This is a genomic window from Amycolatopsis sp. NPDC003676 (genome assembly GCF_053587275.1).
Map to the genome: position 1 here is coordinate 1 of NZ_JBSFNS010000025.1, position 56,300 is coordinate 56,300.

The window sequence follows — 56,300 nt, forward strand, 5'->3', positions numbered from 1 at the left end:
GCGACTCCGCGCCAGATCTGGAAAATGCTGGCCGCGGAAGCCTTCGTGCTGTCCAGATTCCCTCAGGGTTCCCCTCACGTACCTATGCGGGAGTCGTGCTAGGCGGGTCAGTCGGTGAGAGTGTCCGTCGGCAACAACGCCCGCAGCCGCCGAGTCGTCGCCTCGTATTCGACGTAAGCGCGCGAGTTATCCGGGCCACCAGCGGCCATCAGCTCGTCGTGCGCGATCGCCTGCTCCGCGATCACCGACGCGAGCAGCACCAGAAACCGGGCCGAACGCTCAGAGCGAACCGCCATCTCGGCGGAGCCAGGCAGACCCCGCTCGGCGAACCCCTCGAACACGGCGGTGTTCTCCCGTTGCTTCTCCGCCAGCAACCGGCAGGTCGCCGATTGCTGGCGGAGTTGGTCGGCATAAGCCACCTGCGGCGAAGCGGCATCCCCGGGCTGGCTCACGCCCGACATGATGCCCGTTCTCCGCCGCGGGCAGCCACCGGCTTAGAACACCACCACCGTGAACACGGCGGAGACGGCGGTGGCGAACAGGGTGGTTTCGGGGTGGTAGACCCGCAGCGTCAGCGTCGCGGAGACGTTCAGCCGGACGCCGAGGTCGAAGTCGTTGTCCGGTGCGCACGAGGCGGAGGCGAGGTTCACCCAGGCCCCGGCCTGAGTTTGCTCCTGCAGGTACAGGAGTCCGCCGTCGTCGGCGCGACCTGCCGGGCCAGTCGCGAAGTGCCCGTGGATCCGGAGCTCCTCGCCCTTGCGCACCTTGGCCTTGACCGGTCCGGCCTTGATGTGGACGGGCGTCTTCTTCCCCGCCTGGTGCGCGGCCGGAGCACTGGCCCGCGGGACGGCCGCCGCGGCAGGTGCGGTCAGGCAGAGGCCGCCGAGAGCGAGGGACAAGGCGAGACCGGCCCATCGGGCGGGTCGCCGCATCGAGGTAGTCATGCGCCTCACCGCAGTCCACTGCCACTCGCGCCGCTGCTCGATTCCCTCGACGGTCGGGGGACAGCCACCGGCAAGGGGGACAGCGTGACCGTCGGCAGAAGTTTCGTGACAGTGTTTTAAAACGGTGTTATGGTCGCTTTCGCACCCCAAGGAGGCGACCATGCACGGCCCTGCCCAGTTGTTCACCGTCATCGCGCTCGTATCGCTGCCGACCGTCATGTACGGCGGCTACGCGCTCAGCGGCGTCTTGCGCCGCGGCGACCTCACCGAGAAACAGCGCGGGTTCTTCCGCGCCGGACACGCCCACGCCGGCGTGCTGCTCGTCCTCACGCTCGCCGCGTTGCAGCTGGTCGAGCACGGCGGGCTCGGCGACACCGCGCGCTGGATCGTCTGCTTCCTGCTGCTGTTCGGCGTGCTCGCGCAGTCCGGCGGGTTCTTCCTCGCGATGCTGCGCACCCGCGTCGGCATGAGCGTCACCACCGGCGGCGCGGTGCTGCTCGGCGCGGCCATGCTGCTCACCGCCTACGGCGTCGCGTTCCCCTGACGAAATCGCTGGCGCCGGGTCGTTAAGCTTGATGACGTGCCTGAATACCTGTCAACTGCGCCTGTCAAGGGGACCCGAGACTTCCTCCCCGCCGAAATGTCCGTCCGCACGCAGGTGTTCGGCCATCTCTACGACGTGCTGGAGCGCTACGGCTACCTCCGCTACGACGGCCCGATCCTGGAACAGGCGGAGGTCTACGAGCGGAAGTCCGGCCAGGAGATCGCCGACCAGCAGCTGTACACGCTCACCACGCGCGGCGGCGAGCGGCTCGCGCTGCGCCCGGAGATGACGCCCTCGGTGGCCCGGATGATCGCCGGCCACGCGAAATCGCTGTCGTTCCCGGTGCGCTGGTACAGCCACCCGAACTGCCACCGCTACGAGCGCCCGCAGCGCGGCCGCGTCCGCGAGCACTGGCAGATCAACGCCGACATCTTCGGTTCGGAAAGCGCGAACTGCGAGATCGAGATGTTCGAGCTGATCCACGACCTGATGGGCGCGGTCGGCGCGACCCCGGACATGTTCGCGGTGCGCGTCAACGACCGGAACCTGCTGTCGTCGGCGCTGACCGACGTCGTCGGCATCTCGCCGGACCACCTGCCGCAGGTGTTCGCGCTCGTCGACCGGTGGGAGAAGACCTCGGCCGAGGAGCACGCGGCCAGCGCGGCCGAGATCGGGTTGTCGGACAAGCAGTACGAGAAGCTCGCCGAGACGCTCAGTGCCGGCCCGGCGCTGCTCGACGAACTGCCCGCGGAGGTCAAGGCCGAATCGAACCTGGTCAAGGTGCTCTCCAGCAGCGCGGCGAGCCTGGTCCGGTACGAGCCGCTGATCGTGCGCGGGCTGGCGTACTACACGTCGACCGTGTTCGAGGTCTTCGACACCTCGCCGCAGAACCGCCGCGCGCTGTTCGGCGGCGGCCGGTACAGCAACCTCGCCTCGATGTTCACGAAGGAGCAAATCTCCGGCATCGGGTTCGGCATGGGCGACGTGACGCTGATGGACTTCCTCGACACGCACGGCCTCACGCCGCAGCCGCGCAGCGAGGTCGACGTCACCGTCATCCCGGTCACCGAGGAGCTGGCGGACCCGGCCCGCGACGTCGCGACGACGCTGCGGAAGGCGGGCCTGCGCACCTCGACCCCGCTGGAACTGCGCAAACTGGGCAAGGAGCTCACGCGCGCGGACAAGGCGGGCGCGATCGCGGTCGTGATCGTGGGCGAGGAGGACTGGGCGGCGGGCCGGGTGACGGTCCGGAGCCTGGCCACCCGCGAGCAGCAGCAGGTCGCGCTGGCGGATGTGCCGGCGGCGGTGCGGGCGATGGTCTCGCCTGCCTGATTTTCGCCAAGACGGGCGTCGGTCTCCGGACCGGCGCCCGTCTTGTTTGTCCGTCGAGTCGCGGATCCGGTGCGGTTTCGTCACTCACGGCAGCCGGCCGCCGCCGAATCGGCCACTCGACTGGACGCTCCACAATGGACAGTCAAGATCGCCGCGTTCGTGCCGCCCGTGCGGGCCGATGGTCCACTGACTGGGACGACGGACGGGTCAGATCCAGGTTTCTCCGGCTTCTCGGGCCTGGTCGGCGCCCTCGGAGTTGATTCGAGCACGCTTGGTTGTCATTGCAGGGTCGTCATGATCGGTTCTTTGTAGTACCCTTGCGTAGTCGAGGTTGATCGCCTTCGTTGCGAACCCTTGACTTGGCCTGTTGCCGGAGGTCGACCCCCAGGGCTTCCGGTGACAGGCCTCTTTACTTTCCCCGCACCGGCTTTCGGCCCGCTCAGCGGAGCGAGTGCTGCTCACATGAGCGTCGCGGCAAGGGTTCCGCCGAGTTCGGTCACCGCTTCCAGCGCGGCTTTGCCCGGTTCGCCCGTCACGAGCACCGGCTCGGCCACCCGGGTCCAGCCGAGCCCGGTCGTGATCGCGTCGAGTTGCCGTACGGTCCCGGACGTGTCGTTGTTGCCGTGCACGTACGCCCCGAACGGGCGGCCTTTCGTCGAGTCCAGGCACGGGTAGTACACGGTGTCGAAGAAATGTTTCAACGCGCCGCTCATGCTGCCGAGGTTCGCCGGCGTACCGAGGAGGTAGCCGTCCGCGGCCAGCACGTCGGCCACCGTCGCGCCGAGCGCGGGACGGCGGACCACGTCGACGCCTTCGATGTCCGGGTGGTTCGCGCCGGCTAGCGCGGCCTCGAACATCGCCTGCATCGACGGCGACGGCGTGTGGTGCACGATCAGCAACGTGGGCATGGTTCTCCCGTCAGCGCAGCAGTGCGGTGATCTCCTCGCGGACCGCGTCGAGCACTTCCGTCGCACTGCGCCGCGCGTCGGCGAGCTCGCCGGTCACCGGAGTCACCACTTGCAGATACGCCTTCAGTTTCGGTTCCGTGCCGGACGGCCGCACTACGACACGCACGCCGTCGCCGCTCAGCCGGAGCACGTCGGCGTCCGGCAGGAGGTCTTCGAGCGCCACCGGCACCCCGCCGAGCGTGGCGGGCGGGTTCGCGCGCAGCTCGGCCATGAGGCGGCCGCGCACGGAAAGATCGGTGACCCGCAACGAGACTTGATCGGTGAGGTGCACGCCGTGCCGGGTCGCGATGTCGTCGAGGACGTCGAGCAGGGTGCGGCCGTCAGCCTTGAGCGTGGCGGCAAGGTCCGCGCCCGCGACCGCGGCGGAGATGCCGTCCTTGTCGCGAACGAAACTCGGGTTCACGCATAGTCCGAGGGCTTCCTCGTATGCGAACACCAAACCCTCGCCGGCTCGGACCAGCCATTTGAACCCGGTGAGCGTCTCCGCGTAGCGCGCGCCCTTTTCCTTCGCCACTTCGCCGAGCAGCGACGAGGACACGATCGTGGTGGCCACCAACGGATCTGGATTGTCCGTTGTGGACAGAACGTGCGCCCCGAGCAGGATGCCGGTCTCGTCGCCGCGCAGCATCCGCCAGCCGTCGGGGCCGCGAACGCCGAGTGCGCACCGGTCGGCGTCCGGGTCGAGCGCCACCGCGAGATCGGCGTCCACTTCGGACGCCAGTGCCAGCAGGAGGTCGGTCGCGCCGGGTTCCTCGGGGTTGGGGAATGAGACGGTGGGGAAGTCGGCGTCCGGTTCGGACTGCGCGGAAACCAAGTGCACGTCAGTGAATCCGGCCCGCGACAGCGCGGCCCGCAGGGTCTCCGCACCGACGCCGTGCAGTGCCGTCGCGGCGATCCGCAGCTCGCGCGTCGTGCCGCGCGGCAGCGCCCCGACCGCGGAAAGGTATGCCTCTCGCGGGTCGACGACCTCGGCACCGGGCTTGCGCGGAATGCTCCGGGTCGCCGGGGCCGACTGGATCGCGCGCTCGATTTCGCCGTCGGACGGCGGCACGATCTGCCCGCCGGTGGCGTCGTAAAGCTTGTACCCGTTGTCCGCGGGCGGGTTGTGCGATGCGGTGATCTGGATTCCGGCGACCGCGCCGTAGTGCAGCACCGAGAACGCCAGCACCGGCGTCGGCAACGGCTGCGGCAGCACCTTCACCGCGAATCCGGCTGCAGTCAGCACTTCGGCCGCCGCGGCGGCGAACGCCTCCGAACCGTGCCGCGCGTCCCGGCCGACCACGACCACGCCGCCCGCGTGCCCCTGCGCGGCGAGCCACGCGGCGACCCCCGCGGTGGTCCGCGTGACGACCGCGACGTTCATCCCGTTCGGACCCGCGCGCACCGGCCCGCGCAGACCCGCGGTGCCGAACTCCAGCGGCCCGGCCATCCGGTCGGCGATCTCCTCGGCCGCGCCGGGCTCCTTGCCCATCGCGCGGGCGAGGACGGCGGTCAGCTCCTCGCGCGACGCCGGATCCGGGTCGTCGGTGATCCAGCGGTAGACGGAATCGCGGAGGCGGGAATCGAGGCTGTCGGACACCCGGGCCAGCTTACGCGGATCCGGAAACCGGGTGGTGGCTGGCGATACGCTCGCGTGGTGCGCATTCTTTTCACTTCCCTCGCGTCTTACGGCCACCTCTATCCGTTGCTGCCGCTAGCCGTCGCCGCGCGCGACGCGGGCCACGACGTGGTTTATGCGACCGCCCCCGCCTTCCATCCGACGCTCGAAAAGGCAGGCCTCGAAACCGCCGCCGCCGGGCTGACCCTGCAGGAGGCGTTCGGCCGCCTGTTCTCCGGAGACACCCGCAGCCGCCACGAGGTCCCGGAAGCCGAGCTGAACGAGGCGATCGGCAAGGGGTTCGGCCGGCTGCTGCCCACCGAGTTCATGACCGACCTCGCCCCCGTGCTCGCCGAGCGGAAACCGGACCTGGTCGTGTACGAAATGGGCAATCCGGGCGGCGCGTTCGCCGCGCACCGGGCCGGGATTCCCGCGATCGCACACGGATTCGGCCGGGTTTCGCCCGGCGGTCTGGTGGAGCACATCGCCAAGCGGATCGGCGAGCTGGCTGCCGAACTCGGCCTCACCGGGGACAGCAGGCTGTTCTGGGGCCATCCGTTCGTGGACATCTGCCCGCCGTCGGTGCAGGTGCCGGAGTTCGTCGCCGGGGCCCGGCGCGTGCCGCTGCGCCCGGTCGGCTGGAGCGAACCGGGAGAGCTGCCGTCCGGCATCGAAGGCCGCGATCGCAGCCGTCCGCTGGTGTACCTGACGCTCGGCACCACCGGAGCGAGCCAGGCGCATCTGCTGACGTCGGCGCTGCAGGGCCTGGCCTCGCTCGACGTAGACGTGCTGGTGGCGACCGGTCCGTCCGTCGACGTCGAGGCGCTCGGCGAGGTGCCGTCGAATGTGCGGCTGGAGGCGTGGGTTCCGCAGTCGGAACTGCTGCCGCACGTCGATCTGGTGGCGCATCACGGCGGAAGCGGGACCACGCTGGGCGCGTTCGCCGCCGGGGTGCCGCAGCTGGTGTTGCCGCAGGGCGCGGATCAGTTCACCAACGCCGCCGCGGTGGTCGAGGCCGGTGCGGGCGCGAAGCTCCTCGGCGACGAACTGACGGCGGACGCGGTTCGGGAGGCGGCCGGCCGGTTGCTGGCGGACAGCACGGTGGCGGACGTCGTGCGCGGGCTGGCGGCGGAGGTCGCTGGGATGCCTTCGCCGGAAGAAGTGGTCGCGCAGCTGCCGCAGTACGTCTGAGCTGCTTGCGCCCCAATGTGGCATTGGGTGCGTGGGATGCACCGAACGCCACATTGGGTGCGTAGGACGCATCCAATGCCACATTCGGGCGCTCGCCGGAACTCACGCGCGGGCGACGAGTTCCTTCAGCAGCGAGCCCATCCGCGTCGCCGACTGCCGCCCGGCCTCGAGGACTTCCTCGTGGTTGAGCGGCTCGCCGGTCATGCCCGCGGCCAGGTTCGTGACCAGCGACAGCCCGAACACCTCGAGCCCGGCCGCGCGGGCGGCGATCGCCTCCAGCACGGTCGACATGCCGACCAGGTCCGCGCCCATGGTGCGCAGCATCCGGATCTCGGCGGGCGTCTCGAAGTGCGGCCCGGGCAGGCCCGCGTACACGCCCTCCTCCAGCGAATCGTCGATCTCCCGCGCCAGGTCGCGCAGCCGCTTGGCATAGAGATCGGTGAGGTCGACGAAGTTCGCGCCGACGATCGGGGAGCGCGCGGTCAGGTTGAGGTGGTCGGAGATCAGCACCGGCTGCCCGACGCTCATGCCCGCGCGCAGCCCGCCGGCCGCGTTGGTGAGCAGCACCGTCTTCGCGCCCGCAGCCGCGGCCGTGCGTACGTTCTGCACGACCGGCTCGATGCCCTTGCCCTCGTAGAAATGCGTACGGCCGAGCAGGACCAGCGCGCGCTTGTCGCCGACCCGCAATGACCGCACCGTGCCGCCGTGGCCGACGGCTCCGGGCGGGGTGAAGCCCGGCAGTTCGCCGAACGGGATCTCCGCGTCGGCGGTTCCGATCACGTCCGCGGCCGGACGCCAGCCCGAACCCAGCACCACGGCGATGTCGTGCTTCTCGACGCCGGCGCGCTCGGCGATGACGGCCGCGGCCGCCTCCTCCAGGTTGCTCATGCCGCCGAGCGTATCCGGGCGCTGCGCACGGCGAGGAACGCGACCAGGCCGAACGGTGACAGGAAGATCGTCAGCAGGAGCAGCGGGCTGAGCACCCACCACGGGACCCGGTGCGTGCGCGCCTCGAAAAACATCCAGCGCGCGATGAACAGGTCGAACGCGATGAGGTGCGCCCAGACCAGCGCGGCCCCGTACGACGTGCTCAGGAACCCTTGCAGGACACCGAGATCCGGCCGTTGCATGGCGTGCCACAGCTCCCCGAGGTGCGGGATGGCCAGCACGAAGTACCAGACCAGCGGCAGCAGCGGCACCCACGGCGAGGCCAGGATCCGGCGGGTGCCGCGCCAGCCGGGCAGGAAAATCATCAACGCCCAGAACGGCACCGCGACCGGGAACGTCCAGGCGAAGACGGTCAGGTCGCTCACCGGACCGCCTTGCGGACCGGCACCAGCACCGACGCCGCGACAGCCGCCGCGATGACGCCGACCAGCAGGCCGGCCGCGGCCAGCGTCGTGCCGCTCGGGTAGATGAGCGGCTCGCCGCGTTCGGCCTGCCACAGGATCAGTCCGACGAGACCCGCGTAGCCGACCGAACCCGTCCACACCAGCCGCACGCGCACCGCGCTCTCGCGCAGCCGGGGCAGTCGCGTCGCGAGCACCGCGAGGCCGAAAGCCAAGAGCGGCAACGCTTGCAGGCCGTGCAGACCGATGAAGTGCGCGATGCGCAGGTCGCCGCCGGTGGTGCTCCAGCCGAGCAGCGGAAGACCGGGGCCGCCGTCCGCGACGCCGACGCTGTGCGCGCCGATGAGGTCGGAATGGCCGGTGGCCTTGATCGCGGCCCGCTCGATCGGAGTCGGCTGGGTCATGGTCGCGCCGAGGCCGGCGCCGATCAGCGCGACGACCGCGCCGGTGCGCACCGCCCAGTACACCGCGCGATCCTCGATCTTGGTGAACATGAGCGCGACGGTGCCCACGAGCGTGGCCAGCCAGAGCCCCGCCACCATCACGCCCATCGCCTGGAACAGCGCGGCGTCGAACGGGGATGTGTTCGCGAAGTGGCTCGGCCGGGCGCGGGCCGCCTGGAACGCCATCGCCACGTACTCGGCGGCGAACAGCACGACAGCGACGGTCGTGGCGACGCTCGCGACCTTGTGCAACTTGCCGCGCAGCAGCGAAACGAGCCAGCTCCAGGTGAAGAAGTAGAGCCCGCCGGACACGGCGAACTTGAACGGCTTCGCCCAGACCGGCGCGCCGAGCAGGGTCCGGTGGTCGATCAGCATCGCCGCGATGGACAGCACGGTCGCGACGGCCATCGCCCCGGCGAACCACAGCGAGGGCCGGTGCCAGGTGCGCATCCGTGCGGTGTTCAGCGTCGCGGGCGGGTCGACAGTGGTGGTCATGAGGCTCCTCCCAGAATGGATAGTGCTGCTCTCCACTATGGGAAGTTAAACTATCCATCCTGAGATGTCCTCAGGGTTTTTCCCGGAAGTCCGGAAGTAGGGTCGAGCGGGTGCGGATGGCAGAGCTGAGCGCCGAGTCCGGGATCCCGGTGGCGACGATCAAGTACTACCTGCGGGAGGGGCTGCTCCCGGCCGGCGAGCGGACCAGCCCGAACCAGGCACGCTACGGCGAGGAGCACGTGCGGCGGCTGAAGCTGATCCGGGCGCTGGTCGAGGTCGGCGGGTTGTCGGTGGCGACCGTGCGGGAGGTTGTCGCGGCGGTTGATTCAGATCGGGCCGCGTACAACGTGCTGGGGGTGGCGCAGCGGGCGTTGACCGGGTTCAAGGCTGAAGTGCCCACTGATGATCGGGAGTGGGCGATGGGGTTGCTTACCTCGCTGGCCAAGGAGCACGGGTGGAAGTTCGGGCCGGACAATCCGGTGGCGGATCTGCTGGTGGGGACGCTGTGCACGATTCGTTCGCTGGGGCATCAGGCGTTGCTTGATCAGATCGGGCGGTATGCGGAGCTCGCTGATCGGATTGCTGAGGCTGATTTGGACACGCTGGAGGCTGGGGTGTCTATGGATCGGATTGTTGAGGCTGCGGTGGTGGGGACTGTGTTGGGGGATCGGTTGTTTGAGGGGTTGCGGAGGTTGGCTCAGGCTGCTGAGACTGCGCGGCGGTATACGGAGGGGTGAGTTGATTTGATTTGAGGGTGCAGCGGTGGCGGTTATGAAGTTGCTGGGAAAGACAGGGTCGGTGCGATTTGGTTAAAGGTGGCGGAGCCGGTGTCTTCCTGTTCTGCTGGAACGGTCAGCGATAGCAGCCACAGGGTGTTGTCGGCTTGTTTGATCAGGGCGTAGGTCGCGCGGGTGATCACGGCGTCCGGGTTGGCGGAGCGGCTTTGTGCTCGTTCTACTGCGCGGAACATGACTTCTACGCCGTTGTTTGTTTGCACTGGTTCTCGGGTGAAGTTGAATGAATCCTGCGAACCTGAAGAGCGCAGCGCCGCCATCGCGTCGTTGAGCGAGTACTTCTCGTAGAAGTTCGGGATTCGTTCCAGGCGCAGGGATTGGCGGCCGTCCGGGGAAAGGTATTGGACGACTGTCGAGGCGCCGTAGGCGGATTTTCGCGAGGCGATGAAGCGTTTCCATCCTTCGGGCACAGAGACGGTGTATTCGCTGTCGCGCGAGACGTTCGCGGTTGCGCTGGCGTTGCCGTGTTGGGGGACCAGTTTCAGCGGCTCCGAGGAGCCCGCGACGGTGCCCAGGGTGGCCAGCACTCCGGTTTCCGGGCTTTGTGGGGGCAGCAGGTTTTGGCCGCTCACCACGCGAGCCAGTGCGAAACCGCCGCCGCAGGCCAGGGCGAACAGGACCATTGAAGCGACTGCCAGCATCGCCGTTGCTTTGCCGCTGCGGCGTGGGGGCGGGGGCGGCAGCGGGGCGGGCAGCGGAGGTGCGGCTGGTAGCGCGGGAGCGGGGGTGAAGGCGGGGGCGGAACCGGTGTTTCCCGAGCGCATGAAGGGCAGCGGGCCTGGGTCCGCGGCCAGTGCGGCGGGCTGATCGGGAGTGTCGGGTTTCGGGGCGACCGTTTTGATGACCTGGGTGTCGGTCGCGTCCAGGTGGGCGGCCGTCTTTTTGCCGTCTGGGGTGCGGAACAGTTCTGGGCCGAAGAGGTCCAGGGCGGCCTTGTTCTGCATGGGGTAGAGACGGTGGCGCACCTCGCGCAGCGAGATTCGCTTTTCCGGCTCCTTTTTCATCAACGCCGCGATGACGTCGGCCAGCGGGCCTGGCTTCGGGCGCGGGACTTTGCCGTTGACGACCTTGCCGACGGTTTCCAAAGGGTCGCCGTCCGCGTCGTATGGGGGTGCGCCTTCGACGGCGGCGAAAAGCGTCGCGCCAAGGCCCCACAGGTCGGCGTTGGGGGTGACCGCGCCGCCGGAAGCGACTTCCGGCGAGATGTAGGCGGGCGAACCCAGCATGATTCCGGTTCGGGTCATGGTGGCTTCGGAGACGTTGCGGGCGATGCCGAAGTCGGTGAGCTTGATTCGGCCGTCGCTGGCGACCAGGACGTTGCCCGGCTTCACGTCACGGTGCGTGATGCCTGCGTCGTGGGCGGCTTCGAGGGCCGCCGCGACCGCGATGCCGACGGCAGCGGCCTGCTCCACCGTCAGGGGGCCGTGGTCGCGCAGCAGGTGGGCGAGGCTGCGCGACGGCAGCAGCTCCATCACGACGAACGGGGCGTCGTTCTCGCGCGCGACGTCGTGCAGCGTGATGACGTTCGGATGCGACAGCACCGCGATCGCACGGGCCTCGCGCAGCGTGCGCTCGCGGAGTTCGTCCGCCTGTTCGGCGGGGATGCCCGGCGGCACCTTCATCTCCTTGACCGCGACCGGGCGGTGCAGGAACTCGTCGTACGCCGACCAGACCGTGCCCATCGACCCTGACCCCAGAACCGACCGCAGCCGGTAGCGCCCGGCTACTACCCGCGGCTGGTCGCCGCCGGTCGACGGCTCGGCGTTCGCGGAGCCGGTGCTGTCGGTGTTGCCGGGCTGGTCCAGGTCGCTGTTCTCCGAGGGCACCCCATGATTGTGGCCCAAGCCGCCGACACTCTTCGACTCAGCACCGCTACCCCTGAGTTCACCCGTACGGGGGGCGAGCAGAGTCACAGGTGCGGGTGGTGGCCTGCCTCTACCATCACTGGGTATGACGAACGTGGCTGGTCCGGAGTCGGCGCCGACTTCCGAGCCCGGGCTCGCGCTCGCGGCGGAGTTCCCGACCGCGGACCGTGCCCAGTGGCAGGAGCTGGTGGCGGGAGTGCTGCGCAAGAGCGGCAGGCTCCCCGAGGATTTCGCGGGTGCGCCGGAGAGCAAACTCGTCTCCCGCACCTACGACGGCATCGAAATCCAGCCGCTATACACGTCTGACGACGCGGGCGGCGACCTCGGCTTCCCCGGGTTGCCGCCGTTCGTGCGCGGGGCCCGGCCGGAGGGTGTGGTCGACACCGGGTGGGACATCCGGGTCCGTCACCAGCGCGAAGACGTCCGTGCGGCGAACGCGGCGATCCTCGCTGACCTCGAAGGCGGCGCGTCTTCGGTATGGCTGCGGCTCGGCGACGGTTCGCTGCCGATCTCGGCGCTCGCGGACGCGCTGAACGAGGTGTACGTCGGCCTCGCGCCGGTGGTCCTCGACGCCGGGGCGGAGTACGAAACCGCAGCTCAGGCGCTTCTCGACCTCTTCGCCGAGCGCGAGGTCCCGGCCAGCGAAGCCGTCGGCACGCTCGGTGCGGATCCGCTCGGCACCACCGCGCGCACCGGGCAGGCGCTGCCCCTCGGCCCAGCTGCCGAATTGGCCGCGAAGGTTGCCCCTAAGTACCCCAAGGTCCGCACGATCGTCGCCGACGGACTGCCGTTTCACGAGGCAGGCGGCTCCGACTCGCAGGAACTTGGCGCGACGATCGCGTCTGGCGTCGCTTATCTGCGGGCGCTCACCGAGGCCGGTCTGGACGTCGCCGCGGCGGCCGCGCAACTCGAGTTCCGGTTCGCCGCGACTGCCGATCAGTTCCTCACGATCGCCAAGTTCCGCGCCGCGCGCCGGCTGTGGGACCGGGTTCTCGAAGTTTCCGGCGCGGCTGCGGACGCGCGCGGGATGCATCAGCACGCGGTCACGTCGCCGTCGATGTTCACCCAGCGTGATCCGTGGGTGAACATGCTGCGCACCACCGTCGCCTGCTTCGCGGCTGGCGTCGGCGGCGCGGACGCGGTCACCGTGCTGCCGTTCGACGCGGCGATCGGCCTGCCGGACGCGTTTTCCTCGCGGATCGCCCGCAACACCAACGCGATCCTCATCGAGGAGTCGAAGCTGGGCAGCGTGATCGACCCGGCGGGCGGCTCCTGGTACGTCGAGAAGCTCACCGACGAACTCGCCGAAGCCGCGTGGCGCGAGTTCACCGCGATCGAAGCGGCTGGCGGCATCGAGGCCGAGCTGGCGTCCGGTGCACTCGCCGGACGGCTGGCCGAGACCTGGGAGAAACGCGCGAGCCGCCTCGCTACTCGGCGCGATCCGCTCACCGGCGTCAGCGAGTTCCCGAACCTGGACGAAAAGCCGGTCACCCGCGAGCCGGTTCCGTCCACTGTGGACGGCGGGCTGCCGCGGCACCGGTACGCCGAGGAGTACGAGAAGCTGCGCGACGCCTCCGACGCCTACCTCGCCGAGCACGGCGAGCGGCCGAAGGTTTTCCTGGCCACGCTGGGTCCGGTCGCCGCACACACCGGACGCGCGTCCTTCGCGACGAACCTGTTGCAGGCGGGCGGTATCGAGGCGGTGAACCCCGGCGCGACCGACGACCTGCCCGGCGCGTTCCGCGAGAGCGGCGCGAAGGTCGCGTGCGTCTGCGGCACCGACGCGGCGTACGAGGAACAGGCCGCTTCCGTCGCGGCCTCGCTCGGCGCGGACAGCGTTCTGTTGGCGGGCAAGGGAACCTACGACGGAATCAGCGGCAATTTGTATGCCGGGTGCGACGCGCTCGAAATCCTGACCAGCCTCCACGCACAGCTGGGAGTCTCCGCATGAGCATCCCGAATTTCGCCGACGTCCCGCTCGGCACTCCCGAGCCCGGCGACCGAGCCGCGTGGGCACAGGCGGTACAGGAAGCCACCGGCAAAGGCCCGGACGCGCTGGCCTGGGAAACCCCCGAGGGCATCGGCGTGAAGCCGGTCTACACCGCCGCTGATCTGTCCGATGTGGACTTCCTCGGCACGTACCCTGGCGTCGCGCCGTACCTGCGCGGGCCGTACCCGACGATGTACGTCAACCAGCCCTGGACGATCCGCCAGTACGCCGGGTTCTCCACCGCCCAGGAGTCCAACGCCTTCTACCGCCGCAACCTCGCGGCCGGGCAGAAGGGCCTGTCGGTCGCGTTCGACCTCGCGACCCACCGCGGCTACGACTCCGACCACCCGCGCGTGTCCGGCGACGTCGGCATGGCGGGCGTGGCGATCGACTCGATCTACGACATGCGCCAGCTGTTCGACGGCATCCCGCTCGACAAGATGTCCGTCTCGATGACGATGAACGGCGCGGTCCTGCCGGTGCTCGCGCTCTACGTGGTCGCGGCCGAGGAGCAGGGGGTGAAGCCGGAGCAGCTCGCGGGGACGATCCAGAACGACATCCTCAAGGAGTTCATGGTCCGCAACACCTACATCTACCCGCCGCAGCCGTCGATGCGGATCATCTCCGACATCTTCGGCTACACCTCGCAGCACATGCCTAAGTACAACTCGATCTCCATCTCGGGCTACCACATGCAGGAGGCCGGAGCGACCGCCGACCTGGAGCTGGCGTACACGCTCGCGGACGGCGTCGAGTACATCCGCGCGGGCGTCGAGGCGGGCCTGGACGTCGACAAGTTCGCGCCGCGGCTGTCGTTCTTCTGGGCCATCGGCATGAACTTCTTCATGGAGGTCGCGAAGCTGCGCGCCGCGCGCCTGCTGTGGGCGAAGCTGGTTAAGCAGTTCGACCCGAAGTCGCAGAAGTCGCTGTCGCTGCGTACGCACTCTCAGACGTCAGGCTGGTCTCTCACCGCGCAGGACGTCTTCAACAACGTCACGCGTACGTGCGTCGAAGCGATGGCTGCTACCCAGGGGCACACACAGTCGTTGCACACCAACGCTCTCGACGAAGCGCTGGCCCTGCCCACCGACTTCTCCGCGCGGATCGCGCGCAACACACAGCTGTTGCTGCAGCAGGAATCCGGCACCACGCGCGTCATCGACCCGTGGGGCGGCAGCGCGTTCGTCGAGAAGCTCACGTACGACCTCGCGCGCAAGGCATGGGGCCACATCACCGAAGTCGAGGGCGCGGGCGGCATGGCGCGCGCGATCGACGAAGGCATCCCGAAGCTGCGCATCGAAGAGGCGGCCGCGCGTACGCAGGCGCGCATCGACTCGGGACGACAGCCGGTCATCGGTGTGAACAAGTACCAGGTCACCGACGACGAGCAGATCGACGTTCTGAAGGTCGACAACGCGGGCGTACGTGCACAGCAGCTCGAGAAGCTGCGTCGGCTGCGCGAAGAACGCGACCCGCAGGCCACCGAGGACGCGCTGCGCCGGCTCACCGAAGGCGCGCAGAACAACGGCAACCTGCTCGAGCTCGCCATCAACGCCGCGCGCGCGAAGGCCACCGTCGGCGAGATATCCGACGCGCTGGAGAAGAACTGGGGCCGCCACTCCGGCCAGATCCGCACGATCTCCGGCGTCTACCGGGAAGAGGTGGGGAAGTCGGACAACGTCGAGAAGGCCCGCGAGCTGGTCGACAAATTCGCTGAAGACGAAGGCCGCCGCCCGCGCATCCTCGTCGCGAAAATGGGCCAGGACGGCCACGACCGCGGCCAGAAGGTGATCGCGACCGGCTTCGCCGACCTCGGCTTCGACGTCGACGTCGGCCCGCTGTTCTCCACCCCGGCCGAGGTCGCGCGCCAGGCGTCGGAAGCGGACGTGCATGTGATCGGCGTGTCGTCGCTTGCCGCCGGGCACCTCTCGCTGGTGCCCGCGCTGCGCCACGAGCTGGCCGAGCTGGGCCGCGAGGACATCATGGTCGTGGTCGGCGGCGTGATCCCGCCGCAGGACTACCCCGAGCTGCGCGAAGCGGGAGCGGCGGCGATCTTCGGCCCGGGCACGGTGCTCGCGGACGCCGCGATCGACCTGCTCCAGCAGCTGGCCGCGCAGGAGTCCTGAACCTTGCCGCGGCGGATCGACGTCGGCGAATACGCCAAGGGCGTGCTCGCGGGCGACCGGGGGACCCTGTCCAAGGCCATCACGCTGGTCGAATCGCATCGGGAGGACCACCGGCGGCAAGCCCAGGAACTGCTGGTCGAGCTGCTCCCGCACGCCGGCGGGGCGAAACGCGTCGGCATCACCGGCGTTCCCGGAGTCGGCAAGTCGACATTTATCGACCAGCTCGGCACCGACCTCACCACGGCCGGGCACCGGGTCGCGGTGCTGGCCGTCGACCCGTCCTCGACCCGCACCGGAGGCTCGATCCTCGGCGACAAGACCCGGATGGCACGGCTGGCGGTCGATCCGAAGGCGTTCATCCGGCCGTCGCCGACGTCCGGCACGCTCGGCGGCGTCGCGCGCGCGACCCGCGAGACGATCGTGCTGATGGAAGCGGCCGGCTTCGACGTCGTGCTGGTGGAGACGGTCGGGGTCGGGCAGTCCGAGGTGACCGTGGCGAACATGGTCGACTGCTTCCTCTTCCTGACCCTGGCGCGCACCGGCGACCAGTTGCAGGGCATCAAAAAGGGCGTGCTGGAACTCGCTGACGTCATCGCCGTGAACAAGGCTGACGGCCCGCACGAACGCGACGCCAAGCGTGCCGCGCGCGAGCTGCAGGGCGCGCTGCGGATGATCTACGGCAAGGACGCGCTCTGGACACCGCCGGTGCTCACGTGCAGCGGGCTCGAAGGCAGCGGCCTCGACGAGGTGTGGGCGGCGATCGGGAAGCACCGCGAGGTGCTCACCGAATCGGGTGATCTTGGTGAACGGCGCAAACGTCAGCAGGTGGACTGGACCTGGTCGATGGTCCGCGAACAGCTGCTCGACCGGCTCACCGCGCACCCGGCGGTCCGCGCGCAGGTAGCCGACGTGGAACGAGCCGTGCGCGACGGAGAACTCACCGCCACGCTGGCCGCGCAACGGATCTTGGCGGCGTTCGCCGAGCCGTCGTGAACCCCTCTTCTTGAACGTTGTCCAAGAAGAAAGACCGCTCTGCGCACAAGTGTCTTTTGACCGTCTCAGGGGCTTGTTGCGCCCGACGGTCGTCAGCACGGGGCGAGCGGACCCGGCTCCACCGCGTGGCGGCTGACGCGTCCGAGCTTCGGCGGGCACAATGCACGGTGACGGCGTAGAAGGGAAGTCATGGCGAAGGTGCGGGGACTGCTGCTGGCCGGTTTGCTCGGCGTGCTGCTCACCGGAGTGCTGCCGGTGGCGGCGTCCGCGGCGACCTCGGCTCCTGCCGCAGCCACCGTGGCGGTTGAGACGGCGATCACGCAGGTGAACGCGGTCCATCAGGCACCCCCGGGCCCGGTGCTGGACCCCACGCAGACCGACAAGGCCAACGCCGACAAGACGAAGAAGAACCTCATCGCGGGCGGGGCGGCGGTGGTGCTGCTCGCCATCGTGTTCTTCGGCCGCCGCCACCGCATCAAGCGCCGCAAGGCCCAAGGCGGCTGAGCTTTCCGGCGTTCACCCACGCCGAACTTCGTCAGCCGTTCGCCGCAGATCTTCTACCGGCCGTCTTGGTCGGAGCGCACCGCACCGCCGCTTGCCACCTGCATGGTGCACGATCGACTCCAATGCGTAAGACAGATCGATCGGCACGTTGCGTGTTCCCCTGCGCTCGTGTTGCGGGAGGAGGTGCGGCGTGACGGTGCTGGACTCACGGCCGGACGTTCCAGGTGACCACAACCCGATCGCGGCGCCCGGCGCGCTGCTCACCGAAGCCGGCGTCAGCATGGCTCCGGTGGAAGACCTTGGCGCGGGCCGCGGCCCGTTCTGGCTGGACGACTGGCTGCGCGCGAACGCGACCGACGTGCTCGCGTGGCGGCGGCACATCCACGCCCACCCCGAGCTGTCGCGCGACGAGTACGCGACGACCGAGCTGATCGTGTCGCTGCTGCGCCGGGTCGGGCTGAAGCCGTGGGTGCTGCCCGGCGGCACCGGCGTGGTGTGCGACATCGGCAAGGGCGAGCGCTGCGTCGCGCTGCGCGCGGACATCGACGCGCTGCCGCTGACCGAGGACACCGGCCTGCCGTACTCCTCCACCACCGAGGGCGCGGCGCACATGTGCGGCCACGACGCGCACACCGCGATCCTGCTCGGCGCCGGCCGCGCGCTCGCCGGCGCGCCCGAGCTGCCCGGCCGCGTGCGGCTGATCTTCCAGCCCGCGGAGGAGGTCATGCCCGGCGGCGCGCTGGACATGATCGCCGCGGGAGCCCTGGAAGGCGTCGAGCGCATCTACGGCCTGCACTGCGACCCGCGGCTCGAAGCGGGCAAGGTCGGCACCCGGGTCGGCGCGCTGACGTCCGCCGCCGACCTCATCGAACTGCGCCTCACCTCGCCGGGCGGCCACACGTCGCGGCCGCACCTCACCGCGGACCTCGTGTACGCGCTGGGCACGGTCATCACGTCGCTGCCGTCGGTGCTGTCCCGCCGCGTCGACCCGCGGTCCGGCACGGTGCTGGTGTGGGGCGCGGTGCACGCCGGACAGGCCGCGAACGCGGTGCCGCAGGACGGCGTCCTGCGCGGCACGCTGCGGACCGCCGACCACGAGGTGTGGAAGGCGCTGGAGCCGCTCGTCGCGTCGTCGGTGGAATCGCTGCTGGCCCCGACCGGAGTCGGCTTCTCGCTCGACTACCGGCGCGGCGTGCCGCCCGTGGTCTCCGACGCCGAGTCGACCGCGCTGATGCGCGCCGGCGTCGAGGCGGCGGTCGGCGAAGCGGGGCTCGCCGGGACGGAACAGTCGTCCGGCGGCGAGGACTTCGGCTGGTACCTGGAGCACGTCGGCGGTGCCTTCGCCCGGCTCGGCGTGTGGTCCGGCCCGCCCGCTCCGCAGGCCGACATCCACCGCCCGACGTTCGTCCTCGACGAGCGCGCGCTGCTCGTCGGAGTCCGCACTTTGGTGCACACCGCACTGGCCTCGCTGGCCTGAGTTATCCACAGGCTGCGGGCCGGTGTGGATAACTTGGGTGGGTGAGAGGTACCCCTCGCGCGGGGGTGTCAGCGGGGGATTACGCGCTGTGGTCTAGACCGCGGATGCCTTGGTCTTGGTCCGTTCACCGAGAGTCATTTCGGACTTTTGTGCTGCCGGGGCGAGCCTGTTGGCGGTTGGCTGCCGGTGATGGATTTCGTGTTGCGCGGCAACAATTCTGGCGGAATTCGGGGCTGGCGGCGGCGCTGTGCTGACCTGATTTCTGCAGTCATCTTCGGTCACGCGCTGCTGTTTTTCCTGCGCGCTGAGGTGCTCGATGCCCGTGTGGGTGAGCCTCTGCCGTGTGGTATTGGGCGGCTGTCCGGCCCGGCTGTGGATAGTCCGGAGACGCAGAGTTATCCACAGGGCGGTGCCGCTGGGGACAACTTCCGGCCCTCTGCTAGGGCGGGTGTGGATGACTCCGGAAACGAGTGTTCCAGGGCGACGGGAGCAAGGCCGGAGCGGCCGGGTTGGTTCGTACTTCGAACGGCTGACGGATGGCGCGCGGGCGCTCGGGGACGGCTGAGGGCAGGGCAGCCGAGGGTCGGCCGGGCGGGGTTAGGCGAGGGCCGAGCGGGCGGGGCAGCGTCGGGCGAGGGCCGAGCAGGCGGGAAGCGTCAGCCGCTGATCCCGGTGCACGGCCGGGTGCGCAGGTCGTCCACGTAGTCCACCGGGGCCCCGGCCGCCTCCGCGGCGTCCGCGAGCACCCCGAGATACCGCGCCGAGGGCAGCCCGCCCTCGTAGGCGTCCAGGACGTACAGCCAGGCCAGCACCGACCCGTCCATGGTCTGCACCCGCAGCCGGATCTTCGTGTGCATCCCCAGCTCGCCGCCTTCCCAGCGGTCGAGGCGTTCCTCATCGAGCGCGGTCACGTCGTAGATCACCACGAACACCCGAGACGACGGGTCCTCGACGATGGTGGCCAGCGCGCCTTCCCACCCGATGTCCTCGCCGCCGAAGGTCAGCCGCCAGCCTTCCAGCCAGCCGGTGCCCGCCATGGGCGAGTGCGGGGCGCGCTCCAGCATCTGGGCGGGCTCCATGTTGGATCCGTAAGCGGCATACAACGGCACGCGGCACAGCCTAGCGACCCTTCCTTCGCATATCCGGATGCACATGCCGTGTCCCGGGCACTTCGCCTGCCGGTCAGGTTCGCCGCGTAGGGTCAGGACCACCGCCAAGCACGTGTGACATAGGAGGACCCAGGTGACCAGGATCGTGATCATGGGTGGCGGCCCGGCGGGCTACGAAGCCGCCTTGGTCGCGGCGCAGCACGGCGCCGACGTGACGATCGTCGAGCGGGACGGCCTGGGCGGCGCCTGTGTCCTCTACGACTGCGTGCCCTCGAAGACGTTCATCGCGTCGTCCGGCGCGCTCGCGAAGATGCACGACCTCGGCGAGCTCGGCATCAACACCGACATGGCGGACACCACCGTCGACCTGCCGACCGTCCACGGACGAGTGAAAGGCCTCGCGCTCGCGCAGTCGGCCGACATCCGCGCCCGCGTGCAGCGTGAAGGCGTCCGCGTGATCACCGCCGAGGCCCGCTTCGCCGACGACGAGCCGGGGCTGGCCACCCACACGGTGGAAGTCACGCACGCCGACGGGAAGGTGGAATCGCTGTCCGCCGACGTCGTGCTGATCGCCACCGGCGCGACCCCGCGCGTGCTGCCCGGCGCGGTGCCGGACGGTGAGCGGATCCTGGACTGGCGGCAGCTGTACGACCTCACTGAGCTGCCCGAGCACCTCGCGGTGATCGGATCCGGCGTCACCGGTGCCGAGTTCGCCTCCGCGTACACCGAGATGGGCGTGAAGGTCACCGTCGTGTCCAGCCGCGACCGCGTGCTGCCGCACGAGGACGCCGACGCCGCCGCGGTGCTCGAAGAGGTCTTCACGCAGCGCGGCACCACGGTGGCCAAGCAGGCCCGTGCGGAACGCGTCGAGCGCACCGAGAAGGGCGTCGAAGTTCACCTGGCCGACGGTCGCGTGATCGAGGCAAGCCACGCGCTGATGACCGTCGGGTCCATCCCGAACACCGCCGACATCGGCCTCGACCGCGTCGGCATCGAACCCGGCCCCGGCGGCTTCATCGCGGTGGACCGGGTGTCGCGCACGAGCGTCCCCGGCGTCTACGCGGCGGGCGACTGCACCGGCGTGCTGATGCTCGCGTCCGTGGCGAGCATGCAGGGCCGCATCGCGATGTGGCACGCGCTGGGCGAGGGCGTCGCGCCGATCAAGCTCAAGACCGTCGCGGCGAACGTCTTCACCCACCCGGAGATCGCGACCGTCGGCATCAGCCAGCAGGCGATCGACTCCGGCGAGGTTCCCGCGCGCACGATCATGCTGCCGCTGGCCACCAACGCGCGCGCGAAGATGGAAGGCCTGCGCCGCGGTTTCGTGAAGCTGTTCTGCCGCCCCGCCACCGGCGTGGTGGTCGGCGGCGTGGTGGTCGCGCCGTCGGCGAGCGAGCTGATCCTGCCGATCGCGCTGGCCGTGCAGAACCAGCTGACGGTGGACCACCTCGCGCTGACGTTCTCGGTGTACCCGTCGCTGTCCGGATCGATCACCGAAGCGGGCCGTCAGCTCATGCGGCACGACGATCTGGACTGATTTTTCTCCTCCGGGCAACCCCGTGCCGCACACCGCGTCTTGCGGGGTGAAGACGTGTGGCACGGGGAAGGAACGAGGGTGCGCAAGAGCGCGATTTTCGCGGTGGCGGCGGCGATCGGACTGGCCGGGACAGCGGTCCCGGCGGTAGCGGCGGACGGGCCGGCCCCTGATCCGGTGACCGTGCAGCTGAACCAGGACACCGCGGTGCTGCACGGCCAAGTGAACGCCTACCAGCGCGGCTCGGACCCGAACCTGGCGCTCGCCTACTGCCCGGGCGCCAAGGCCGGTACGGCGACGTTCAGCTCGCCCGCGCTCGCGTTCTCGCAGTACTTCTACGGCGAGATGGTCGGGGTGAAGGCCACGATGAGCGCGCACGCGAAGCTGGTGCCTGGCACCAAACCCGGCAGCTATCCGCTCACCGTCACGTGCGACGGGAAGCAGTACAACGCGACGTTCACCGTGCCGGCCGCGCAGGTGTCCCGGGTGCCTCAAGGCGCGGCGAAAGCGGGCGACGGAAGCCTCGCCAGCTAATCGTCCATGCTTGCCAAAACCGCCGGAAAATTGTTTCCGGCGGTTTTTTCGTTCCCGGGGCAACCCCGCGGCGGGTGGAGACGTCTTGGTTGTTGTCGGAACGAAAACGCCCGGGCCGCAGGGGGAACTGCTGGCAGGGCGCGGATTCGCCGCTGTCGCATGCGGCGGGAATCGCATTTTTCATCAAGGGGAGTGTCATGAAGCGTACCGTTGTTTTCTCCGCCCTGGTCGCCGCCGGAATGCTTTCGGCCGCACCGGCTTTCGCCGCCGAAGCGCCCACTACGAGCACCACCGCTGCTCCGTCTTCCGCTCCTGCCACGGAGGAGCCGACGGACGACAACGCGGGTGTCCCGAAGGCGTTCATCCGCGTGCTGCCGTCGTCGGGCCACGCCGGGGACCGCGTCACGGTGCGCATCGGCTGCGAGGCCTCGGAAATCAAGAACCTGAACTCGGCGGCGCTGCAGTTCGGCAAGCTGCACCCGGTCGGCCCGCAGAACGACCCGTCGAAGGCTCCGATCTCGCAGGGCACCGCGACCGTTCGCACCGGCGTGAAGCCCGGTGTGTACAAGGTGGCGTTCTCTTGCGGCAGCGCGGACCTCAGCACGAAGTTCACCGTGCTGGGCGCGAAGCCCGCGCCGAAGCCGACGCCCACTCCCGCGCCCAAGCAGGTCAGCAAGGTCCCGTCGGGCGCCCCGCAGACCGGCGGCACGGACGGTCCGGTCGTGGACAGCCAGTCGAACCTGGGCCTGCCGATCGCGGCCGGCGCGATGGGCGTGCTCGCACTCGGCGGCACCGGGCTTGTGGTGGCGCGTCGTCGCCAGCGTGGCTGACTAGTCTCCTGGGCCTGGCTGCGTTTTCGCGGCCAGGCCTGGCCGGATCGGGGGAATGATGATCAGGAAGACAATCGCCGCGTCGGCCGTCGCGCTCGTCGCGCTGGTGTCCGGATGCTCGGTCGGCTCGACGACCGCGGCACCCGCTTCCAGCGGTCCGTCCGCTTCGTCGGCCGCGATGCCGAAATCGGAGCCGGTGTCGCTGGACATCCCGAGCATCGACGCGCATTCCAGCCTGGTGCCGCTCGGCCTCAATCCCGACAATTCGGTGCAGGTCCCGCCGGTCAGCACGCCGTTGCAGGCCGGTTGGTACGAAAACGGCCCGACGCCCGGCGAGGTCGGCCCCGCGGTGGTGCTCGGACACGTGGACGGAAACAAGCACAAAGGGATCTTCTACCGGCTCAAGGAAATGAAGCCGGGAGACGACGTAGACATCGCCCGCCGCGACGGCTCCACCGCGCACTTCGAGGTGACCAAAGTGGACCAGGTGCCCAAAGACGTCTTCCCGAGCGACGCGGTCTACGGGGACACTTCGGACCCGCAACTGCGCCTGATCACCTGTGGCGGTGCGTTCGACCGGGCCGAGCACAGCTATGTGGACAACATCATCGTGTACGCCCACCTGGTGAACGGCTCGCACTGATCGGGCGATTGCCCGGGCATTGAAGAAGACGCCCCCGATTTTGTCGGTCCCCGGTGCGACACTGTGGCGGTTGGCACAAGTCTGGGAGGCGCGCATGATCACCAGGACAGAACCGTGGCCCGCGGGCACACCGTGCTGGGGCGACCTGATGGTGCCGGACCGCGACAAGGCGGTCACGTTTTACGAGGGTTTGCTGGGCTGGACAGTCGAATCCGGCGGCCCGGAGACCGGTTTTTACGGAATGGCGCAGATAGCCGGAAAACCGGTGGCGGGCATCGGCCAGATCCCGCCGGAGCAGGCCGGGATGCCGCCGATGTGGACGACGTACCTGTCAGTGTCCGATGTAGACAAAACGGTGGCCGCCGTCGCCGAGGCGGGCGGCCAGGTCATCGCCCCGCCGATGGACGTCCTGACCGAGGGCAGGATGGCCATCGCAACCGATCCGACCGGCGCGACGTTCGGCCTGTGGCAGCCCGGTCGGCACTCGGGAACGCAGGCCACTTTGGTTCCGGGCGCACCCGCGTGGAACGAATGCATGACGCGGGATTTCGCCGCGGCTAAGCAGTTTTACGGGGATGTGTTCGGGTACGGGTTCGGGGACATGTCCGGGCCTGGGTTCACCTATGCGACGTTGGATGTGGACGGTCGGCCCGTTGGCGGCCTTGGCGAGCTGTCCGCGGACAGCCCGGCGCAGCCCGGGTGGGTGACGTACTTCTGGACCGCGGACGCGGACGCATCGGCGGCGAGGGTCGCCGAGCTGGGCGGGACAGTGGTGAACCCGCCGGTAGACACGCCCCATGGACGGCTGGTGGTCGCGGTGGATGACCAGGGGGCGGGATTTTCGTTGATGGCGCCGAACGCCCAGTCCGGGACTCAGGACGGGTGGGGATGATGCTGAAGCTGGGCTGACCTGGGCCGAGCCGGTGCCGGGTCGAGCCGCGCCAGAAGTGCGTGAGGGGAACCCTGAGGGAATCAGATTCCCTCAGGGTTCCCCTCACGGCCCTTCAGCCAGCCAAGCCGCACGCCATCGCGGCGGTCGTGCGACCGACCGCCCAGCAACTCGCCAGCCAGCGATAGCTCAAACGAGATCCGGCGACGCGGCCAATGCCGCGCAGCCAGCGATCGCTCAAACGAGGCCCGGCGACGCGGTCAACGCCGCGCAGCCAGCGATCGCTCAAACGAGGCCCGGCGACGCGGCCAATGCCGCGCAGCCAGCCAACCCCGCCGGAAGGATCAGTCCTCCACCCAGTCGAACGTCTTCGTGACCGCCTTCTTCCAGTTCCGATACTCCTTCTCCCGCCGCGACTCGTCCATCGACGGGTCCCACTGCTTGTCCTTCGCCCAGTTGGTCCGGATGTCGTCCTCCGACTCCCAGAACCCGACCGCCAGCCCGGCCGCGTACGCAGCACCCAGTGCGGTCGTCTCGTTCACCACCGGACGGATCACTGGCACCCCGAGGATGTCGGCCTGGAACTGCATCAGCAGCTCGTTCACGACCATCCCGCCGTCTACCTTCAGCGACTTCAGCGGGACACCCGAGTCGGCGTTCATCGCGTCGATCACCTCGCGCGACTGGAACGCCGTCGCCTCCAGCACCGCCCGCGAGATGTGGCCCTTGTTCACGAACCGGGTCAGGCCGACGATCGCGCCGCGGGCGTCGGAGCGCCAGTACGGGGCGAACAGGCCCGAGAACGCCGGCACGAAGTACGCGCCGCCGTTGTCGTCGACCGTTCGGGCGAATTCCTCGATCTGGGCCGCCGACGAAATCAACCCCAGGTTGTCCCGCAGCCACTGCACGAGCGAACCGGTGACCGCGACCGAACCCTCCAGTGCGTACACCGTGTCGTTCGAGCCGATCTTGTAGCAGACCGTCGTCAGCAGGCCGTTCTCCGACAGCACCTTCTCCGTGCCGGTGTTCAGCAGGACGAAGTTGCCGGTGCCGTAAGTGTTCTTGGCCTCGCCCGGCGAAAGGCACGCCTGGCCGAACGTCGCCGCCTGCTGGTCGCCCAGGATGCCCGCGATCGGCACCTCGGCCAGCGCCCCGCGCGGGCGGACCTTGCCGTACACCTCCGACGACGACCGGATCTCCGGCAGCATCGACAGCGGAATCCCCATCTCCGCCGCGATGTCCTCGTCCCACTTCAGGGTGTCGAGGTCCATCAGCAGCGTGCGCGACGCGTTCGTCGGGTCGGTCACGTGCACGCCGCCGTCGGTGCCGCCGGTCATGTTCCACAGCACCCAGGTGTCCATGTTGCCGAACACCAGGTCGCCTGCCTCGGCCCTGGCCCGCGCGCCCTCGACGTTGTCGAGGATCCACTTGATCTTCGGGCCGGAGAAATATGTCGCGAGCGGCAGACCCGTCTTCGAGCGGTAGCGCTCCTGGCCGCCGCCGAGCGCTCCGAGCTCAGCGGCGATCTTGTCGGTGCGGGTGTCCTGCCAGACAATCGCGTTGTACACCGGCTTCCCGGTGTTGCGGTCCCACACGAGCGCCGTCTCGCGCTGGTTCGTGATGCCCACCGCGGCGATGTCGGTCGGGCGCAGGTCGGCCTTGGCGAGCGCGCCCGCCGCGACCGCGCGGGTGTTTTCCCAGATCTCCTCGGCGTTGTGCTCGACCCAGCCCGCCTTCGGGAAGATCTGCTCGTGCTCGCGCTGGTCGACCGCGACGACACGGCCGGAGTGGTCGAAGATCATGCAACGCGTCGACGTGGTGCCCTGGTCGATCGCGGCCACGTAGGAAGTCATGGATTTCCTCCAGGAAAGGGGATCAGGTCAAGTTGTGGACGGCGAGCCACACCACCGCGGCCAGCGCCGCGCCGACGAGCGGCCCGAGGACCGGCACCCACGAGTAGCCCCAGTCGGGGTCGCGCTTGCCCTTGATCGGCAGCAGGAACGCGTACGCGAGCCTCGGGCCGAGGTCGCGGGCGGGGTTGATGGCGTAGCCGGTCGGCCCGCCGAGCGAGATGCCGATCACCAGCACGACGAACGACACCCCGGCGTAGCCGAGCGCTGAGTTGCCGAAGTCCGGCCCGGACGCGGCGGTCTTGAAGACCGGGGTGAACAGGATCCAGCCGACCAGCACGAAGGTGCCGATGATCTCGGTCACCAGGTTCCACGCCTTGTTCCGGATCTGCGGGGCGGTGGAGAAGATGCCGAGCGTCTCCTCGGGGTTCGGGTGGTCGTCGAACTGGAGCTTGTACGTCAGCCAGCACAGCACGGCGCCGAGAATCGCGCCGAGCATTTCCCCGATCAGGTAATACGGCACGACCGTCCACGAGACTTTGCCCGAAATGGCGAGCCCCAGCGTGACCGCCGGGTTGAGGTGCGCGCCGGTCGGCGCGGCGATGCTGGCCCCCGCGAACACCGCGAAGCCCCATCCGAAAGTGATGAACAGCGTTCCGGCTTGGAAGCCGTTGTTCTTGCGCAGCACGACGTTGGCCACGACGCCGTTGCCCAGCAAGATAAGCACTGCTGTGCCCAGCAGTTCCCAGACGATGATCGCGCCCGGACTCAGACTTACGCTCACGCTCTCCGCACCTCCACACTGGACAGTCTGTGCAGGGCCGAACACGTCCGGCCACAGCCCCGTCGCCGACCCCAGTCCGCGGCACGTTACCGCCGCGTACGCGCGCAATCCATAAGCCGGGCGAAGCAATGTGACCATGATCGTCATGGGTTCCGCCACACGTGTCACCTCGGGGTCAGCAGACGATCACGCAAGCGTGCGATGCTGGGGAAGGTGGAGCACGAGGAGGAACGAGTGGTGACGAATCCGCGCAACGGCAGCGAGCCGGCCCAGCTGGGTCCGGCGGGCCGGGAGGAATCCTGGCGGCGCTTCGGCGACGAGACCTTCGACCTGGTCGTGATCGGCGGCGGCGTCGTCGGCGCGGGCACGGCGCTCGACGCGGCGACCCGCGGCCTGCGGGTGGCTCTCGTCGAGGCCCGCGACCTGGCGTCCGGCACGTCGAGCCGGTCCAGCAAGCTCTTCCACGGCGGCCTGCGCTATCTCGAGCAGCTCGAGTTCGGCCTGGTGCGCGAAGCGCTGCACGAGCGCGAGCTGATGCTGACGAAGATCGCGCCGCACCTGGTGAAGCCGGTGAGCTTCCTGTATCCGCTGACGCACCGGATCTGGGAACGCCCGTACACCGCCGCCGGCTTGCTGATGTACGACACGATGGGCGGCGCCCGGTCGGTGCCCGGGCAGAAACATCTCACCCGGGCGGGTGCCCTCCGAATGGTCCCCGCGCTCAAGCGGTCCGCGCTGATCGGCGGCATCCGGTATTACGACGCGCAGTCGGACGACGCCCGGCACACGATGACTGTCGCGCGCACCGCCGCGCATTACGGCGCGGTGGTCCGGACCTCCACCCAGGTCGTCGGCTTCCTGCGCGAGGCGGACCGGATTTCCGGCGTGCGCGTGCGCGACGTCGAGGACGGCCGCGAAACCGAGATCCACGCTGGCGCGGTGGTCAACTGCACCGGCGTGTGGACCGACGAACTGCAGCGGCTGTCCGGCGGCCGCGGCCGGTTCCGCGTGCGCGCGAGCAAGGGCGTGCACATCGTGGTTCCGCGCGACCGGATCGTGTCCGAGTCGGGGATGATCCTGCGCACCGAGAAGTCGGTGCTGTTCGTGATCCCGTGGCGCAACCACTGGATCGTCGGCACCACCGACACGGACTGGAACCTCGACCTCGCCCACCCGGCGGCCACCAAGCACGACATCGACTACCTGCTCGAACACGTGAACTCGGTGCTCGCGACGCCGCTCACGCACGACGACATCGAAGGCGTGTACGCGGGTCTGCGGCCGCTGCTGGCCGGCGAGAGCGAAGAGACGTCGAAGCTGTCGCGCGAACACGCGGTCGCGCGCGTCGCGCCGGGCCTGGTCGCGATCGCCGGCGGCAAGTACACGACGTACCGGGTGATGGCGGCCGACGCCGTCGACGCCGCGGTGGTCGACCTGCCCGGCCGTCCGCCGTCGTCCATCACCGACAAGGTCCCGCTGATCGGCGCGGACGGCTACCACGCGCTGGTCAACCAGGCGGATCACCTGGCCGCCGAGCACGGGCTGCACCCGTACCGCGTCCGGCACCTGCTCGACCGCTACGGCTCGCTGGTGCACGAGGTGCTGGCGCTCGCGGCGGACCGGCCGGAGCTGCTCAAGCCGATCGAGTCCGCGCCGGATTACCTCGGAGTGGAGGTCGTGTACGCGGCCAGCCACGAGGGCGCGCTGCACCTGGAGGACGTCCTCGCGCGGCGCACGCGGATCTCGATCGAGTACGCCCACCGCGGCGTCGACTGCGCCGAGCAGGTCGCCCAGCTGGTCGGCGGTGTGCTGGGTTGGTCGGAGGACGAGACGAAGCGCGAGGTGGAGGTCTACCGGGCGCGGGTCGAGGCGGAGCGGGATTCGCAGCTGCAGCCGACGGACGAGTCGGCGGACGCGCTGCGGGCGGCGGCTCCGGAGGCTCGGGCCGGGTTGATCGAACCGGTTAGCTGAGCGGGCCTCGTGGGTGCCGGGCGAGATCCGGCACTCACGAGGGCTTGAGGATCCACCGAATGAGCGTCTCCCCGCTGGGCGACGGCCGATCCTCGGGCCCGACCCGGCTGAACCCGGCCCGCCGCGCGACGACCTCGGACGAGGTGTTGCTTTCGTCGTGCCGGTAAGCGATCTCGTGCAATCCCAGCCGCGCGAACCCGAACTGGATCGCGGCCGAAAGTCCTACTGCCGCAATGCCTTTGCCTCGTTCGGCCGGATGCGTCCACACCGATGCCTCGGCCGTGCCGAAGTCGAGGTCCAGGTCGCGCAGTCCGACCTCGCCGAGCAGGCGGCCGGTCGCCGGTTCGGCCACGGCCCATGAGCAGCGTTCGTCGCACGCCCATTGCGCGGCGCGCAGGGTGACGTATTCGGTGGCTTCGTCGGGGGTGCGCAGCCGGTAATTCAGCACGTACCGCCGATGCTGCGGGTCCGCGAACGCCTCCATCAGCGCGGGCCGGTCGTCGAGCTTCCGGTCCGCGCGCAGCTGACGCAGGTAGTACGCGCCCGCGTTGATCTCCACGGGTTCCACAACTCGAGCCTAACCGTCCGGAACCGGAAAACGGCTGCGTGCCGCGTCACGACCGGGGCGGGCGCCAGGGTGAAAAATCCTTGCCGTTTCGGGCAGCGCCGAGGGAAAAGCCGTCGCGCGGTGATGATCACACTGGCAGCGTTGCCGGTATGCCGGACAATCTGACCCAGTTTGCCGCCGAACATTCCCGTCTGCACGGATGGGACGACCTTCCCGCTTTCCTCGCCGACGACCGGACCTGGACGTTCGCCGAGGTCTACGCCGGGGCCGCACGCGTCGCGGGCGGTTACCGAGCCGCCGGGCTGCACCATGGCGACCGTGTTCTGCTCGCGCTTCCGGACAGCATCGAAATGGTCTGGTGCCTGCTCGGCGCGTGGCAGGCCGGAATCGTCGCGATTCCGGTGAATGTCCAGATGAGCCATGACGATCTGACCCGGGACATCCGGACCGCAGAACCCGCGTTGATCGTCGCCGACCCGGAGACCGCGGGCTGGCTCGACGACGCCGGTCTCGCCCCGACGATCGGCGCGGATCGGCTGGCGGAGGCGGAACCGGAGACGGAGTTCGCGCCGGGCGAGGACCGTCCGTCGCACGCGATGTTCACGTCCGGGACGACCGGCGCGCCCAAGCTGTGCTTCTACCTCCACAGCAACTTCGACCCGTCGATGCTCCGCACGGATGGCGTCGGCACGGTCGCGTTCTCGGTGTCGCGCATGTATTTCGCTGGCGGTCTGTACTCGTCGGCGATGGCGACGATCTGCACCGGCCAGACGTCGGTGCTTTCGCGGCCGCGCGCGACCCCGGCCGCCGCGCTGGAGTTGATCCGCCGCCACAACGTCGCGACGCTTTTCGCGCAGCCGAGTTTCTACGCGCGCCTGCTGCAGGAACCGGGGCACGCCGAGACGCTCGGACAGTTGCGCGGCGCGATGTGTGCTGGCGAAGTGCTTTCCGCGCGGTTGCGCGAGAAGCTGGTGCCGATCTTCGGCGACCGGCTCATGAATCTTTACGGTTCCACCGAAGCTGGCGGATACGCCGCTGGCCAGCCGGCGAACTACGCCGATCCGTCCGCCGTCGGCCCGGCTTTCGAGGGACGTTCGGCGCGCGTCGTGGTCGACGGGAAGGAGGTGGCGGCCGGGGTGCAGGGCGAACTGCAGGTTTTGGTCCCGTTCGCCACGCGGGGTGTCGCTCGCGGCAGCCTCGGCCCGGATCAGGTGACCGACGTCTGGTGGTCGACTGGCGACCTCGGGTCGATCGACGCACAGGGCGTCATCCACGTTTACGGACGGCTGGACGACGTCGAGGTGATCGGCGGGCAGAACGTGGTTCCCGGTGAGGTCGAACGCCTTCTCGAAAGTCACCCGAAGGTGCGCGAGGCGGCGGTGAGCGCGGTGCGGCGGGAGGCGGGGGACACGACGTTGCGCGCGTACGTGGTCACGACGTCGGGCTCTGGAGACGACGATCTGGGCGCGGAGTTGGTCGCGCTGACTCGTGAGCATCTGTCGTGGTACAAGGTGCCGCAGGATGTGACCTGGCTGGAAGCCTTGCCGCGCAACGGAAACGGCAAGGTGTTGCGGCGACAGTTGCGTACTGCTGGCGGTCAATGAACTAAGGCGAAGGGATCGCCGGAAACTCCGCGTGTACGGCGGTCCCTTCCCCTCGCGCGGACTCGATGGTCAGCGAACCGGCGACCCGCTGTACGCGTTGGCGCATCGCTTCCAGCCCGAAGCCGGTGCCGTCGCCGCGGTCGCCGGGGGCGAAACCTCGTCCGTCGTCGCGGATGTCGAGCATGACCAGGTCGGTCGTGTAGGTCAGGGTGATGCCGATCCGGTTGGCGCGCGCGTGTTTTTCCGCGTTGGCAAGGGCTTCCTGCGCCACCCGGTACATCGCCACCTCCAGCTCCGGCAGCAACGGTCGCGCGTCGCCTTCGACGTCGGTGGTCACCTTGGCGCCAGAAGTGTCGGACACTCGATTCGCCAAGCCTGCCAACGCTTCCGGCAGGTGCGAGTCGGCTAACGGCTCCGGGCGCAATGCCTGCACGGCTCGGCGCGCCTCGGTGAGGCTGTCCTTCGCCAGCGTGTGCACATGGTCGAGATGCCGTTGCCGATCCGCGGCTTCGGTGGCCCGGTCAGCGGCTTGCAGCTGCGTGACGATGCCGGTCAGCCCCTGGGCGACGGTATCGTGGATTTCGCGAGCCATCCGCTGCCGCTCGTCGAGCACTCCTGCCTCGCGGGCTTGAGTGAGCAGTTGTGCGTGCAGCGCCGCGTTTTCCGTTAGCGCCGTTTCCAGTTGCGCGTTCGATTGCGCGAGTTTTTCGTTGGTACGACGGCGTTGCTCGTTCTCCGCGCCCACGAACCACGCCACGTACAGGATCGGCCCGACGATCGACACCGCGGTGATCCACGGCGGCGACGGTTGCCAAATTCCCTTGGCCAGCAATGGAACCACTGCTGTCGCAGCTGCGGCGAAGATGCTCCACCGCGTCGGGAACAACACGAACGCGATCGGGTAACCGACCGAGGCGAAGGCGGTGAACGGGTCCAGCCGGGCGGCGAGCACGGTCGCGCCGGTCAGCAGTACGACGAAGAATCCGATGGCCAGCCAAGGGTTTCGCGTGCGGTGCGGGAAAACCGGGATCAGCACGAGCAGCCACAGTCCGGTCGCCGCGGCGAGAAGCAGCGTGGTGCGCCATTGCGCGGCATCGCCATGCGGCTGACCTGCGGCGATGATGGTGCACACGGCGAGCGCCAAAATCCCGACCCCGGCGAAAACCGGGCCCGCCCATCGCTCGGCCTTCGGGTCGACCGAGCCCGGCCGCAGCCCCATCAGCGGGCTGAACCGCGGCGTGCTCAGCGGCGTCGCCATCCGCTGAGCAGGATCAGCAGCAGCGGCAGCGCGAACACGATCAGCAGCCGTCCGCGCGTCACGATGAGCACGATGACCGCCAAGGCAATCGAAAGCGGCACCGAATACCGCATCACGAACGAACCGACCTTGCCGTTTCCGGCGGACGGCACGACCGGTTGCGGCCGGGCCGTGGCCAGCAGCGCGCTCGGGCGCGGCGAGGGCAGGTCGTCGAACAGCGGCACCAGTTCGCTCACCAGCTTGGCCGACGTGACTTTCGCCGAGCGGCTGCCGTACTCGTCGATGTCGAGGCGTCCGGTGCGGACGTGCTCGGAGAGGACGTCGAGCGCGTCCTGCCGTTCGTCGTCGCTCAACCGCAGGTCAGGCATGGTTCGCCTCAGGGGTCCAGACGGCGCTGCCGCCGGTGTTCGTCGCGCATCGCCCGGAACTCCTCGCGGCGTTCCCGGTGCCGGTCGTGGCGGTGGTGATGGTCGTGGTGCTCGAAACCCTTGCCCCAGAGCGCGCGGCCGACCGCGGTGAGCGCGATCGGCGCGAAGATCACCGGCCAGCCCGCGGTGCCGGTGGCGATCAAGGCGATCGCCGCGATCCACACCAGCGGAATCAAGGCGGCGACGGCGCGTTGCCCGGCCGACCACTCCGGCTGCCGCGCGGCCACCTCGCCGGACGCCGCGGGCTGCGGCACGGGCATCGGCGGCGGTGGCGCCGCGGCCGGTTCTGGCGCGGCGGTCGCGCCCGCGCCGAACACCGGATGCGGCACCGGCAGGTCGGTGAACAGTTCGCCCAGTTCGCCGCGGGTCTTGGCCGCGGTGATCCGGGCGGAACGTTCGCCGAACTCGTCAATGTCGATCCGCCCCGCGCTCATGTGCTCACCGAGCGCATTCAGCGCGGACTCTCGCTCCTGGTCGCTGATCCGCAGCTGCGGAGACGGAACCTCAGTCACGTAGTCGATGGTAGGCCGCGCGAGCGCGCGGCACCCACGACATTCAGCACAACTTCAGTCCTTGAGCTCCAAGAGTTGCGTTCCCTGCGTGACCGCGGAGCCGATCTCGACCGAAAGCCCGGTGACGGTGCCCGCTTTGTGCGCGGTTACCGGGTTCTCCATCTTCATCGCTTCGAGGACCACGATCAGCTCGCCCGCCTCGACGTGCTGGCCTTCCTCGACCGCGATCTTCACGATCGTGCCCTGCATCGGCGCGGTGACCGCGTCGCCACTGACCGCTGCCTTCGCGCCGCCGGCCCGCTTGCGCGGCTTGGCTTTCGTCGCCGCGGGCGCGCCGCCGCCTTCGAGGGCGAACCCGCCCGGCAGCGACACCTCGAGCCGGCGTCCGCCGACCTCGACCACGACGTTCTGCCGCGGCGCCTCTTCCTCGGCCTCGACGTCCGGCGCGACGAACGGCTCGATCTTGTTGTCGAACTCGGTCTCGATCCAGCGGGTGTGCACGCTGAAGCCGTTGTCGTCGCCGATGAACGCCGGGTCGTCGACGATCACGCGGTCGAACGGCAGCACGGTGGCCATGCCCTCGACCTCGAACTCGGCCAGCGCGCGCCGGCTGCGCTCGAGCGCGTTCTGCCGGTCCGAACCGGTGACGATGAGCTTGGCGAGCATCGAGTCGAACTGGCCGCCGATCACGCTGCCGGACTCGACGCCGGAGTCGACGCGCACGCCCGGGCCGGACGGGGCCACGAACTTGGTAACCGTGCCCGGCGCGGGAAGGAAGCCGCGGCCGGCGTCCTCGCCGTTGATGCGGAACTCGATCGAGTGACCGCGCGGCGTGGGGTCCTCGGTGATCCGGAGCTTCTCGCCGCGCGCGATGCGGAACATCTCGCGGACCAGGTCGATGCCGGTGGTCTCTTCCGAAACCGGGTGCTCGACCTGCAGCCGGGTGTTCACCTCAAGGAAGGAAATGGTGCCGTCGACGGCGACGAGGTACTCGACGGTGCCCGCGCCGTAGTAGCCGGCCTCCTTGCAGATGGCCTTGGCGGACTCGTGGATCCGGGCGCGCTGGTCGTCGGACAGGTACGGCGCGGGGGCCTCTTCCACCAGCTTCTGGTGGCGGCGCTGCAGCGAGCAGTCGCGGGTGCCGACGACGATCGCGTTGCCGTGCTGGTCGGCCAGCACCTGCGCCTCGACGTGCCGCGGCTTGTCCAGGTAGCGCTCCACGAAGCACTCGCCGCGGCCGAACGCGGCCACCGCCTCGCGCGTCGCGGACTCGAACAGTTCGGGGATTTCTTCGCGGGTGCGGGCGACCTTCAGGCCGCGGCCGCCGCCGCCGAACGCCGCCTTGATCGCGACCGGCAGGCCGTGCTCGTCGGCGAACGCGATGATCTCGTCGGCGTCCTTCACCGGCTCCTTGGTGCCGGGCACCAGCGGCGCGCCCGCGCGCATCGCGATGTGCCGCGCGGTCACCTTGTCGCCGAGGTCGCGGATCGACTGCGGGCTCGGCCCGATCCAGGTCAGGCCCGCGTCGAGGACGGCCTGGGCGAACTCGGCGTTCTCGGAGAGGAAGCCGTAGCCGGGGTGGACCGAGTCGGCGCCGGCCCGCTTGGCGGCGTCGAGGATCTTGTCGATCGCGAGGTAGCTCTCGGCCGCGGTGTTCCCGCCGAGGGCGAACGCCTCGTCGGCGAGGCGCACGTGCGGAGCGTCGCGGTCCGGGTCGGCGTACACGGCCACGCTCTGCAAGCCCGCGTCCTTCGCGGCCCGGATCACGCGAACCGCGATCTCGCCCCGGTTCGCGACCAGGATCTTGGTCACCGGACCGCCTGTGCTCGCGGTGTCCTGCTCGCTCACCACATACCTCCCGTGCCCGTCGCCGCGCTGCTGGTCAACCGGGAGTCTACGGACCAGGACCGGGCCTGGATTGAGAGGTGGACCACCCAGTTCGGTCCTGTTTATACCCGTCCGGCCGGGGCCTGATGCCGGAGTTCGGCCGGTAGTTCGGAGTCCAGCACGATGACGTCGTAGGGGTTGACCTGGTGCACCAGGGCCAGATTCTCGGTGTTGACCAGGATCCACGGCTGGTGCTCGCCGCAGCAGTCGACGAGCCGGTCGAGCGCGGTGAACGCGACCAGAGCGGTGCGGCCGTCGGGGGTGCGGCGCAGTTCGACGTTGGCTCCGGTCTGGCCGTCGGTGGTCGGGCCGGTGGGGCCGGTCGGCAGGTAAAGGGCCGGGGGCAGATTGGGGTTCGTCACTCCGACAACATAGACGGACACGGTGCGCAAGATCGCTTACAGTCTCGGATATGGGGACTTGGCCGAAGCGCATCCCGCGATCCGCGCTGCTCACCGCCGTTCTCGCGGCGGTGGTGACGGCGGCGGCGCTCGTGGTGGTCGTCGCGCTGCGCCCGAAGCCCGACGGCGCGGTCACCATGGCGCCGCGCGAGCCCGCGGCGGCCCCGGTCGAAGCACCGTCCTCTACCTGCGGAAACGGCCCGTGCCGCCAGTTGGCCGCGGTGAACGTCGGCGGCACCCCGGTCGTGTTGCTGGCCGACGCCACGGGAAGCGGGGGCCGGGTCCAGGTCGGGCAGCAGCCGTTCGAACTGGCGATCACGAACCTGGGCGCGAAGCTGACCGCGACTTCATTGCGCTGCGTCGACGGATCGACCGCCGCGTGCCTGATCCGCGGCGACGCGCCAGGCGGCTCGTACGGCGAATTGCTCACCGAGTCCGGCGGGGTGTGGCGCGACTACGGCAAGCCGTATTTCTCCGACGCGGGTTCGCTGTCGCTCTACGACGTGAGCCAGGACGGCCGTCCGGACGTCATCGTCGTCCGGCACGAATGCCCGCAGGCGGTGTCCGGCTCGCCGCGCTGCCAGGCTGCTCCGGTGGTGGCGGAGGTGTACGAACTCGACGGCGAGGTGATGGGCTGCACGAGCACCGTCACCTCGCCGTCGAATTTCCGGGGCTGGCCGGACGTCGAGCTGAAGAAATCCCAGCTGCGGCGGTGTTCCGGCAACTCCTGACGCGTCAGGCGGTCGCGGGACGGGCGGCGCCGCCCTCGTCGCGGTGGTTCGGGCGAGCGGTCTGCGTACTGAGGATCTCGTCGTCGAGCAGGCCCTCGCTGCGGGCGACGATGGTCGGGACCACGATCTGGCCCGCGACATTCGTGGCCGTGCGCATCATGTCCATGATCGGGTTCACCGAGTAGATCAGCGCGATGCCGATCGCGACCTGCTTGGCGTCGAGGCCGATGAACGCGGTGGTCAGGGTGAGCGCGGTCAGCCAGCCGGTGGTGCCCGCGGTGGCGAGCGCGCCGAGCACGGCGACGACCACGATGCCGACGTACTGCCCGAAGCTCAGCGGCACCCCGGCGAGGTTGGCGATGAAGATCGCGCCGATCGCCGGGAAGACCGCGGCGCAACCGTCCATTTTGGTCGCGCTGGCGAGCGGGGTGGCGAAGGCGGCGTATCCGGGGTCGACGCCGAGGTTCACCGCGGACTGCCGGGTGAGCGGCAGCGTCGCCGAGCTGGACTGCGACGCGAACGCGAACTGGATCGCGGTGCCTGCCTTGGCGAAGAACGTCAGCGGGCTCACCTTCGCGACGAACTGCAGCAGAATCGGGTAGACCACGAACAGGATCAGCAGGCAGCCGACGTACACCGCCAGCGTGGTCGACAGCAGCGGACGGAACAGCGCGTCGCCGTAGTTGGAGACCGCGGCGCCGATCAGGCCGATGATGCCGATGGGCGCGAGCCGCACGATCCAGCCGAGGTAGCGCTGGATGATTTCGAAGACACTGGTGGTGAAGTCGACGAACGGCTTCGCCTTGTCGCCGAGGCTGTAGGCGGCGGCGCCGATCACGACGGCGAGGAAGAGCACCTGGAGCGTGCTGCCTTCAGCGAAAGCGGAGAAGAAGTTCTCCGGCAGCAGGCCCTTGATGAAGGCGTCCCAGGAACCCCAGTGGCTCATGCTCTTCGCGGCCTTGTCGGCGTTCTTCGCGGTGGCCGCGACGCCCTCGCCGAGCCCGCCGGAGCCGGGGTTGAACAGCTTGCCGATCGCGATCCCGACCAGCGAGGCGATCAGCGACGTGATCGCGAACCACAGCACGGTCTTGCCGCCGAGCCGCGCGGCGGTGCGGCCGCCGCCGAGGCCGCGGAGGCTGTTGATGCCGACCACGATCGCGGTGAAGACCAGCGGGATGACCGCGATCTGCAGCAGGGTCGTGAAGATCGTGCCGATGTGGTCGAGGGTGTCGGTCAGCCAGCCGGCTTCGGTCGTCCGCGCGAGCACGCCGAGGCCGGCGCCCACGACAAGCGAACCGAGCACGGCCGCGGCGAACACGCGCGGTTTGGTGTACGTCCTGACGAAGGACATGTGCCACCCCAGGGAGGTCGAGAGTTTCCGCTGGCCCGGGTGCGGGCCGGCGTCGACTTTCCCTGATCACTCGTCCGAGTGACACATCGTCCCAGTATGTGAACTATTTCCACATCTCGGTGACGCTGACGCCCACCTCGGCGAGGAGCTGGCGCAGCAGCGGAAGGCTGATCCCGATCACGCTGGAGGGGTCGCCCTCGACGCCCTCGACGAACCACCCGCCGAGCGCGTCGAGCGTGAACGCCCCCGCGACGTGCAGCGGTTCGCCGGTGGCGACATAGGCGTCGATCTCGGCCTGGCTGGGATTGGCGAAGTGCACGGTGGTGGACCGCGTGCCGGAGGCTTCCTTGGTGCGCTGCCCGCCGTCGAGCCGGACGACGGCGTGCCCGGTGAGCAGGACGCCGGAGCTGCCGGCCATCTTCGCCCAGCGCTGCTTCGCGACTTCGGCGTTGGCGGGCTTGCCGACCATCTCGCCGCCAATGGAAAGCATGGAATCGCAAGCGACGATCACGGCGTCGGGTTCGGAAACCATCTCGACGACGGCGTTGGCCTTGGCTTTGGCGAGCGCCGTGACGAGTTCGGCCGGGGCGGGATCGGTGAGCGCGGCGGCAACGGCGTCCTCGTCGACGCCGGACACGACGACGGCCGGGTCGAGACCGGCGCTGCGCAGCACGGAGAGGCGGGCGGGGGACTGGGAGGCGAGGACTAGACGCACGGGCTTGAACGCTACCTCTGTTGGGTGGGGTGTGGGGGTGTGGCCCGGGGCGGGGGTGTTGCGGTGGCGCGGGGTTCGGGGTGTGGCTCGGGGGTGGCGGTGGCGTGGGGTTTGGGGTGTGGCCCGCGGGTGGCGGTGTCGCGGTGGCGCGGGGTTCGGGGTGTGGCCTGGGGGAGGCGGTGTCGCGGTGGCGCGGGATTCGGGGTGTGGCTCGGGCGGAGATGTCGCAGTGGGGCGAATCCAGTGTCGAGCCCGACGCCAGCGTTCCGAGCTGAGCGATTCCGGCGCGCGGTGCGAAGGCGAGAGGCCAGCGCGGCACGAGGGCAACGGCGCGGTGAGAGGGGCGGGCTGCGATGTTGCTGGGCAGCGGGGGACCTCGCGGCCGCGTACGTGGCAATCGCCGCAGGCGGGTTTTGTGTTGCGCCGCAACCGTGACACCGCTGCTGCGTGATGCAGGGCGCGCTCGGGCCTGGGCTCGGCTCGCCCGGCATGGCCTCCTGTTCGCGTTGCCCCTCTCTTGTTGCCGTCCCTGCCCCGGCTGGGTCTGGCCAGCCGGGGCAGGGACGGTCAGCCGTTCATCGGGCCGGTTCCGGAGTAGGAACGGCCGGTGCTGGCGTGTGCGATCGGGGCGTCACCCGGCGCAGGGCGGCTGCGGACAGGACTCCCAGTACCAGCACCACGATCGGCAGGATCAGCGTCGCACGGGCGGCGTCGGTGAGTCCATTGTGGACTACCTCCCCGGCGAGGCGGCCCGCTTGGGCGGCGAGGTCTGCCGGGAGACCCGGGATCGGGGCGGGACCGCCGGAGGAGCCGAATTCGCCGGTGGAGGCGGCGGCGTGAGCAATGCCTTCGGTGAAAGGCACGCGGTATTGCTCTGGCAGTTGTTGGGCAGCGGTGGCGGCCTCGCTCGTGATGGAAGCGCTGATTCGTGCTTGCAGGAGCACGCCGATCGCGGCGCTGCCCAGGACCCCGCCTACCTGGCGGGCGGTGTTGAAGATGCCCGATGCGGTGCCGGTGAGCCGTGGTTCTACCGACGCCATCGTCAGGTTGCTCATCGGGGAGAAGATGCAGCCGACGCCTAGGCCGCACACTAGAAGGGCCGGGATCAGCGCCCACGGACTGGTGTCCGGACGGGCTTGCAGCGCGATGATGCCCACGCCCGCGGCCAGTAGAGCGAGGCCGCCCATCACCAGGTACTTGCCGTTGATCCGGTCCGAGGCGCGGCCTACGAACGGGGCGATCACGCCGGACAGCAGCGACATCGGGGCGGTGAGCAGGCCGGCCACGGTGGGGGACAGGCCCAGTACGGTCTGGATGTAGATGATCAGCGGCAGGAACATACCGGTCATCGTGAAACCGACGGTGGTCGCGGTGAGGGTGCCCGCGGAGAAGTTGCGGTTCGCGAACACCGCCAGCGGGACCAGCGGTTCGCGGCGGTTGTAGTGCTGCCACAGTACGAAGGCGACCAGCAGCACCACTCCGGCACCGATGATTTCGAAGACTGTGATGCCACCAAACACAGTGCCCCAGTCGTACTGCTGTCCATTTTGGACGCCGAACACGATGCAGAACAGTCCGGCGGCGGACAGCAGAATGCCGAGCAGATCAAACGAGTGCGAGTGCTTCGGCTGCCAGTCCGGCACCAGCCACAGCGTGAGTGCGATGGCGACGACGCCGATCGGCACGTTCACGTAGAAAATCCACTCCCAGCCGAGGTGCTGCACCAGCACGCCGCCCAGCAGCGGGCCGGTGATCGTGGCCAGGCCGGCTACGCCGCCCCACGCGCCCATCGCCGCGCCGCGCTTCGCGGGCGGGAAGAGGTGGCTGATGAATGCCAGCGTCTGCGGCGTCATCAGCGCCGCGCCGAGGCCTTGCACGGCACGGGCGGCGATCAGCATCTCGACGTTGCCGGACAGGCCGCACCACAGCGACGACGCGGTGAAAACGACCAGCCCGGCGACGAAGACGCGCTTCGGGCCGAAGCGGTCGCCGAGGCGGCTGGTGAACAGCATCGGCACGGCGTAGGTGAGCAGGTAGACGCTGATCACCCACACCACCGAGTTCAGCCCGGCTCCGAAGTGCTGCAGCATGGCGGGCACCGCGATGGACACGATCGTGGTGTCCAGCAGGATCATGAAGAACCCGATGCAGAGCGCGCTGAGCGCGGCCCACGGGTTAACTGGTCTTGCGTTCATGGTCTTCCTTGAGCTTGAGTTTCTTGTCCTGGAAAGGGATCCGGCCGCTGTCGAGGTCCGCGGACAGCTGCTCGATCCACGCGAGCTCGAACTTCCGCTGTGCCGCGCTGTAGCGGAAGTCGAGCCAATAGATTTCGGGGGTGCCGTCGGATTCCAGCCGGTCGATGAGCACCTCGTCGGAGGCCACGGCCGCGCGCAGCGCGGTCATCCGGTGCTCCAGTTCGAGCAGCGCCACGTCGCGCCCCAGATCGTCGATCACGGCGAGTCCGCTGAGTACGTCGCTGTAGTCCGGCACCACGTCGCCCAGCATTTGCCGGGCTCGTTCCTGGAAGGCGTCCTTGCCCGCGGCCGTCATCGCATACACCGTGCGCTCCGGCCGCCTGCCGTCTCGCTGGGTTTCGACGACGTCGACGAAACCGTTGCGCTGCAAGCGATCCACCGTGTGATAGAGCGAGCCGGCCTTGAGCTTCACGCGGGCTTCGACGTGCCGTTCCCGCATCAGCTGGGCCATTTCGTACGGGTGCATCGGCCGCTCGTGCAGCAGCTCGAGCACGGCGACGCCCAGCGCCGTGAGCTTGGCCGCGACCATGACGGTGTTCCTCCAGGGATCCAATCGAGTGATACCAAGTGGGTTATTCCACGTGGACTATACGGTGTGGAGCAAGCTGCGATCCAGTGTGATCTGCGCTGGTGAGCAGCTCGTGGCTGACGGTGATGGGTGCTGCGAGATGGGGAGAGCGTAACCAGGACCACCGACAAAAACCGGCGATCGCCTGTTCGACGGCCCTTTCGCGGCCCCGAAAGGCTTTCCGCGACCGACGACCCGGGCCAAGATCGGCTCATGGGCGAGAACCGGGCAGTCGACTGGGAAGGCTTCTTCAACACCCGAGACCTCGGCGGTCTCCCGACCCGATCCGGTCCCAGCACCGAATCCGCGCGCTTCTACCGCTCCGCTAGCCTCCGCTTCGTCACTGACGCGGGCTGGGCCAGCGCGCGCGAATCCGGCCTCCGCACCATCGTCGACCTGCGCAACCCCGTCGAGATCAGCACCTACGCCGTCACCGTGCCACCCGGGATGACCCGCTGCGAAGTTCCGCTGGACGACATCGAGGACACCGAGTTCTGGCAGTACATCGCCGACGAGCAGCTTGACGGAACCCCGCTGTACTACCGCGTTTTCCTTGACCGCAAAGCAGAACGCTGCGCAGCCGTCCTGAAAACGCTGGCCCAAGCCGAAGGCGGAGTGCTCTTCCACTGCACTTCCGGGCGAGACCGCACCGGCCTCGTCTCGCTCCTCCTGCTGGCCCTGGCCGACGTCGACCCGGAAACCATCGCCGCCGACTACGCCCTCTCGACCGAAGCCGTCCTGCCGCTGTACCGGGCGCTAGGCGTCGAAGACCAAACCGCGCTGCTCGAAGCAGCCTTGGCCCGCCGCCAAACGACCATCCGCGAAGCCGTCATCAAGACCCTCGACGGCTTCGACGTCGCCGAGTACCTCGTCCGCGCCGGAATGGCCGCGGACGAGGTAGACCGTCTTCGGGACCGGCTCAGTCGGTGACCTGGTGCAATTGCCGTGCCCGGCGGCTGCCCAGCGAATACCAGCCCGCGATCCCGGTGCCGACGGTGAGTGCGGCCGCGCTGAGGCCCAGCGACCAGTGCACCCCGACGGCGGAACCGAGCAGCCCCACGGTGAATCCGCTGCCCGCGCGAAGCCCGTTCGCGGACACGCTGTACACGCCGATCACCCGGCCGCGTTCCTCCGGTTTCGCCAGCAGCTGCACGACGGTCTGGCCGATCGACATCGACGCCAGGTTCGCCACGCCCCCGATCACCAGCAGTGCCACCGCGATCGGGTAGCTGGCGGTCATCGCGAAGAACAGGCTCGAGATCCCGTAGATCGCCGTGCTGACCACCGCCGCGGGCACGTTCGGTTTGATCTTTCCGGTCGCCTCCAACAGGATCCCGCCGATCACGCCACCCGCGCCGTTGGCGAACAGCAGCACGCCGTACGCGGTTCCGGCGCTGCCCGCGCCCAGGTCCTGCGCGAAAATCGGCATCGAACTCTGCATCGAAGCGCCGACGAAGAAGGCACCGAGCCCGGCGAGGATGATCATCCCGACCATGGTCGGGTTACCGCTGATTTCCTTCAGCACCCGCACCGAATCCATCAACCCGACCCGTGGCCGGCGGACGATTCCGCCGTCTCGCGTGTGGCCGGTGAACTTGGTGCGGAACAGGAAAATGGTCAGCGGCAGGTAGAACGCGACGTTCACGAAAATGCCCGCCACCGGCCCGAGTCCGAGCAGCAGGGCCGAGCCGACGACCGGGCCGAAGAGAATGCCCAGGCTGCGGAAGGTCGCGTTGAGCCGGACCGCGCTCGGCAATTCGGCCGGTCCGACGAAATCGTGCAGCATCAGCTGTTCGCCCGGCCCCCAGATCGCACCCGCGCAGCCGTGCAAAATCAGCAGTACGCAGGCACTCCACACCTCGAGGGTGTCGGTGAGGATCAGCACGCCCCACGCCGCGGACACCGCCATGAACAGCACCTGCGCGGCCTGGATGATCCGGCGGCAGTCGTGCCGGTCGGCCAGTCCGCCGAAATACACCGAGAACAGCAGGAACGGCACCCAGTGGCTGATCACCTCGAACCCGGTCAGCGCGGGCGACTGGAACTTCTCCCACAGCACCCAGTAGGTGATGACGTGCTCGACGTTGTCGGCCATCATGGCCAGGCCGGTGCCGATCAGGTAAGGACGGCAATCCTTGTTGTAAAGCGCGGCGAATTTGCGCGGGGCCGCGGGGGCAGCCTCGGCTTCGGGTTGGTGCGTCGGCACCCCGCACGCGGAACACATGACTGAGAACCCCCTAGTGAGCTGGTGCGCTCAACGCTAGACGAGACGTTGCGTCTTGGCTAGACTTCTGCACGTGGGCGACGTCACTGAGCCCGGCGAGCGCCGGCATCACGGGAACCGTTACGGCCGCAGCGAGAACGCGCGCCGCGCGGTCTTGTACGCGGTCGACGATCTGCTGGTGGAGGTCGGTTTCGCCCGGCTCACGATGGAGGGCATCGCGGCGAAGGCCGGGGTCGGGAAGCAGACCGTCTACCGCTGGTGGCCGTCCAAAGTGGACATTCTGCTCGAAGCCCTCGGCGACGACCTCGTCGAGGAACTCTCCCCGCCCGACACCGGCGACCTCCGCAAGGACCTCTGCGCGCACCTCGCCGCGATCGCGTCCTTCCTGACCACCGCCGACGCCGGTGCGGTGTTCCGCACGCTGCTCGGCCAGGCGCAGCACGACCCGGACCTGGCTCGGCGGCTGCGCGAGGACCACGTCCGCGGCCAGCACGCGCGCGACCGGCTTCCGCTCGAACGTGCTGTCGCCCGCGGCGAACTGCCGCCGGACACCGACCTGGACACGGCGGTCGAGCAACTCGTCGGGCCGATCCATTACCGGGTGCTGGTCACCGGCGCACCAGTGCCGCCGGAATTCACAGATGGCCTGGTTGAGCGATACCTCCGCGAGCATCGCCCCGAGTAGGCTCCTGGAGACATGGGAACGGTCTGGTGGCTGATCGGTCTGGCTGTGGCCGCCGCGGTCATGGCCGGGATTGTCTGGATTTTCCGGGACCGCGCGGGCGGGCTCGATCAACGATTACGGGCGGCCGAACAGGCCTCGCGCTGGCGATTTCTGCAGCAGCGCTGGGAATCGGAACCGATGGCGCGGCTCGCGACCGTCCAGCAGGTGCACGCGCTCACCCAGAACGGCGGCTGCCAGGTCCGGATCGTCTGGACCGACAGCTACCACGCCGAGGACGTCGAGATCGAGCACGACCAGGCTGACGCGGGCGATTACCTGTTGCTGCGCGGAGTCGGCCCGCTCGGTTCGATCACCCGGGAGGAGCTGTTGGCGCACGCGGGTGCTGACGCTCCGGATTGGGCTCAGCGCGGACGTTGACGCACCAGCCGCGTAGGCGGTCGTGAGTGGCGGTGCCGGTTAGAACCGGCGCCAACACTCACGAGGACTTCAGCGAGGCAACGACGAGGCGCGCCAGGCCCCGTCACCAGCGGCCAGAGGCGCGTGCAGCGCGGCCGACCGGTCGCCCCACCATGACGTACGACGCCGTGCCGGAGCGGGCGGCGATGCCGAAGCAGCAGCGGCCACCACTGCGGTGAGCGCGGCGAGTTCGGCGTCGTCCGGGTTGCCGCGGACTACGCGGAGCAGGGGAGTGTCCGTCATCGCGGCCTCACAGGGGAATGTTGCCGTGCTTCTTGGGCGGCATCGATTCGCGCTTGGTGCGCAGCAGGCTCAGCGCCTTGGCGACGTGGCCGCGGGTGTGCGCCGGCACGATCACCGAGTCGACGTAACCGCGTTCGGCCGCCGCGTACGGGTTGAGCAGCGTGTCCTCGTACTCCTGGATCAGGTCCGCGCGCAGTGCGTCGACGTCCTTACCTTCCGCCGCCGCGTTGGCCAGCGTCTTGCGGTGGACGATGTTCGCCGCGCCCTGCGCGCCCATCACCGCGACCTGCGCGGTGGGCCAGGCCAGGTTGATGTCCGCGCCGAGATGCTTGGAACCCATCACGTCGTACGCGCCGCCGTAGGCCTTGCGCGTGATCACCGTGATCAGCGGGACGGTCGCCTCCGCGTACGCGTAGATCAGCTTCGCCCCGCGGCGGATGATGCCGTTCCACTCCTGGTCGGTGCCGGGAAGGAAGCCGGGCACGTCCACGAAGGTCAGCACCGGGATGTTGAACGCGTCGCAGGTCCGCACGAACCGCGCGGCCTTCTCGGACGCGTCGATGTCGAGGCAGCCGGCGAACTGCGTCGGCTGGTTCGCGACGACGCCGACGCTTTGGCCGTCGACCCGGCCGAAGCCGACCAGGATGTTGGGCGCGAACAGCTCGTGCACCTCGAGGAACTCGCCGTCGTCGAGCACGCGGGTGACGACCTCGTGCATGTCGTACGGCGTGTTCGGCGAGTCCGGGATGAGCGTGTCCAGCTCGCGGTCGGTGTCGGTGACGTTCTCGAAGAACCCGGCCGGCGGCACGTCAGCGTCGAACTCCGGGGGCTCGGACAGGTTGTTCTGCGGCAGGTAGGAGAGCAGTTCCTTGACGTAGGCGATGGCGTCCTCGTCGTCGGAACCGAGGTAGTGCGCGACGCCCGACTTGGTGTTGTGCGTGCGCCCGCCGCCGAGTTCCTCGAAGGTGACGTCCTCGCCGGTCACCGTCTTCACGACGTCCGGTCCGGTGATGAACATCTGCGACGTCTCGTCCACCATCACGACGAAGTCGGTGAGCGCGGGAGAGTAGACGTGCCCGCCCGCGTTCGCGCCCATGATCAGCGAGATCTGCGGGATGACGCCGGAAGCCATGGTGTTGCGGCGGAAGATCTCGCCGTACAGGCCGAGCGACACGACGCCTTCCTGGATCCGCGCGCCGCCGCCCTCGTTGATGCCGATGATCGGACGGCCGGTCTTGATCGCCAGGTCCATCACCTTGACGATCTTCTCGCCGTAGACCTCGCCGAGCGCGCCGCCGAACACGGTGACGTCCTGGCTGAACACGCACACCGGACGCCCGTCGACGGTGCCGTACCCGGTGACGACGCCGTCGCCGTACGGGCGGTTCTTCTCCAGCCCGAAGTTCGTGGAGCGGTGCCGCGCCAGCTCGTCCAGCTCGACGAACGAGCCCTCGTCGAGCAGCAGATCGATCCGCTCGCGGGCGGTTTTCTTGCCCTTGGCGTGCTGTTTCTCGATCGCGCGCGCCGAACCGGCGTGCACGGCCTCGTCGTAGCGGCGGTAGAGATCCGCGAGCTTGCCGGCCGTCGTGTGGATGTCCGGTTCTCCCTCGGGCGGCGTCCCGAGCGGCTGCGTCGCACTGCTCATGTGGCGGAGCTTAGCTACTGCGCGGTTGCCGCGCGTGTGGCGTAGGACTCCCTCGTCGCCGTTTCGCACACCAGCACGCGGCCGTCGAGCGTGCCGACGACGAGCCGGTCCGGGGCTCGCGCGCTGAGCGAAAGCGGGACGACCGGATGTCCGTTGACCTGCAGCTGCTGCCGTGCGAGTTCGCGACCGTCGGCCGCGTCGAGGGCGACGATCTCGCCGGAGTTGAACGCGACGTAGACGGTGTACCCGATGGTGTCTATCGCGGTGACCTGGTGGTCGGCGGTGAAGACCCACTGGGCTTTTCCGTCGGGATAGGAGCGGCGGACGACGCAGGAGTTGCCCGGCAGGAGTCCGGCGCCGTTGTAGACCGCGGTGGCGTGGACGATCGAGCCGTCGACGAACACGCCAGGGCCGCCGAAGAGGTGCCGGTTCTGGGCCGCGTCCCATTCGAGAGGAAACAAGCGCTCGGTTCGCCGCCGTGCGGGATCGAAGGCGACGACCCATTTGTCCTCGTGCGCTCGCGGGCCCATGCCTTGCAGGAACAGCAGCGTGGGCGCGCGGCGGATGTCGAAGAAATGGTTGATCAGGTCGTATCCGCCGAGGTCGACGCGGCTTTCCGAGGGCAGCACCTCGGTCGGACCCGAAATGGGCCGGATGGCGAGTTGCCCGGTTTCGTCGGCGACGACCACGGCGGGATGGTCGAAAGCCCGGACCGGTTCGACGTGTCCGTCGGCCAGCCGGACACGTTCGACAGTCGAGGCCGATCCGGTCCAGCCAGTCCAGGTGTTGAGGACGGCGGTGTTCTCGGCGGGGTCGACGCAGAGCTGGCAGCCAATGCCCGAAGTGGGCACGGACCATTCGCCTTCGCCGGTGGCCGACCAGCACTCCACGGCGACCCGATCAAGACTGGCGAGAATCCGTCCGTCGCTCAACGCGGCGACCGCCCACACCTGCCGGCGGCGTTTTTCCGGGGTGATCGGCGTGGCGGTTGGTGCCACAGTGACGCCGATGACCTGCAGCGAACGGGCCTTCACCGCTCGCCAGTCCGGCACGGCGATGGCGACGGCCATCGTGGTGGTGCCGAGCTCTTCCTCGTCGTCCTCGGTGGGGACCGAAATTTTCGCGTCGAGGGTGTGCCGGTCGCGCCAGCGAAGTCCGGTGACCTCACGGCGGTCCTTCAGCAAAGAGGTCGCGTGGCCGGATTCGAGGTCAAGAACGGTCAGCTCACCCTCGTAGAAATAGCCGCCGTCGTACGACCCGGAGCCGATGGCGAGGATCGGCAGCTCCGGATGAAACGCCAACGCGTTGACCGGCCAATGCAGGCGCACCAGGTGAACGCATTCGAGCGTGTCGGCGCGGTAGAGGCCGACGCGGTTCCAAGAGGTCGGGCCGGACGAACTCTCCACGCTGTGCCCGGCCCACAGCGGACGTCCCAGCGCACCTCCGACGGCCACATAGCCCGTGCGGGAATCGGCCTCGGTCAGCCGCACTTCGCCGACTTCGGCGAACCGGCCGTCGCCGAGAACCTGCTGGACGGTCAGCACTTCGGAGTCGGTCACCAACGAAGCCTATGACCGGCGTCAGTTGAATTTTCGGCGTCGGCCTGGCCATGACCGGCGTTCTCCGGCCTAGGGTGGGAGCGTGCTGCTCGCCGACGCCTCGGTCCGCTCGCTCGGGCCCGCCGATCTGTCCGCCTGCCTCGACCTCGGAACCGATCGCGGATGGCCGCGCGAAGAACGGAAATGGGCGATGCTGCTGGACGTCGGCCGCGGATTCGGCATCGACGCGCCGGACGGCGGCCTCGCCGCAGCGGCGGTGCTCACCCGGACCGGGCCGACCGCGAGCGTGTCGATGGTCGTCGTCGCGGAGCGGTTCGCGCGGCAGGGGCTCGGCCGTCGCGTGACGGCGCAGGCGCTCGACGCGGCCGGTGACGCCGTGGTTTCCTTGCACACCACGGAAAAAGCGCGTCCGCTGTACGAATCGATGGGCTTCGAGTTCGACGGCGGTTGCAACGACCATCGCGGCCGGTTCACCGACGACGACGGCCCAGCGGCGCGGCCGATCGGTCCGGCGGACGTGGCGCGAGTGTACGAATTGGACAGTGCGGCACAAGGCTTCGCACGGCGAGAGTTGTTGAACCGCATGCTGTTCGAGGCCGACCACGTCTACGTGACCGACGACGGTTACGCGCTCGGCACCGCGCAAGCCGGAGTGCTGGTAATCGGTCCGGTGGTGGCCGCGGACGAAGACCAGGCCCGCGCGCTGATTCGAGGCATCGCCCGCGCCGCGTCGGGCGATCTCCGGTTGGCGGTGGACCACCGGTTCCCGGAGCTGTCGGCGTGGTGCGAGGCGCGCGGGCTGGCGGTCCACGGTCCGGCGCCGCGGCTGGTGCTCCACGGAAAAGCGTTGCCGGGACCGGCGGAGGTGCGGTTTTCGCCGTACAACACCGCTCTCGGCTAGCTGTACCGCTTCCTGACCTCGGCGCGCCGCTCCGCCGACCACGGCTCCAGCTCCACCTTGAACGTCCCGGCGAACAACGCGTTCAGCTGCTCATGCCGCGCCGTCAGCAAGTCCGGCAGCTGATCGGCCAGCTCCGCCGGAACGGCCTGCGTCAGCTCCACCCGAACACCGTCCAGCGGATCCGCGGTCACTTCCCACCGCACGCGCCCGGCCGGTTTCCCGTCGTGCAGCCAGGTGTAGGCCAGCACCTCCGGCGACCGAGATTCCAGTACCTCCGCCCCGTTTTCCGGCTGCGGCAACCGATTCCAGACGTCCTCGGCGGGCGGCCAGACCAGGTCGCGGCGGAAGCGGATCGTCCCGCCGTCCAGGACTTCGCCGTCCTCCAGGCCGAATTCCTCGATGTAGTGGACCATCCGCGCATGCCAGTCGGTCGGCATCTCCAGCTCCCGGCCGTCCAACGAGGCTTCGAGGGAATCCAGGCAGGCGACCCAACCGGTGACGTGCCGTCCCGCGCCGAGCAGCGCGATGTCCGGTTCGCCGCGGTTGAAAACGTGCGTGAAGGCGAGCTTGCTGCCCGCGCCGTCGGCGGACACCTCGATCCGGATCAGGTCCGAGTTCCAGGTGAACTCGAAGACCTCCGGCGGCCGGTAACCGAGGATCTCGCCCTCGCTGACATCTCCGGTCTCGGTGAAGGTGAACGTGATCTTCTCGCCCGGAGCCGGGGTCTCCGGCAGGCTGACGGCCGCCGGAAACCAATGCGCCAGCTCCTCCGGCGAGGTGACCGCGCGCCACACCTTCTCCGGCGGATGCGCCAGGGTCCGTTCGAGTTTCACGCTCGGTCGTCCGCCAGGAGTGGTTCGCAGGATCGCCATGCCCGTATATAACCACGGAGGTATATACGGGTCAAGCCGTCAGGTGTGCCGCGTACCCCGTCTGACCTGGGGCGACCTCGGGCAGCAGGACGAGCCGCCGGTCGTAGTCGCCGCCGTCCTGCGTGCGGTAGGGCAGCGGATCGGTCGTTTCCAGGGAGTGCAAACGTTTGCGCAGCTGCTCGGCGACACAGTCGAACTTCTCCGGCGTCATCCGGTTCGTGCCGGTCACCTTGAGCGGCGGCAGGACCGTCATGCCGGTGTAGAAGAGCGTGGCGTGCTGGACGTTGAACAGCAGATCGTCCAGCGAACCGTGCGCGCCGCGCGGGCCGAGGCTGTCCTCGTGCGCCCCGGCGGTGACGATGACCATCGCGCGTTTCCCGGCCAGCACGCCGTTGCCGTAGCGCAGCGTGTGACCGGTTTCGTCGCGGTAGTCGTAGCCGTATCCCTGCACGAAAACGCGGTCGAACCAGCCCTTCAGGATGGCTGGCGTGTCCGCCCACCAGAGCGGGAACTGGACGACGACGGTGTCCGCCCAGTCGAGCTTTTCGTGCTCGATCCGGACGTCCTCGGGCACGGTCGCGATCTCGTCGACGATCGGGTTCCAGCGCATCGCGTAGAGATCGGATTCGCGCACGTCATGGCCGAGATCGCGCAGCGTCGTGACGCCCTCGTCGCGGAGCGCGCCGTTGAGGGAGGCGGGGTCGGGGTGGGCGTAGATCCACAAGACGTTCATGAGGCCAGGGTGCAACCGGCGAAACGGCCAAAACAGTGGCCCGATGGCCACCTTGTGCAAGAATCGGGCCATGGCTGTTTTTCGTCATCCGGAGCGGCACAAGGTCGCGGTGCTGGTGCGGCACGGCATGCTCGTGATGGAGCTCGGCATCGTCCACCGGCTGTTCGGCCAGGCCAAATCCACGGATGGCGAGCGGTTGTACGAGGTTGTCACCTGCACCCCGGAGCCCGGCGACATCCGCACCGATTCGGACTTCACCATCCCGGTCGCGCAGGGGCCGGAGGCGGTGGCCGAGGCCGACACGGTGATCGTGCCCGCGTCCTCGCTCGAGTACGAGCCCACCGGACGGCAGCTGACCCCGCAGCTCAAGCACGCGATGAGCCTGATGTGCCCGGACAGCCGGATCGCCTCGATCTGCACCGGCGCGTACGTGCTCGCCGCGATGGGCCTGCTCGACGGCCGCCGCGCGACCACGCACTGGCGTTCGGCGTGCGAGTTCCAGCTCGAATACCCGCGCGTGCAGCTCGACCCGGACGTGCTCTACACCGAGGACGGCAACGTCTTCACGTCGGCGGGCGTCGCGTCCGGCATCGACCTCTGCCTGCACATGATCCGCCGCGATTTCGGCGCGACGGTCGCCAACGAGGTCGCCCGCGGCACCGTCGTTTCGCCGCATCGCGAGGGCGGTCAGGCCCAGTTCATCCGCCGTCCGGTACCGGAGCCGCGGTCGTCGTCCACCTCGGCCGCGCGGGCATGGGCGTTGGAGCATCTCGACCAGCCGATCACGCTGCGCGACCTGGCGGTGCGCGAGTCGATGAGCACGCGGACGTTCACCCGGCGGTTCCGGGACGAGGTCGGGATGTCGGCGCTGCAGTGGCTGACCCAGCAGCGAGTGGAGCGTGCGCGGCAGTTGCTGGAGGAATCGGAACTGCCGGTCGACCGGGTCGCCGCGGCGTGCGGATTCGGGACGGCGGCGTCGCTGCGCCAGCACCTGCAAGCCGCGCTCGGGGTTTCGCCGAGCGCCTACCGGACGACGTTCCGCCGTCCGGCCTGAATGCGGCGGTCCGTGGCAGCGCTGTTCGCAAGCTGCCACGGACCGACCCCCAGCGGGACTCATCCTGTCGAGCGGGCTGGGGTGTTCGGTACCCCGGTGACCAGGTCTTACAGAATCTGACACGCGTCAGGAGACGACGGTCACCAGTACATACACCGGGCGGCGGGTCGAGAAGAACTCCGCACCCTTCGCGTCGACCATCTTCCAGCCGATCCAGCAGCGCCCCGGCGCGGGCGAGGCGGTCAACGGAACGCTCACCATCACGTGGTCTCCGGGCGGGGTGTCGCCGATCAGCACCCGGTCCGGGGTGCGGCACGAGCCAGGGGCCGGCGGCAGATCCATCCGCTGCAGGTACCGCTGATGCCAGGCGACCGAGCCGGTGTTCTTCAGCTCCCACACCTTCTGGATGGTCTCGCCGACGTGGATCACGGTGCCGTCGGGCACGGTCACGTCGCCGACGAACTCGGAGTTGTCGCCGGGGAGGCGCGCACCGACGTCGACCATGGTGCCGCTGGTCAGCTTCGGCACCACGATCGCGGCGACGGCGGCGAGCAGCACGACGACGAACGCGACCGCCGCCAGCGCGTATTTGCGGCGGCGCGGTTTCTCCGGGGCGATCGGGTCCGAGGTGATCAGCACCGGTTCCGCCGCCGTGTTGACGATCGCGACCTCGGCCGTGGGGATCTCCGGCGGCACGCCCTTCAGTTCTTCCCAGCGTCGCCGCCACTGTTGTTCGTCGGCGTCGCAGGCCCGGACGAACTCGCGCGTGGTGTCCCACGACGGGAACCGGGTGCCGCGAACCGCCTCGTGCAACGTGGTGTGCGAGATCTGCCCGGAGCGGTCGGCCATCTTGCGGAACGACGGATTCCCGGCCCGCGCGCGCAGTGCGGCGAGTTCCGCGGAGAGCACCTCGGCGGCAGATTGCCCGTCGCCCATCGCTCTCCCTGGTTGTCAGATCCGCTGGTCGGACCAGTCTGACATTCCAGTTCGGCACAGCTGGGCGCACCCCGGTCGCGGCCCCGGCAAGGCGGCCGCGACCGGCGCGCGTCACTGCCAGGCGTCGGTGATCGGCGTCTCGTTCGCCGCGTTGCCGATGCCGGGGAGACCGTTGGCGGCCTCCATGGTGCGCAGCACGGTGTAGTGGTTGATCGTCTCCGAGTAGTCGCCTTGCTTCACGTGTGCGCCGGTGAAGCTGGTGTAGATCTGGTTGGTCGAGGTGCCTTCGTCCTCGTCGAAGGTCACGATCAGCAGGCTGTTGTGCGTTTTGGCCCACTGCGCGTAGCCGTCGAGGTTGTTCTTCAGCCAGGTGTCGCCGGTGCCGACCGAGCAGTCGTGCATGTCGTTGCACATGTTCGGGGTCACGAACGAGACGCTGGGCAGCTGCGAGTAGTCCGACGGGAACTGCGAGTAGCGCAGGTTGCTCGACGCGGGCACGTTCGAGAAGTCGACCCAGCTGTTGTGCTTGCGCCGGTACTCGCCGGACGAGCAGCCGGTGTAACCGTCGGACGGCATGGACTCCGAGTAACCGGTGAAGGTCTTCCCCGCGCCGGCGAGCTGCGAACCGAGGTTGTCCACCGCGCCGAGGTTTTGCGGGCAGGTGTCGTCGGTGACGCCCTGGGTGTCGCCGGAGAACAGCGCGACGTAGTTCGGCTGGCTCGGGTGGGTGAGCGCGTGGGAGTCGGTGAAGTTCGCGCCCTGCGCGGCGAGCGAGGCGAAGTAGGGCGCGGTGGTCGAGTCGATCGACGTCGACGACTCGTTCTCGAACATCACGAGCACGACGTGGTCGAAGGTGGGCACGGTTGCCGCTGCTGAGGCTGGTTGGGCGGCGGTTGCCGCACCGAGAATTGCCGTCGCGACGGCGGCCACGATCCGCTTGCGGAACACAGGTCCTCCAAGATCGGTCGGGAAATGCGCTCAGGTGGGAGCGGCATAGACCGTGCCACGGAGAAGGTGTCCCGGAGGGCGGTCGGTGGGTGAATTACTGGCGACCACTCGTCCGGGGCACGACTTTCGAAGGGTCAGCGCGCGAGCAGGTCCCGCAGGGATTTCGTAACGCTGGCAGGGGAAGTCTCGGCCATGAAATGTCCACTGTGTACTGTTTCGTGCACAAGGTCCGGTGCCCACGCGCGCCAGAGCGCGGCCGCGTCGAAGCCAAGCGCGTCGCCCCAGCCCTGCTGCAGCACCGTCGTCGGCATCTTCAATTGGCGGCCCGCGTCCCGGTCGATGCGGTCGTGTTCGAGGTCGATGCCCGCGGAAGCGCGGTAGTCGGCGACGATCGACGGGACGGCGTTCCGGCTCGCTTCGAGGTACCGGGCGCGGATGTCGGCCGGAATGGACTCCGGGTCCGCGCCCCACTGGTCGAGGAAGTAGCTGAAGAACGCGTCCGGCGCGCCGCCGATCAGCTGCTCGGGAAGGCCGGGCGGCTGCGCCATCAGGTAGAGGTGGAAGGCGACCGCCGCGCTGACGCCGTGCAGTACGTCCCACATGTCCAGCGTCGGCAGCACGTCGAGGATGGCCAGGTGGGACACGTGGTCCGGGTGGTCGAGGCCGGCGCGGATCGCGACGAGCGCGCCACGGTCGTGTCCGGCCAGTGCGAAGCGCTCGTGCCCGAAGGCGCGGGCGAGCGCGACGACGTCGGCGGCCATGGTGCGCTTCGAGTAGGTCTCGCCGGCGTCGGCGGGCTTGTCGCTGTCGCCGTAGCCGCGCAGGTCCGGGCACAGGACGGTGTGGTCGGCGGCGAGGTCGGCGGCGACGTGCCGCCACATCAGGTGGGTCTGCGGGAAGCCGTGCAGCAGGACGATTGGCGAGCCGGAGCCCGCGACCGCCACGTTGAGGGACACGCCGTCGGCGACGGGCACCCGCTGGTAGTCGAAGTTCATGCGACCCAGCGTGCGCCGGGCCGATCAGCAACCGATCAGCGCCGACTGAGCTGATTACAGTACGAATTGATGACCATCTCGTTCTCGGTGCTGGGCCCGCTGGCGGCCCACGACGCGCGCGGGCCGGTGCCGCTGCCCGGCCCGCGGCATCGCCTGGTGCTCGCGCGGCTGCTCGTCGCCCGCGGACAGGTGGTTTCGACGGACGCGCTGGTCGACGCGTTGTGGACCGAGCCGCGAGCGGGCGCGGTCGGCGCGGTGCAGACGTTCGTCGGCGCGCTGCGGCGTTCGCTGGAACCGGACCGACCGCCGCGGACGCCCGCGAAACTGCTGGTCACCGCCGGGCCTGGGTATGCGCTGCGTGCTGAACCGGAGCAGGTCGACGCGTGGCGATTCGAGGCGTTGCTGCGCGGGACGCCGTCGGTCGCGCAGCTGGATGAGGCGCTCGGCTGGTGGCGGGGAGAGCCGTATGCGGAGTTCGCCGACGAACCGTGGGCGCGCGCCGAACGGGCTCGGCTCGACGAACTTCGGTTACTCGCCTTGGAACGACGGGCGGCTGGCTTGCTGGATCTCGGCCGCGCTGCCGAGGCAGTACCGGATCTGGAGTCCCTTGTGGACGCTCATCCGCTGCGCGAGGAAGCTTGGCGGTTGCTGGCGCTCGCGTTGTATCGCGCCGGACGTCAGGGTGATGCGCTTGCGGCGTTGCGTCGAGCGCGGGCCGGGCTGGCGGCGGAGTTGGGCGTCGATCCTGGACCGGCGTTGCGGCAAGTGGAGCAGGATATTCTCGCGCAAGCTCCGCAGTTGGCTCCGTCGGTTCCTGGCCGGTTGGCCGGGCGAGACGCGGAGCTGACGCGGCTTGCCGAAGTCGCGGCGGAAGTCGTTGACCGCAAGCGATTCCGGCTCGTACTCGTGTCCGGCGAGGCGGGCGCGGGAAAGACCGCGCTGGTCGAGGAATTCGCCGCGCGGCTGGGCTGGACGACGGCGTGGGGAATGAATCCGGACGGTGCCGGGGTGCCGCCCGCCTGGCCGTGGACGCGCATTCTCGCCGCGCTGGGCGAACCGGTCCCGCCGCGGTCTGCGGGTGGCGATCCGGCGGTGGCGCGGTTCGAGTGGCATCAGGCGATGACCGCGCGGATCGCGGAGGTGGCGCGCCAGGGTCCGCTGCTGCTCGTACTGGACGATTTGCAGTGGGCGGGCGAGGAAACTCTGGCGCTGCTGACGTCGATGACCGCGGCTCCAGTGTTGTTGCTCGCGACGTATCGGACGACCGAAGTCTCCGCGGAACTGACCGCTGCGTTGGGAAGGCTTGCGCGCGCCGACCCGGTTCGGCTTTACCTCAGCGGGCTTTCGGTCGAGGCAGTGGCCGAGTTGGTCGGTGCCGAATCTGCGGCGGTGATTCATCGACGGTCTGGCGGAAATCCGTTCTTCGTCAAGGAACTAGCTCGCGCTTGGGATGCCGAAGGCGACTTGCCGGACGGAGTACGCGACGTCGTCCGGAACCGAATCGCCGCGCTGCCCGACCATGTGCGCGCGGTGCTCGGAAAAGCCGCGGTAATCGGAGCGGACGTCGACCTCGGCTTGCTCGGCGACGTCCTGGATGAGCTGGAAACCGCTGTACAGGCGGGGTTTCTGACCGAAAGCGGCCCACGGGCTTTCCGCTTCGCGCACGCGCTAGTCCGCGACGCTGTCTACGACGACCTTTCGCTGGCTCGGCGCGCCCAGCTGCACCGTGAAGTCGGCGAGGCTTTGGCGAGCCGCCGACCGTCCGAGATTTCCTTGCTGGCGCACCACTTCCTGCTCGCTGGAGACGATCGCGGCACCGCCTATGCGCAAGCAGCGGCGGAACGCGCCGAGCGGGATTTCGCGCCGCACGAAGCACTTCGACTCTGGCAAGCCGCGTTGGCGCAAGGCCCGCGTACCGTCGAATTGCTGATGGGTCTCGCCCGGACGTCCGCGTTCACCGGGTCTTTGGCCGCGGCGCGCCGCTACCGTGCCGAGGCATTGGACCTCGCCGGTGC

General features: G+C 69.2%; 53 protein-coding genes (1 of these 53 running past the window's edge). 23 read left to right on the forward strand and 30 right to left on the reverse strand.

The window, feature by feature from the left end; translation table 11 throughout:
* Positions 1–107: 107 nt before the first annotated feature.
* On the reverse strand, positions 108–461 hold the full coding sequence (locus tag ACWDNU_RS17330; RefSeq protein ID WP_370940397.1) for a hypothetical protein: 354 nt from the start codon (positions 459–461) through the stop codon (positions 108–110).
* Between the two features lie 33 nt (positions 462–494).
* Complete coding sequence (locus ACWDNU_RS17335; RefSeq protein ID WP_370940396.1) at positions 495–944, reverse strand: hypothetical protein; 450 nt, start codon at positions 942–944, stop codon at positions 495–497.
* Between the two features lie 160 nt (positions 945–1,104).
* Between ACWDNU_RS17335 and ACWDNU_RS17340 the strand changes: the two genes are divergently transcribed.
* Both ACWDNU_RS17340 and hisS read left to right on the forward strand, forming a co-directional pair.
* Positions 1,105–1,488 carry a hypothetical protein gene (locus ACWDNU_RS17340; RefSeq protein ID WP_370940395.1) on the forward strand — a complete coding sequence of 128 codons (384 nt, stop codon included), beginning with the start codon at positions 1,105–1,107 and terminating at the stop codon, positions 1,486–1,488.
* Positions 1,489–1,524: 36 nt separating this feature from the next.
* On the forward strand, positions 1,525–2,820 hold the full coding sequence (gene hisS, locus ACWDNU_RS17345) for a histidine--tRNA ligase (RefSeq protein WP_449669588.1): 1,296 nt from the start codon (positions 1,525–1,527) through the stop codon (positions 2,818–2,820).
* 458 nt (positions 2,821–3,278) lie between these two features.
* On the opposite strand, the gene ACWDNU_RS17350 is transcribed toward hisS, so the two are convergent.
* Positions 3,279–3,728 (reverse strand): flavodoxin family protein, encoded by a 450-nt coding sequence (locus ACWDNU_RS17350; RefSeq protein WP_449669589.1) that lies wholly within the window; start codon positions 3,726–3,728, stop codon positions 3,279–3,281.
* A 10-nt stretch (positions 3,729–3,738) separates the two neighbouring features.
* Positions 3,739–5,367: a phospho-sugar mutase gene (locus ACWDNU_RS17355; protein WP_449669590.1), complete on the reverse strand. Its 1,629-nt coding sequence runs from the start codon at positions 5,365–5,367 to the stop codon at positions 3,739–3,741.
* 57 nt (positions 5,368–5,424) lie between these two features.
* Between ACWDNU_RS17355 and ACWDNU_RS17360 the strand changes: the two genes are divergently transcribed.
* Entirely contained in the window at positions 5,425–6,576 is a 1,152-nt protein-coding gene (locus ACWDNU_RS17360) for a glycosyltransferase (RefSeq protein WP_449669591.1), read from the forward strand.
* Between the two features lie 102 nt (positions 6,577–6,678).
* On the opposite strand, the gene ACWDNU_RS17365 is transcribed toward ACWDNU_RS17360, so the two are convergent.
* The 3 genes from ACWDNU_RS17365 to ACWDNU_RS17375 are packed head-to-tail and all read right to left on the reverse strand — an operon-like array spanning position 6,679 to position 8,863.
* Positions 6,679–7,464, reverse strand: a complete 786-nt coding sequence (locus ACWDNU_RS17365; RefSeq protein WP_449669592.1) for a purine-nucleoside phosphorylase — start codon at positions 7,462–7,464, stop codon at positions 6,679–6,681.
* Positions 7,461–7,889 (reverse strand): ABA4-like family protein, encoded by a 429-nt coding sequence (locus ACWDNU_RS17370; RefSeq protein ID WP_449669593.1) that lies wholly within the window; start codon positions 7,887–7,889, stop codon positions 7,461–7,463. Before ACWDNU_RS17370 ends, ACWDNU_RS17365 begins: the two co-directional genes overlap by 4 nt.
* Positions 7,886–8,863 (reverse strand): hypothetical protein, encoded by a 978-nt coding sequence (locus tag ACWDNU_RS17375; protein ID WP_449669594.1) that lies wholly within the window; start codon positions 8,861–8,863, stop codon positions 7,886–7,888. Before ACWDNU_RS17375 ends, ACWDNU_RS17370 begins: the two co-directional genes overlap by 4 nt.
* Before the next feature lie 116 nt (positions 8,864–8,979).
* Between ACWDNU_RS17375 and ACWDNU_RS17380 the strand changes: the two genes are divergently transcribed.
* Positions 8,980–9,600 carry a MerR family transcriptional regulator gene (locus ACWDNU_RS17380; protein WP_370940573.1) on the forward strand — a complete coding sequence of 207 codons (621 nt, stop codon included), beginning with the start codon at positions 8,980–8,982 and terminating at the stop codon, positions 9,598–9,600.
* Between the two features lie 32 nt (positions 9,601–9,632).
* On the opposite strand, the gene ACWDNU_RS17385 is transcribed toward ACWDNU_RS17380, so the two are convergent.
* Complete coding sequence (locus ACWDNU_RS17385; RefSeq protein ID WP_449669642.1) at positions 9,633–11,339, reverse strand: serine/threonine-protein kinase; 1,707 nt, start codon at positions 11,337–11,339, stop codon at positions 9,633–9,635.
* Between the two features lie 268 nt (positions 11,340–11,607).
* On the opposite strand from ACWDNU_RS17385, the gene ACWDNU_RS17390 reads away from it, so the two are divergent.
* The 5 genes from ACWDNU_RS17390 (at position 11,608) to ACWDNU_RS17410 (ending at position 18,612) form a co-directional block, all read left to right on the forward strand.
* Positions 11,608–13,473 carry a methylmalonyl-CoA mutase family protein gene (locus tag ACWDNU_RS17390; protein ID WP_449669595.1) on the forward strand — a complete coding sequence of 622 codons (1,866 nt, stop codon included), beginning with the start codon at positions 11,608–11,610 and terminating at the stop codon, positions 13,471–13,473.
* Positions 13,470–15,638, forward strand: a complete 2,169-nt coding sequence (gene scpA / locus ACWDNU_RS17395; protein WP_449669596.1) for a methylmalonyl-CoA mutase — start codon at positions 13,470–13,472, stop codon at positions 15,636–15,638. Before ACWDNU_RS17390 ends, scpA begins: the two co-directional genes overlap by 4 nt.
* 3 nt (positions 15,639–15,641) lie before the next feature.
* Positions 15,642–16,631, forward strand: coding sequence for a methylmalonyl Co-A mutase-associated GTPase MeaB (gene meaB, locus ACWDNU_RS17400; protein WP_370940386.1), 990 nt, complete (start codon positions 15,642–15,644; stop codon positions 16,629–16,631).
* A gap of 189 nt (positions 16,632–16,820) precedes the next feature.
* The gene (locus ACWDNU_RS17405) at positions 16,821–17,135 is read left to right on the forward strand and encodes a hypothetical protein (protein WP_370940385.1); all 315 of its coding nucleotides are present in this window, start codon (positions 16,821–16,823) and stop codon (positions 17,133–17,135) included.
* Between the two features lie 190 nt (positions 17,136–17,325).
* Positions 17,326–18,612: an amidohydrolase gene (locus tag ACWDNU_RS17410; protein WP_370940384.1), complete on the forward strand. Its 1,287-nt coding sequence runs from the start codon at positions 17,326–17,328 to the stop codon at positions 18,610–18,612.
* A gap of 656 nt (positions 18,613–19,268) precedes the next feature.
* Here ACWDNU_RS17410 and ACWDNU_RS17415 read toward each other — a convergent pair.
* Positions 19,269–19,721 carry a gamma-glutamylcyclotransferase gene (locus ACWDNU_RS17415; RefSeq protein WP_370940383.1) on the reverse strand — a complete coding sequence of 151 codons (453 nt, stop codon included), beginning with the start codon at positions 19,719–19,721 and terminating at the stop codon, positions 19,269–19,271.
* Between the two features lie 133 nt (positions 19,722–19,854).
* Here ACWDNU_RS17415 and ACWDNU_RS17420 point away from each other — a divergent pair, with 133 nt between their 5' ends.
* From ACWDNU_RS17420 to ACWDNU_RS17440, 5 genes are all read left to right on the forward strand, one after another.
* Complete coding sequence (locus ACWDNU_RS17420; RefSeq protein ID WP_370940382.1) at positions 19,855–21,258, forward strand: NAD(P)H-quinone dehydrogenase; 1,404 nt, start codon at positions 19,855–19,857, stop codon at positions 21,256–21,258.
* 78 nt (positions 21,259–21,336) lie between these two features.
* On the forward strand, positions 21,337–21,789 hold the full coding sequence (locus ACWDNU_RS17425; protein ID WP_370940381.1) for a hypothetical protein: 453 nt from the start codon (positions 21,337–21,339) through the stop codon (positions 21,787–21,789).
* A gap of 197 nt (positions 21,790–21,986) precedes the next feature.
* Positions 21,987–22,619: a hypothetical protein gene (locus ACWDNU_RS17430; protein ID WP_449669597.1), complete on the forward strand. Its 633-nt coding sequence runs from the start codon at positions 21,987–21,989 to the stop codon at positions 22,617–22,619.
* A 58-nt stretch (positions 22,620–22,677) separates the two neighbouring features.
* The gene (locus ACWDNU_RS17435) at positions 22,678–23,262 is read left to right on the forward strand and encodes a class F sortase (RefSeq protein ID WP_370940571.1); all 585 of its coding nucleotides are present in this window, start codon (positions 22,678–22,680) and stop codon (positions 23,260–23,262) included.
* Between the two features lie 94 nt (positions 23,263–23,356).
* Positions 23,357–24,154: a VOC family protein gene (locus tag ACWDNU_RS17440; RefSeq protein ID WP_449669598.1), complete on the forward strand. Its 798-nt coding sequence runs from the start codon at positions 23,357–23,359 to the stop codon at positions 24,152–24,154.
* Between the two features lie 341 nt (positions 24,155–24,495).
* Here ACWDNU_RS17440 and glpK read toward each other — a convergent pair whose 3' ends face one another.
* Both glpK and ACWDNU_RS17450 read right to left on the reverse strand, forming a co-directional pair.
* Positions 24,496–26,004, reverse strand: a complete 1,509-nt coding sequence (glpK, locus tag ACWDNU_RS17445; RefSeq protein ID WP_370940378.1) for a glycerol kinase GlpK — start codon at positions 26,002–26,004, stop codon at positions 24,496–24,498.
* 22 nt (positions 26,005–26,026) lie between these two features.
* Positions 26,027–26,773 (reverse strand): MIP/aquaporin family protein, encoded by a 747-nt coding sequence (locus ACWDNU_RS17450; RefSeq protein ID WP_449669643.1) that lies wholly within the window; start codon positions 26,771–26,773, stop codon positions 26,027–26,029.
* Positions 26,774–26,986: 213 nt separating this feature from the next.
* Between ACWDNU_RS17450 and ACWDNU_RS17455 the strand changes: the two genes are divergently transcribed.
* Complete coding sequence (locus tag ACWDNU_RS17455; protein WP_449669599.1) at positions 26,987–28,756, forward strand: glycerol-3-phosphate dehydrogenase/oxidase; 1,770 nt, start codon at positions 26,987–26,989, stop codon at positions 28,754–28,756.
* Between the two features lie 34 nt (positions 28,757–28,790).
* On the opposite strand, the gene ACWDNU_RS17460 is transcribed toward ACWDNU_RS17455, so the two are convergent.
* Complete coding sequence (locus ACWDNU_RS17460) at positions 28,791–29,324, reverse strand: GNAT family N-acetyltransferase (protein WP_449669600.1); 534 nt, start codon at positions 29,322–29,324, stop codon at positions 28,791–28,793.
* Positions 29,325–29,473: 149 nt separating this feature from the next.
* Here ACWDNU_RS17460 and ACWDNU_RS17465 point away from each other — a divergent pair, with 149 nt between their 5' ends.
* On the forward strand, positions 29,474–30,928 hold the full coding sequence (locus tag ACWDNU_RS17465) for a class I adenylate-forming enzyme family protein (RefSeq protein ID WP_449669601.1): 1,455 nt from the start codon (positions 29,474–29,476) through the stop codon (positions 30,926–30,928).
* 1 nt (position 30,929) lies between these two features.
* Here the strand turns inward: ACWDNU_RS17465 and ACWDNU_RS17470 are convergent, their stop codons facing one another.
* From ACWDNU_RS17470 to ACWDNU_RS17490, 5 genes are all read right to left on the reverse strand, one after another.
* Positions 30,930–32,186 carry a sensor histidine kinase gene (locus tag ACWDNU_RS17470; protein ID WP_449669602.1) on the reverse strand — a complete coding sequence of 419 codons (1,257 nt, stop codon included), beginning with the start codon at positions 32,184–32,186 and terminating at the stop codon, positions 30,930–30,932.
* Positions 32,171–32,554 (reverse strand): DUF1707 SHOCT-like domain-containing protein, encoded by a 384-nt coding sequence (locus ACWDNU_RS17475; RefSeq protein WP_449669603.1) that lies wholly within the window; start codon positions 32,552–32,554, stop codon positions 32,171–32,173. Before ACWDNU_RS17475 ends, ACWDNU_RS17470 begins: the two co-directional genes overlap by 16 nt.
* Before the next feature lie 8 nt (positions 32,555–32,562).
* Positions 32,563–33,126 carry a DUF1707 SHOCT-like domain-containing protein gene (locus tag ACWDNU_RS17480; protein ID WP_449669604.1) on the reverse strand — a complete coding sequence of 188 codons (564 nt, stop codon included), beginning with the start codon at positions 33,124–33,126 and terminating at the stop codon, positions 32,563–32,565.
* 54 nt (positions 33,127–33,180) lie between these two features.
* Positions 33,181–34,974 carry an acetyl/propionyl/methylcrotonyl-CoA carboxylase subunit alpha gene (locus ACWDNU_RS17485; RefSeq protein WP_370940371.1) on the reverse strand — a complete coding sequence of 598 codons (1,794 nt, stop codon included), beginning with the start codon at positions 34,972–34,974 and terminating at the stop codon, positions 33,181–33,183.
* A 101-nt stretch (positions 34,975–35,075) separates the two neighbouring features.
* The gene (locus ACWDNU_RS17490) at positions 35,076–35,396 is read right to left on the reverse strand and encodes an SAV_915 family protein (RefSeq protein WP_106961290.1); all 321 of its coding nucleotides are present in this window, start codon (positions 35,394–35,396) and stop codon (positions 35,076–35,078) included.
* Between the two features lie 29 nt (positions 35,397–35,425).
* Between ACWDNU_RS17490 and ACWDNU_RS17495 the strand changes: the two genes are divergently transcribed.
* Positions 35,426–36,145 (forward strand): hypothetical protein, encoded by a 720-nt coding sequence (locus ACWDNU_RS17495; protein WP_449669605.1) that lies wholly within the window; start codon positions 35,426–35,428, stop codon positions 36,143–36,145.
* Between the two features lie 4 nt (positions 36,146–36,149).
* Here the strand turns inward: ACWDNU_RS17495 and ACWDNU_RS17500 are convergent, their stop codons facing one another.
* From ACWDNU_RS17500 to ACWDNU_RS17515, 4 genes are all read right to left on the reverse strand, one after another.
* Entirely contained in the window at positions 36,150–37,496 is a 1,347-nt protein-coding gene (locus tag ACWDNU_RS17500) for a dicarboxylate/amino acid:cation symporter (protein WP_370940369.1), read from the reverse strand.
* A gap of 103 nt (positions 37,497–37,599) precedes the next feature.
* Entirely contained in the window at positions 37,600–38,211 is a 612-nt protein-coding gene (locus ACWDNU_RS17505; RefSeq protein WP_449669606.1) for a Maf family protein, read from the reverse strand.
* Between the two features lie 575 nt (positions 38,212–38,786).
* Positions 38,787–40,406, reverse strand: a complete 1,620-nt coding sequence (locus ACWDNU_RS17510) for a DHA2 family efflux MFS transporter permease subunit (protein ID WP_449669607.1) — start codon at positions 40,404–40,406, stop codon at positions 38,787–38,789.
* On the reverse strand, positions 40,387–40,995 hold the full coding sequence (locus ACWDNU_RS17515) for a PadR family transcriptional regulator (RefSeq protein ID WP_449669608.1): 609 nt from the start codon (positions 40,993–40,995) through the stop codon (positions 40,387–40,389). The genes ACWDNU_RS17510 and ACWDNU_RS17515 overlap by 20 nt, the downstream gene beginning before the upstream one ends.
* A 252-nt stretch (positions 40,996–41,247) precedes the next feature.
* On the opposite strand from ACWDNU_RS17515, the gene ACWDNU_RS17520 reads away from it, so the two are divergent.
* Positions 41,248–41,964 carry a tyrosine-protein phosphatase gene (locus tag ACWDNU_RS17520; RefSeq protein ID WP_449669609.1) on the forward strand — a complete coding sequence of 239 codons (717 nt, stop codon included), beginning with the start codon at positions 41,248–41,250 and terminating at the stop codon, positions 41,962–41,964.
* Here ACWDNU_RS17520 and ACWDNU_RS17525 read toward each other — a convergent pair.
* Entirely contained in the window at positions 41,954–43,240 is a 1,287-nt protein-coding gene (locus tag ACWDNU_RS17525) for an MFS transporter (RefSeq protein WP_449669610.1), read from the reverse strand. The two genes, ACWDNU_RS17520 and ACWDNU_RS17525, sit on opposite strands and share 11 nt — an antisense overlap.
* Positions 43,241–43,331: 91 nt before the next feature.
* Between ACWDNU_RS17525 and ACWDNU_RS17530 the strand changes: the two genes are divergently transcribed.
* Together ACWDNU_RS17530 and ACWDNU_RS17535 are read left to right on the forward strand one after the other, a co-directional pair.
* Positions 43,332–43,943, forward strand: a complete 612-nt coding sequence (locus ACWDNU_RS17530) for a TetR/AcrR family transcriptional regulator (protein WP_449669611.1) — start codon at positions 43,332–43,334, stop codon at positions 43,941–43,943.
* Between the two features lie 12 nt (positions 43,944–43,955).
* On the forward strand, positions 43,956–44,360 hold the full coding sequence (locus tag ACWDNU_RS17535) for a hypothetical protein (protein WP_449669612.1): 405 nt from the start codon (positions 43,956–43,958) through the stop codon (positions 44,358–44,360).
* 69 nt (positions 44,361–44,429) lie between these two features.
* On the opposite strand, the gene ACWDNU_RS17540 is transcribed toward ACWDNU_RS17535, so the two are convergent.
* From ACWDNU_RS17540 to ACWDNU_RS17550, 3 genes are read right to left on the reverse strand one after another with little or no spacing between them, the layout of a single operon-like run.
* Positions 44,430–44,642, reverse strand: a complete 213-nt coding sequence (locus ACWDNU_RS17540) for an acyl-CoA carboxylase epsilon subunit (RefSeq protein ID WP_370940361.1) — start codon at positions 44,640–44,642, stop codon at positions 44,430–44,432.
* A 7-nt stretch (positions 44,643–44,649) separates the two neighbouring features.
* Complete coding sequence (locus ACWDNU_RS17545) at positions 44,650–46,287, reverse strand: acyl-CoA carboxylase subunit beta (protein WP_370940360.1); 1,638 nt, start codon at positions 46,285–46,287, stop codon at positions 44,650–44,652.
* Between the two features lie 14 nt (positions 46,288–46,301).
* Positions 46,302–47,846, reverse strand: a complete 1,545-nt coding sequence (locus tag ACWDNU_RS17550; RefSeq protein WP_449669613.1) for a hypothetical protein — start codon at positions 47,844–47,846, stop codon at positions 46,302–46,304.
* An 82-nt stretch (positions 47,847–47,928) separates the two neighbouring features.
* On the opposite strand from ACWDNU_RS17550, the gene ACWDNU_RS17555 reads away from it, so the two are divergent.
* Entirely contained in the window at positions 47,929–48,747 is an 819-nt protein-coding gene (locus ACWDNU_RS17555) for a GNAT family N-acetyltransferase (RefSeq protein ID WP_449669614.1), read from the forward strand.
* Here the strand turns inward: ACWDNU_RS17555 and ACWDNU_RS17560 are convergent.
* Positions 48,744–49,619 (reverse strand): SRPBCC domain-containing protein, encoded by an 876-nt coding sequence (locus tag ACWDNU_RS17560; protein WP_449669615.1) that lies wholly within the window; start codon positions 49,617–49,619, stop codon positions 48,744–48,746. The two genes, ACWDNU_RS17555 and ACWDNU_RS17560, sit on opposite strands and share 4 nt — an antisense overlap.
* Before the next feature lie 31 nt (positions 49,620–49,650).
* Positions 49,651–50,352: an NAD(P)H-dependent oxidoreductase gene (locus ACWDNU_RS17565; protein ID WP_449669616.1), complete on the reverse strand. Its 702-nt coding sequence runs from the start codon at positions 50,350–50,352 to the stop codon at positions 49,651–49,653.
* Positions 50,353–50,422: 70 nt separating this feature from the next.
* Here ACWDNU_RS17565 and ACWDNU_RS17570 point away from each other — a divergent pair, with 70 nt between their 5' ends.
* Complete coding sequence (locus ACWDNU_RS17570; RefSeq protein WP_449669617.1) at positions 50,423–51,406, forward strand: GlxA family transcriptional regulator; 984 nt, start codon at positions 50,423–50,425, stop codon at positions 51,404–51,406.
* Between the two features lie 126 nt (positions 51,407–51,532).
* On the opposite strand, the gene ACWDNU_RS17575 is transcribed toward ACWDNU_RS17570, so the two are convergent.
* From ACWDNU_RS17575 to ACWDNU_RS17585, 3 genes are all read right to left on the reverse strand, one after another.
* Positions 51,533–52,342, reverse strand: a complete 810-nt coding sequence (locus tag ACWDNU_RS17575; protein WP_449669618.1) for an NBR1-Ig-like domain-containing protein — start codon at positions 52,340–52,342, stop codon at positions 51,533–51,535.
* A 111-nt stretch (positions 52,343–52,453) separates the two neighbouring features.
* On the reverse strand, positions 52,454–53,203 hold the full coding sequence (locus ACWDNU_RS17580; RefSeq protein ID WP_449669619.1) for an alkaline phosphatase family protein: 750 nt from the start codon (positions 53,201–53,203) through the stop codon (positions 52,454–52,456).
* Positions 53,204–53,424: 221 nt separating this feature from the next.
* A complete protein-coding gene (locus ACWDNU_RS17585) occupies positions 53,425–54,285 on the reverse strand; it encodes an alpha/beta fold hydrolase (RefSeq protein ID WP_449669620.1) in 861 nt (286 codons plus the stop codon).
* Between the two features lie 69 nt (positions 54,286–54,354).
* On the opposite strand from ACWDNU_RS17585, the gene ACWDNU_RS17590 reads away from it, so the two are divergent.
* Positions 54,355–56,300: the 5' portion of a BTAD domain-containing putative transcriptional regulator gene (locus tag ACWDNU_RS17590; protein WP_449669621.1), read on the forward strand. Its footprint extends 982 nt past the window's final position; the window shows 1,946 of its 2,928 coding nt (coding positions 1–1,946); its start codon is at positions 54,355–54,357; its stop codon lies off the right edge, out of view.

What these genes read in the sequence shown, in the direction of transcription:
- ACWDNU_RS17330 (WP_370940397.1), bottom strand. Translation starts at nt 461, where the DNA reads ATGTCGGGCGTGAGCCAGCCCGGGGATGCCGCTTCGCCGCAGGTGGCT.
- ACWDNU_RS17335 (WP_370940396.1), bottom strand. Translation starts at nt 944, where the DNA reads ATGACTACCTCGATGCGGCGACCCGCCCGATGGGCCGGTCTCGCCTTG.
- ACWDNU_RS17340 (WP_370940395.1), top strand. Translation starts at nt 1,105, where the DNA reads ATGCACGGCCCTGCCCAGTTGTTCACCGTCATCGCGCTCGTATCGCTG.
- ACWDNU_RS17350 (WP_449669589.1), bottom strand. Translation starts at nt 3,728, where the DNA reads ATGCCCACGTTGCTGATCGTGCACCACACGCCGTCGCCGTCGATGCAG.
- ACWDNU_RS17365 (WP_449669592.1), bottom strand. Translation starts at nt 7,464, where the DNA reads ATGAGCAACCTGGAGGAGGCGGCCGCGGCCGTCATCGCCGAGCGCGCC.
- ACWDNU_RS17375 (WP_449669594.1), bottom strand. Translation starts at nt 8,863, where the DNA reads ATGACCACCACTGTCGACCCGCCCGCGACGCTGAACACCGCACGGATG.
- ACWDNU_RS17380 (WP_370940573.1), top strand. Translation starts at nt 8,980, where the DNA reads ATGGCAGAGCTGAGCGCCGAGTCCGGGATCCCGGTGGCGACGATCAAG.
- ACWDNU_RS17385 (WP_449669642.1), bottom strand. Translation starts at nt 11,339, where the DNA reads ATGGGCACGGTCTGGTCGGCGTACGACGAGTTCCTGCACCGCCCGGTC.
- ACWDNU_RS17390 (WP_449669595.1), top strand. Translation starts at nt 11,608, where the DNA reads ATGACGAACGTGGCTGGTCCGGAGTCGGCGCCGACTTCCGAGCCCGGG.
- scpA (WP_449669596.1), top strand. Translation starts at nt 13,470, where the DNA reads ATGAGCATCCCGAATTTCGCCGACGTCCCGCTCGGCACTCCCGAGCCC.
- ACWDNU_RS17405 (WP_370940385.1), top strand. Translation starts at nt 16,821, where the DNA reads ATGGCGAAGGTGCGGGGACTGCTGCTGGCCGGTTTGCTCGGCGTGCTG.
- ACWDNU_RS17430 (WP_449669597.1), top strand. Translation starts at nt 21,987, where the DNA reads ATGAAGCGTACCGTTGTTTTCTCCGCCCTGGTCGCCGCCGGAATGCTT.
- ACWDNU_RS17435 (WP_370940571.1), top strand. Translation starts at nt 22,678, where the DNA reads ATGATCAGGAAGACAATCGCCGCGTCGGCCGTCGCGCTCGTCGCGCTG.
- ACWDNU_RS17440 (WP_449669598.1), top strand. Translation starts at nt 23,357, where the DNA reads ATGATCACCAGGACAGAACCGTGGCCCGCGGGCACACCGTGCTGGGGC.
- glpK (WP_370940378.1), bottom strand. Translation starts at nt 26,004, where the DNA reads ATGACTTCCTACGTGGCCGCGATCGACCAGGGCACCACGTCGACGCGT.
- ACWDNU_RS17455 (WP_449669599.1), top strand. Translation starts at nt 26,987, where the DNA reads ATGCTGGGGAAGGTGGAGCACGAGGAGGAACGAGTGGTGACGAATCCG.
- ACWDNU_RS17465 (WP_449669601.1), top strand. Translation starts at nt 29,474, where the DNA reads ATGCCGGACAATCTGACCCAGTTTGCCGCCGAACATTCCCGTCTGCAC.
- ACWDNU_RS17470 (WP_449669602.1), bottom strand. Translation starts at nt 32,186, where the DNA reads ATGGCGACGCCGCTGAGCACGCCGCGGTTCAGCCCGCTGATGGGGCTG.
- ACWDNU_RS17475 (WP_449669603.1), bottom strand. Translation starts at nt 32,554, where the DNA reads ATGCCTGACCTGCGGTTGAGCGACGACGAACGGCAGGACGCGCTCGAC.
- ACWDNU_RS17495 (WP_449669605.1), top strand. Translation starts at nt 35,426, where the DNA reads ATGGGGACTTGGCCGAAGCGCATCCCGCGATCCGCGCTGCTCACCGCC.
- ACWDNU_RS17500 (WP_370940369.1), bottom strand. Translation starts at nt 37,496, where the DNA reads ATGTCCTTCGTCAGGACGTACACCAAACCGCGCGTGTTCGCCGCGGCC.
- ACWDNU_RS17510 (WP_449669607.1), bottom strand. Translation starts at nt 40,406, where the DNA reads ATGAACGCAAGACCAGTTAACCCGTGGGCCGCGCTCAGCGCGCTCTGC.
- ACWDNU_RS17515 (WP_449669608.1), bottom strand. Translation starts at nt 40,995, where the DNA reads ATGGTCGCGGCCAAGCTCACGGCGCTGGGCGTCGCCGTGCTCGAGCTG.
- ACWDNU_RS17520 (WP_449669609.1), top strand. Translation starts at nt 41,248, where the DNA reads ATGGGCGAGAACCGGGCAGTCGACTGGGAAGGCTTCTTCAACACCCGA.
- ACWDNU_RS17535 (WP_449669612.1), top strand. Translation starts at nt 43,956, where the DNA reads ATGGGAACGGTCTGGTGGCTGATCGGTCTGGCTGTGGCCGCCGCGGTC.
- ACWDNU_RS17540 (WP_370940361.1), bottom strand. Translation starts at nt 44,642, where the DNA reads ATGACGGACACTCCCCTGCTCCGCGTAGTCCGCGGCAACCCGGACGAC.
- ACWDNU_RS17545 (WP_370940360.1), bottom strand. Translation starts at nt 46,287, where the DNA reads ATGAGCAGTGCGACGCAGCCGCTCGGGACGCCGCCCGAGGGAGAACCG.
- ACWDNU_RS17560 (WP_449669615.1), bottom strand. Translation starts at nt 49,619, where the DNA reads ATGGCGATCCTGCGAACCACTCCTGGCGGACGACCGAGCGTGAAACTC.
- ACWDNU_RS17565 (WP_449669616.1), bottom strand. Translation starts at nt 50,352, where the DNA reads ATGAACGTCTTGTGGATCTACGCCCACCCCGACCCCGCCTCCCTCAAC.
- ACWDNU_RS17570 (WP_449669617.1), top strand. Translation starts at nt 50,423, where the DNA reads ATGGCTGTTTTTCGTCATCCGGAGCGGCACAAGGTCGCGGTGCTGGTG.
- ACWDNU_RS17575 (WP_449669618.1), bottom strand. Translation starts at nt 52,342, where the DNA reads ATGGGCGACGGGCAATCTGCCGCCGAGGTGCTCTCCGCGGAACTCGCC.
- ACWDNU_RS17585 (WP_449669620.1), bottom strand. Translation starts at nt 54,285, where the DNA reads ATGAACTTCGACTACCAGCGGGTGCCCGTCGCCGACGGCGTGTCCCTC.